Annotated in this window: 46 protein-coding genes and 1 other RNA gene (1 of these 47 running past the window's edge); 22 read left to right on the plus strand and 25 right to left on the minus strand. The window is 49.9% G+C overall.

Features of this window, described 5'->3' with window-relative positions; translation table 11 throughout:
* Positions 1-251 precede the first annotated feature (251 nt).
* The gene (locus KOO62_00655) at positions 252-1,001 is read right to left on the minus strand and encodes a class I SAM-dependent methyltransferase (GenBank protein ID MBU8932493.1); all 750 of its coding nucleotides are present in this window, start codon (positions 999-1,001) and stop codon (positions 252-254) included.
* 167 nt (positions 1,002-1,168) lie between these two features.
* On the opposite strand from KOO62_00655, the gene KOO62_00660 reads away from it, so the two are divergent.
* The gene (locus KOO62_00660) at positions 1,169-1,492 is read left to right on the plus strand and encodes a hypothetical protein (protein MBU8932494.1); all 324 of its coding nucleotides are present in this window, start codon (positions 1,169-1,171) and stop codon (positions 1,490-1,492) included.
* 121 nt (positions 1,493-1,613) lie between these two features.
* A complete protein-coding gene (locus KOO62_00665) occupies positions 1,614-1,979 on the plus strand; it encodes a DUF2938 domain-containing protein (GenBank protein ID MBU8932495.1) in 366 nt (121 codons plus the stop codon).
* A gap of 66 nt (positions 1,980-2,045) precedes the next feature.
* Here the strand turns inward: KOO62_00665 and KOO62_00670 are convergent, their stop codons facing one another.
* From KOO62_00670 to KOO62_00700, 7 genes are all read right to left on the minus strand, one after another.
* Positions 2,046-3,014 (minus strand): NAD(P)-dependent alcohol dehydrogenase, encoded by a 969-nt coding sequence (locus KOO62_00670; protein ID MBU8932496.1) that lies wholly within the window; start codon positions 3,012-3,014, stop codon positions 2,046-2,048.
* A 49-nt stretch (positions 3,015-3,063) separates the two neighbouring features.
* The gene (locus tag KOO62_00675) at positions 3,064-3,420 is read right to left on the minus strand and encodes a YdhR family protein (GenBank protein ID MBU8932497.1); all 357 of its coding nucleotides are present in this window, start codon (positions 3,418-3,420) and stop codon (positions 3,064-3,066) included.
* A gap of 455 nt (positions 3,421-3,875) precedes the next feature.
* Positions 3,876-4,231, minus strand: a transfer-messenger RNA (tmRNA) gene (ssrA, locus tag KOO62_00680).
* Between the two features lie 311 nt (positions 4,232-4,542).
* Complete coding sequence (locus tag KOO62_00685) at positions 4,543-5,157, minus strand: hypothetical protein (protein ID MBU8932498.1); 615 nt, start codon at positions 5,155-5,157, stop codon at positions 4,543-4,545.
* Positions 5,158-5,345: 188 nt separating this feature from the next.
* The gene (locus tag KOO62_00690; GenBank protein ID MBU8932499.1) at positions 5,346-5,783 is read right to left on the minus strand and encodes a hypothetical protein; all 438 of its coding nucleotides are present in this window, start codon (positions 5,781-5,783) and stop codon (positions 5,346-5,348) included.
* Positions 5,784-5,852: 69 nt separating this feature from the next.
* Positions 5,853-7,076 carry an alpha/beta fold hydrolase gene (locus tag KOO62_00695; GenBank protein MBU8932500.1) on the minus strand — a complete coding sequence of 408 codons (1,224 nt, stop codon included), beginning with the start codon at positions 7,074-7,076 and terminating at the stop codon, positions 5,853-5,855.
* Between the two features lie 106 nt (positions 7,077-7,182).
* Positions 7,183-8,223 (minus strand): NAD-dependent epimerase/dehydratase family protein, encoded by a 1,041-nt coding sequence (locus tag KOO62_00700; GenBank protein MBU8932501.1) that lies wholly within the window; start codon positions 8,221-8,223, stop codon positions 7,183-7,185.
* Between the two features lie 105 nt (positions 8,224-8,328).
* Here KOO62_00700 and KOO62_00705 point away from each other — a divergent pair, with 105 nt between their 5' ends.
* The 5 genes from KOO62_00705 (at position 8,329) to KOO62_00725 (ending at position 12,751) form a co-directional block, all read left to right on the plus strand.
* On the plus strand, positions 8,329-8,574 hold the full coding sequence (locus tag KOO62_00705) for a hypothetical protein (protein MBU8932502.1): 246 nt from the start codon (positions 8,329-8,331) through the stop codon (positions 8,572-8,574).
* A gap of 2 nt (positions 8,575-8,576) precedes the next feature.
* Entirely contained in the window at positions 8,577-10,313 is a 1,737-nt protein-coding gene (locus tag KOO62_00710; GenBank protein MBU8932503.1) for a carbamoyltransferase, read from the plus strand.
* Positions 10,314-10,377: 64 nt separating this feature from the next.
* Positions 10,378-10,539: a hypothetical protein gene (locus KOO62_00715; protein MBU8932504.1), complete on the plus strand. Its 162-nt coding sequence runs from the start codon at positions 10,378-10,380 to the stop codon at positions 10,537-10,539.
* A gap of 16 nt (positions 10,540-10,555) precedes the next feature.
* Positions 10,556-11,629, plus strand: coding sequence for an SGNH/GDSL hydrolase family protein (locus KOO62_00720; protein ID MBU8932505.1), 1,074 nt, complete (start codon positions 10,556-10,558; stop codon positions 11,627-11,629).
* A 54-nt stretch (positions 11,630-11,683) separates the two neighbouring features.
* Positions 11,684-12,751, plus strand: a complete 1,068-nt coding sequence (locus tag KOO62_00725) for an SGNH/GDSL hydrolase family protein (protein MBU8932506.1) — start codon at positions 11,684-11,686, stop codon at positions 12,749-12,751.
* A gap of 5 nt (positions 12,752-12,756) precedes the next feature.
* On the opposite strand, the gene KOO62_00730 is transcribed toward KOO62_00725, so the two are convergent.
* Genes KOO62_00730 through KOO62_00740 form a run of 3 tightly spaced genes read right to left on the minus strand, consistent with a single transcriptional unit; the run spans position 12,757 to position 15,344 of the window.
* A complete protein-coding gene (locus KOO62_00730; GenBank protein ID MBU8932507.1) occupies positions 12,757-13,923 on the minus strand; it encodes an aminotransferase class V-fold PLP-dependent enzyme in 1,167 nt (388 codons plus the stop codon).
* A 9-nt stretch (positions 13,924-13,932) separates the two neighbouring features.
* Entirely contained in the window at positions 13,933-14,352 is a 420-nt protein-coding gene (locus tag KOO62_00735; GenBank protein ID MBU8932508.1) for a hypothetical protein, read from the minus strand.
* On the minus strand, positions 14,349-15,344 hold the full coding sequence (locus KOO62_00740) for an SDR family NAD(P)-dependent oxidoreductase (protein MBU8932509.1): 996 nt from the start codon (positions 15,342-15,344) through the stop codon (positions 14,349-14,351). Before KOO62_00740 ends, KOO62_00735 begins: the two co-directional genes overlap by 4 nt.
* A 132-nt stretch (positions 15,345-15,476) precedes the next feature.
* Between KOO62_00740 and KOO62_00745 the strand changes: the two genes are divergently transcribed.
* Both KOO62_00745 and KOO62_00750 read left to right on the plus strand, forming a co-directional pair.
* A complete protein-coding gene (locus KOO62_00745) occupies positions 15,477-18,116 on the plus strand; it encodes a hypothetical protein (protein ID MBU8932510.1) in 2,640 nt (879 codons plus the stop codon).
* 150 nt (positions 18,117-18,266) lie between these two features.
* Positions 18,267-19,748, plus strand: coding sequence for a DEAD/DEAH box helicase (locus KOO62_00750; GenBank protein MBU8932511.1), 1,482 nt, complete (start codon positions 18,267-18,269; stop codon positions 19,746-19,748).
* Between the two features lie 33 nt (positions 19,749-19,781).
* On the opposite strand, the gene KOO62_00755 is transcribed toward KOO62_00750, so the two are convergent.
* Both KOO62_00755 and KOO62_00760 read right to left on the minus strand, forming a co-directional pair.
* Positions 19,782-21,308 carry a cache domain-containing protein gene (locus KOO62_00755; GenBank protein ID MBU8932512.1) on the minus strand — a complete coding sequence of 509 codons (1,527 nt, stop codon included), beginning with the start codon at positions 21,306-21,308 and terminating at the stop codon, positions 19,782-19,784.
* A gap of 53 nt (positions 21,309-21,361) precedes the next feature.
* Positions 21,362-21,826: a hypothetical protein gene (locus KOO62_00760; GenBank protein ID MBU8932513.1), complete on the minus strand. Its 465-nt coding sequence runs from the start codon at positions 21,824-21,826 to the stop codon at positions 21,362-21,364.
* 598 nt (positions 21,827-22,424) lie between these two features.
* Between KOO62_00760 and KOO62_00765 the strand changes: the two genes are divergently transcribed.
* Both KOO62_00765 and KOO62_00770 read left to right on the plus strand, forming a co-directional pair.
* Entirely contained in the window at positions 22,425-23,219 is a 795-nt protein-coding gene (locus KOO62_00765; GenBank protein MBU8932514.1) for a hypothetical protein, read from the plus strand.
* Positions 23,220-23,283: 64 nt separating this feature from the next.
* Entirely contained in the window at positions 23,284-25,593 is a 2,310-nt protein-coding gene (locus KOO62_00770) for an HlyD family efflux transporter periplasmic adaptor subunit (protein MBU8932515.1), read from the plus strand.
* Positions 25,594-25,988: 395 nt separating this feature from the next.
* Here KOO62_00770 and KOO62_00775 read toward each other — a convergent pair whose 3' ends face one another.
* The 11 genes from KOO62_00775 to KOO62_00825 all read right to left on the minus strand — a co-directional run bounded on the left by KOO62_00775 (position 25,989) and on the right by KOO62_00825 (position 41,975).
* Positions 25,989-28,985, minus strand: coding sequence for a tetratricopeptide repeat protein (locus KOO62_00775; GenBank protein MBU8932516.1), 2,997 nt, complete (start codon positions 28,983-28,985; stop codon positions 25,989-25,991).
* A complete protein-coding gene (locus KOO62_00780; GenBank protein ID MBU8932517.1) occupies positions 28,982-30,739 on the minus strand; it encodes a GAF domain-containing protein in 1,758 nt (585 codons plus the stop codon). Before KOO62_00780 ends, KOO62_00775 begins: the two co-directional genes overlap by 4 nt.
* A 162-nt stretch (positions 30,740-30,901) precedes the next feature.
* Positions 30,902-31,552 (minus strand): DUF4390 domain-containing protein, encoded by a 651-nt coding sequence (locus tag KOO62_00785; protein MBU8932518.1) that lies wholly within the window; start codon positions 31,550-31,552, stop codon positions 30,902-30,904.
* The gene (locus KOO62_00790) at positions 31,553-33,304 is read right to left on the minus strand and encodes an outer membrane protein assembly factor (GenBank protein ID MBU8932519.1); all 1,752 of its coding nucleotides are present in this window, start codon (positions 33,302-33,304) and stop codon (positions 31,553-31,555) included.
* A gap of 130 nt (positions 33,305-33,434) precedes the next feature.
* On the minus strand, positions 33,435-34,763 hold the full coding sequence (locus KOO62_00795) for a sigma-54 dependent transcriptional regulator (protein ID MBU8932520.1): 1,329 nt from the start codon (positions 34,761-34,763) through the stop codon (positions 33,435-33,437).
* Positions 34,756-36,210, minus strand: coding sequence for a HAMP domain-containing protein (locus tag KOO62_00800; protein MBU8932521.1), 1,455 nt, complete (start codon positions 36,208-36,210; stop codon positions 34,756-34,758). Before KOO62_00800 ends, KOO62_00795 begins: the two co-directional genes overlap by 8 nt.
* Positions 36,210-36,782 carry an NUDIX hydrolase gene (locus KOO62_00805; GenBank protein MBU8932522.1) on the minus strand — a complete coding sequence of 191 codons (573 nt, stop codon included), beginning with the start codon at positions 36,780-36,782 and terminating at the stop codon, positions 36,210-36,212. The genes KOO62_00800 and KOO62_00805 overlap by 1 nt, the downstream gene beginning before the upstream one ends.
* Positions 36,775-39,033: a PP2C family protein-serine/threonine phosphatase gene (locus KOO62_00810; GenBank protein ID MBU8932523.1), complete on the minus strand. Its 2,259-nt coding sequence runs from the start codon at positions 39,031-39,033 to the stop codon at positions 36,775-36,777. The genes KOO62_00805 and KOO62_00810 overlap by 8 nt, the downstream gene beginning before the upstream one ends.
* Positions 39,034-39,061: 28 nt before the next feature.
* Positions 39,062-39,484, minus strand: a complete 423-nt coding sequence (locus KOO62_00815; protein MBU8932524.1) for an ATP-binding protein — start codon at positions 39,482-39,484, stop codon at positions 39,062-39,064.
* An 88-nt stretch (positions 39,485-39,572) separates the two neighbouring features.
* Positions 39,573-39,911, minus strand: a complete 339-nt coding sequence (locus KOO62_00820) for an STAS domain-containing protein (protein ID MBU8932525.1) — start codon at positions 39,909-39,911, stop codon at positions 39,573-39,575.
* A 312-nt stretch (positions 39,912-40,223) separates the two neighbouring features.
* Positions 40,224-41,975, minus strand: a complete 1,752-nt coding sequence (locus KOO62_00825; GenBank protein MBU8932526.1) for a chloride channel protein — start codon at positions 41,973-41,975, stop codon at positions 40,224-40,226.
* Between the two features lie 173 nt (positions 41,976-42,148).
* On the opposite strand from KOO62_00825, the gene KOO62_00830 reads away from it, so the two are divergent.
* Together KOO62_00830 and KOO62_00835 are read left to right on the plus strand one after the other, a co-directional pair.
* A complete protein-coding gene (locus KOO62_00830) occupies positions 42,149-43,297 on the plus strand; it encodes an FAD-binding oxidoreductase (GenBank protein MBU8932527.1) in 1,149 nt (382 codons plus the stop codon).
* 741 nt (positions 43,298-44,038) lie between these two features.
* Complete coding sequence (locus KOO62_00835; GenBank protein MBU8932528.1) at positions 44,039-46,450, plus strand: hypothetical protein; 2,412 nt, start codon at positions 44,039-44,041, stop codon at positions 46,448-46,450.
* A gap of 243 nt (positions 46,451-46,693) precedes the next feature.
* Here KOO62_00835 and KOO62_00840 read toward each other — a convergent pair whose 3' ends face one another.
* Complete coding sequence (locus KOO62_00840) at positions 46,694-47,437, minus strand: 16S rRNA (uracil(1498)-N(3))-methyltransferase (GenBank protein MBU8932529.1); 744 nt, start codon at positions 47,435-47,437, stop codon at positions 46,694-46,696.
* 257 nt (positions 47,438-47,694) lie between these two features.
* On the opposite strand from KOO62_00840, the gene KOO62_00845 reads away from it, so the two are divergent.
* The 9 genes from KOO62_00845 to KOO62_00885 form a co-directional block, all read left to right on the plus strand.
* Positions 47,695-48,081 carry a hypothetical protein gene (locus tag KOO62_00845; GenBank protein MBU8932530.1) on the plus strand — a complete coding sequence of 129 codons (387 nt, stop codon included), beginning with the start codon at positions 47,695-47,697 and terminating at the stop codon, positions 48,079-48,081.
* Positions 48,078-48,695, plus strand: a complete 618-nt coding sequence (locus KOO62_00850; protein ID MBU8932531.1) for a hypothetical protein — start codon at positions 48,078-48,080, stop codon at positions 48,693-48,695. The genes KOO62_00845 and KOO62_00850 overlap by 4 nt, the downstream gene beginning before the upstream one ends.
* A gap of 131 nt (positions 48,696-48,826) precedes the next feature.
* Positions 48,827-49,924, plus strand: a complete 1,098-nt coding sequence (gene gcvT, locus KOO62_00855) for a glycine cleavage system aminomethyltransferase GcvT (GenBank protein ID MBU8932532.1) — start codon at positions 48,827-48,829, stop codon at positions 49,922-49,924.
* A gap of 11 nt (positions 49,925-49,935) precedes the next feature.
* A complete protein-coding gene (locus KOO62_00860) occupies positions 49,936-50,667 on the plus strand; it encodes a 2-phosphosulfolactate phosphatase (protein MBU8932533.1) in 732 nt (243 codons plus the stop codon).
* Between the two features lie 35 nt (positions 50,668-50,702).
* Positions 50,703-52,601: a hypothetical protein gene (locus KOO62_00865; GenBank protein MBU8932534.1), complete on the plus strand. Its 1,899-nt coding sequence runs from the start codon at positions 50,703-50,705 to the stop codon at positions 52,599-52,601.
* A gap of 9 nt (positions 52,602-52,610) precedes the next feature.
* On the plus strand, positions 52,611-54,686 hold the full coding sequence (locus KOO62_00870; GenBank protein ID MBU8932535.1) for a BatA domain-containing protein: 2,076 nt from the start codon (positions 52,611-52,613) through the stop codon (positions 54,684-54,686).
* Positions 54,683-56,566, plus strand: a complete 1,884-nt coding sequence (locus KOO62_00875; GenBank protein ID MBU8932536.1) for an ATP-binding cassette domain-containing protein — start codon at positions 54,683-54,685, stop codon at positions 56,564-56,566. Before KOO62_00870 ends, KOO62_00875 begins: the two co-directional genes overlap by 4 nt.
* Positions 56,559-57,179: a flavodoxin family protein gene (locus KOO62_00880; GenBank protein ID MBU8932537.1), complete on the plus strand. Its 621-nt coding sequence runs from the start codon at positions 56,559-56,561 to the stop codon at positions 57,177-57,179. Before KOO62_00875 ends, KOO62_00880 begins: the two co-directional genes overlap by 8 nt.
* Positions 57,172-57,671 carry the 5' portion of a methyltransferase domain-containing protein gene (locus tag KOO62_00885; protein ID MBU8932538.1) on the plus strand. Its footprint extends 163 nt past the window's final position, so the window shows 500 of its 663 coding nt (coding positions 1-500); it begins with the start codon at positions 57,172-57,174; its stop codon lies off the right edge, out of view. The genes KOO62_00880 and KOO62_00885 overlap by 8 nt, the downstream gene beginning before the upstream one ends.

A 57,671-nucleotide genomic window follows, 5' to 3' on the forward strand; every position in this document is an offset into this window, starting at 1 on the left:
TGTCCGGCATTCCTCCGGTGTATGGACTCAACAGCATCGATGCCATACTGGACTAGTTTCTGTTTTCAAGCCCCAGCGAACTTGACAAACGCTGTGATAAAACTAACTTAAAAATGGTACAATAGCCGGGGGGAATCGAACCCCATACTCGCGTTGTGGCACAAGGAGTTACACCCTATTGTGACCACTTTTTCACTGCCGTATGAGCGGCATAGACATCTTAAAACTATAGATCCCCTCAGTCGTCATGCTCAGAGCTTTTTCGCCACATAAACACCATAGCTGTAGTAGTCACTGTATCTTTCATAAAGGGCTATTTCATCTTTTTCCACTTCAACAATCGCCTTTGCCTGAGTACTTTGACCATGCCGCTCAAGGAACTCGTCAAAACGGATCTGCATGGGTCGATAGTAATTCTCAAGCCAGCAATGGATCGGCAAGAAGAAGTAAGCCTCTGGGCTGTAGCCATGACGCTCGAGGACTCCTATTTTTGACGAGGCGACATCAATCTGCGAGTATTCCTTCTCCCAATAAGACTGGAGCTCATGCGGTCGTGTGACACTGAGCCAGGTTATTTCGGAAACGATGAGCTTTCCCCCCGGTTTCAGGAACCGGTTCCAGGCCGAAACACCGGCCTCAAAACCCATGTTGTATATAGCTCCCTCGGACCAGATCACATCAAACTCCTCGTCAGAAAAAGGCAGAGTATTCATGGAGCAGTTCAGTGTGGTGATTTTGTCTGCTACCCCATGGTTGTGCGCTCTGGATTGGAGCTCGTCAAGAAACTCCGATAGAAAATCCACGGCGGTGATTTCCGCATCCAGCTCCTTTGCGAGCAGGACGGTCGACGCGCCCGTGCCACAGCCAATATCCGCAATCTTCAGAGGGCGTGACCGGTCAAGTCCGGCCAACTCCAGCGCTCGTTTTGTTTCAGCTTCTCCACCCGGTCCTTGCCGCACCGCATGCTTGTGGAAATCTATGAGTAGTTGGTAATCGTTCAAGTTTTTCTCCCTAATCAATAATCAATAATCAATTCAAAATAAGGTAAACTTCTCCGTATTGCAAGATGAACAGGAGCAGAGTGAACTGTGACCAAATTGTGTCCACCGTCGTCGCAAGTTATTGCTTGATATTCAGCGATATAGAGGGGGGATGGGGGTATGAGTAAATGATCCGGCCTTTTGCGCCGCTGTCCGCAGGAAAAAAACCAATGATATTGGTGGAGGTGGGGGGAATCGAACCCCATACTCGCGTTGTGGCACAAGGACTTACACCCTATTGTGACCAAATTGTGACCGTTTTTTTTGACTCAAGCCGCTACTTATGTTGGAAAAGTAGTGGCCACCAATCTTTGACATCAATGATCAATGCCCTTGACCTTAATGCTCGCTATGCGTTTGATGGAAAACTGATTGACTTATTACAACCTGTACCTAAAATTCAAGACAAGAGTCCATATTCATTCACCTTTCTAACAGGAAAAGAAAAATGATAAATTTTGCAGAAATGATCTTAATGGGTATCGTGGCGACCCTTATCATGGATATGTTAGCTGTTATTCTCACCGAATCTAAGATCGTTCACCAAATGATAAAACCTGAAGTTGTCGGACGATGGACCATTTATATGCTAAGGGAAAATTCATACATAAGGATATCAATCAAACACCGGTATTGAATTATGAAAAATCGGCAACATTATTGTCTCATTATTTGATAGGAATCGTTCTAGCAGGAATCTATCTTCTCACGGAATTAAAAGTGCCGACAATTCGCCAACAACTGTGGATGCCTCTGATATTTGGATTAACAACGGTTCTCCTGCCATGGTTATGGCTGTATCCCAGCATAGGGCTTGGTTTTTTGGCTTCGAAAACACCAAGAAGATCACTTTACATTGTTACCAGTCTCGTTAATCATACAAATTTCGGATTGGGGTTGATTGTATGGATAGTTGTTTTTCGCCGTTTCTTAATGTGAGGAGAGACCCAACATTTTAATTCAAAGTCTTGTATAGACTTTCTCTATTTGCAGGGCATTATTTTTCTATGTTACCGTAATGACGACGTTACCTTTCTTGTGCCCTTTGTCGACATACCTGTGAGCCTCGACAATCTGTTCCAAAGGATAGCATCTATCTATGACCGATTTTATCTTGCCAGCTTCAATAAGTTCCTTGAGGAAAATTAGATTTTCAGTTATATTTGGTGCAATCCCAATTATTACTTTTTTGCCACCCACAATTGACGTCCATAGTGCTTGAAGAAAGGGCCAATCAACTGTCAGATAGACACCTCTTTGCTTTAGAGATCCTTTACAATGTGGAAAGGTCGTTTTGCCAACTGTGTCAAAAATGGCGTCATAGGTCTGGCCGTTTTTAGTAAAATCCTCTTTCGTGTAATCAATGACCTTATCGGCTCCCAGAGATTTTGCCAATTCTAAATTTATGGTACTGCAAACTCCGGTGACTTCTGCGCCAAAGTATTTGGCAAGTTGTACCGCGAAAGTGCCTACGCTGCCAGAGGCTCCATGGATAAGAACTTTTTGTCCGTTCTGGATATCTCCTTTTCTAAGAAAATGCAATGCTGAAAGTCCCCCGATAGGAACAGCGGCGGCTTCCTCATAGGTCATATTGGCCGGTTTTATTGCAACTAACTCTTCTTCAGGAAGGCATTTGTACTCAGCATTACAACCATTAAAAAATACTCCCTTGGTATATCCAAAAACCTGATCGCCTTCCTTAAATAGTTTTACAGCTTTGCCTACTAATTCAATTTCCCCGGCTAGATCACACCCTGGTATTTTTTTTCTTGGCTTTCTTAGACCATACATTATTCGCCCGGGGAGCCAGAACCAGCGAGCCCATGTGAAACTTCGAATTCTACAGTCCCCTGCTGTTACTGTCGACGCATAAACCCTTACTAGTATTTCATTGTCCTTCGGAGTAGGTTTCTCTACCTCCTTGAGTTGAAGAACATCCGGTGGTCCGTATTTTGTACATACAATTGCTTTCATGCGTTGGTTTTTCCGAATTGTAAGTGCTCCTCAACTTCCATAATCTCTCCTACTGCGCAATAGAACGATCCTTCTTCTGCAAATAGCCTGAGACCGATGCACCTCGTATAATTCGCAGAGAGACCGAGCCCTCTTCGGCTCTTCGTGTCATTAGTCTAAGCACGAAGGATTTCTCGTAGTCCTTGGCGACTCGCTCAGTTTCCCATTCGTACAGACCGAGCCATTCGCCGTTCTCTTCATTGATCATCCATATTTTTTCGTGAAAGCCGGGAAATCCCGCTATCAACAGAATTGGAATGAGTGACAGTCTGCGATTAGCTGTTTGTGAGAATCTCGCAAAATGGAAGCGTACAACAAGGACGACCGGTCCGACATGGCTGTGTTCGCGTTCGGTTCTTCGCTTCATATAGCGGAATACAGTGAATACTTGATCCTCATCGATTTCAAATGATCGAGCGACGAATCGTCTTGGGAACCGTAAGCGACCGATCAGGAAGTAGATTAATGCAATGAAGAAACATACGATAGGAAGCCTGCGAAAGATGCCCGGGGATTCAACGCCGGTGGGCTCTGATACAAGCGGAACTTCTTGGTGTTCCCCCGATGATCTGGGTCTTTCTAACTCATCTGCCGACATGTACTATCCATCCACTTCATGATTCAGACATCGAATTCAATAAAGAGGACATCCTCACCACATTGCAACATAAACTCAGACGGGTTTCACTGTGACCAAATCGTGACTACGATCGTTGTAAGTTATTGTTCGATATTCGTAGTTATAGCAGAGGGACGGGGGTATACACAAATCATCCGACCTATTATGCCGGCGTATTTAGATGAACTGTAACAAGTTATAACAATTGGAGGTGGGGGGAATCGAACCCCCGTCCGAATCTACCGTCTGGCTGCTTTCTACGTGCGTAGTTGGTCTATAATTTCTCGCTCTGCAAGCTGCCAACCAACAGGCCACCGGCAAAGCCAGCCTTTGTTTTTAAGCTCTCCTTAAAGGCGTCGGAAAGCCGAGTCTCCTTTTGCGGCGCTGTAGTCTGACCCGAGAGACAACGGTTCAGGTACAACGGGCTGCACTATTTCTAGGCTGCCATGGCGTAATTAGATTCGCCAATTAGTGTTTTGCCCGGTTTTTTAACGGGGCCCCAGACAACCCCGGCACGCCAACAACCCTCCACTAAACCCGTCGAATCCAGTTCACCCCCATAATCGAAATCGTATCGTCGAAGGAGTGAGCTGTCGCGGCCATGAAAGGACGTGACAACTTCATATGTCAAAGAACTCTACATATAGTATACACCAACTGCCGGAAATATTCAATAGCTGGCATAAGTTATGTCGGCATAAGTTAAACGCATCGGCAGCCGAAGAGTTGCAAATTGATTGGGGCAGGCGACAGGTATCACCTGTTTAGGGCATCTGCTGCCCACTACACACTTGTAACCCTTGGCAATTTGTTCTATCGGACAGTGTTGGTCAATGGCCGATTATCTGTGGGCATTTACTTCCTACGGAACTATTGTGTTGAGCTATCCGAAACTTTATTACCCCACTGTTGTTTCAAGATTTCCATTGTTTCCATAATCACATCGTTGCCATCTTTTTGTAATGGTGTAGCACGACCTCTTCTGATGTAAATATGATCTATCAATGTGCCACCTTTACTTACGATGAGATCACCAAATTCATCTATATTTTCCTGCTCGAACCTACTATTAAATGTGTTGAATAAAATTACTTTGTTGTTGGTGAAATCATTGTTTCTTACAAACGTCCAAATTGGAGGTGCCGGACGGAATAGCCATATAGGAGAACCAAGAAAAATCAAATCATAACTGCTCATGTCAATCGTTTCGGGATTAATAATTGTTTCTGTTTCGTTACTAGCATCGATAAAAGCATTGTACCAGCCTGTGAAATCTCTACTGTAGCTTTCAGCTTCAATGAATTTTAAATCAGCATCATGATACTTGGCAATTTCCTTGGCCATGGCTTCAGTATTCCCGTTACGTGAGTAGCAAAGAACCAATACTTGGGCAGTCTCACCTTGATCTCTCAAGTAAGGCTTACTCTCAAAATGAGAAAAGTTCTTAATAACAATTGACAAAACGCTAGCGATAATCACTATCACAGCGATTATTGCTAGAGTCCAGACCATTTTTTTTCTTTTGACTCTCGTAATCACTTTCCTATTTTATTAAAGAACTGTTCAAATATAGCCTAAACCGCTCCAGATCATTATTGATGTCTTGATTCCGTATTGATGTCTTGATTCCGTGGACAACAGCTGCGGTGTCTTCCACTCATGAGATTCTTCTTCTAAAACACCAACCTTACCCCAAACTGGTTAATCGGTTTGGACTCAAAGGTCGCAATAACGCGTTGGACATTCAGACTTAAAAAACTCGTTACCGGTTTGACCAGCGAAAGTTCTACGTAATAATCATAGTTATTTTTGCCCAGCGAAAGGTCAAAGGGATCGGCGTATGAGTATTTCCAATTGAAATCACCTGTGAACTCAAAAGTAAATGACGTGAGTAGTTTGAATGAGTTGATCGAGACAACTTGAAATGTCCTCCCTCGATTTTCACCGGCGTCATCATAGTTCTGATAGAAGGAAAGTTCGTTGGAAATAGGGTAGAAACCCAGCTTTCCGGATGGGGCTTCCCATTGGGGAATCATCCCCGCTGAGATCGAAGTGGCAAAGAGGAGTGACGTTGTCACCACCATGCAGACGAGCAGAACGAGCTTGCGCATGATATTTCTCCATTGGTTTGAAAATTATGGTTTGCGAATAGACTCCGTAATGTGCATGACCAAACAATCCTACCGGGTCAGATTCTGAAGCAACTCCGTCGCCGGGTTGTTGTTCGGTTGAAGCGTGAGCGAACGGCGCAGGTAACCTTCGGCTGTTTCAGAATCTCCCGATCTTATCAGGACCTGAGCCAGTTGATTGTACGCATGAAACGAACCAGGGAAAGCATCGATATTCAGGAGGAACATCTGTTCCGCCTCTTGGAGACGATTTTCCTGTAGCAGACTCTGCCCGATGCGGTCGAGTTGATATTCGTCTAGATCGTAGTCGGTAGAGTCGCTGTTTCTGATTTCCTGATACATCCGCACCGCATAACCTATCCCCTCATCGTCAATCCACACAAGAAGCGAATCGGATAGAAGTAATTGAGGTGTTTTCAGATTCAGACCAATTGGGGAGTTGGCGACCAGGAGACGAGAGATTTCCGTAAAGAAGCTGTGGTCATAGACACCTGCCGGTGAATCGCCCCAGTCGAACAGCGTTCTGTATTTCGAGGCAGCATCATACAACTGCCGTGCATGATTCGCCGTGCCACACTCTCCGGTTCCAGATGGAATAAACAGTTTAGGAGTATTGATCTGTGGAATTCTGGCCAGTGAATTAAACTCAGAGCTAATAAAATAGCTAACCGGGAACATCGGATAGCATTCGCCTACGACCGCACAAGCTGAAGTGTATGGAGCCACAACTACTACAGCGGCTGCATTTACATCTACCGCCACATCTATGGCTACCGCAGCACCAAGACCCACACCGTAGAGGATGATGTCAGTCGATTTAATGTCCCTGACATGTTTGATTTGGTGATAGCAAGCCCGAGCATCAAGTCCAAGCCCGATTTCGGTCGGCTCACCGCCGCTTTCACCAAATCCTCGATAATCTACAGCAAGGACGTTGAGTCCCATGCTGCGTAACAGCATGTATTCGTCGAGGTTTGATGCTACCGTCTGACCCCGATCGTGAAAGTAGATGAGCCAGTAGTTTGAAGAATCCTCTGGAGCTGCTGTGATCTCCCAACCCACCAGTTTCACAGTATCGTCGGTGGTCAATTCCACGCGGTTAATATCAAGGTCGGCGTACGGAGGGTGTTCAATCGTCTCTGTCAACTGTTCATAAATAATCTTAGACTCGCCTGCGGCAAACCACAGAGTAGCTCCTGTGTACAGGACAATAACAACCAGCAAACCAACAATCCATGTTTTGTTCATCAGAGATCGATCCTTCTTGTTTTCCATATCACATAGAGCACACAAAAGCCTCAACGAATGGGAATGATAAGGATATGTACAGGCACCTGTCAAGCAAGAGTCGGATTGGTAATTTTGCGACCATTGAGCCTATCTACGGCGCAGGTCTCATGTAGGTGCCATTAAAGGAATTGGTGAGCAATGCGTTTAGCGTATCCACAAGCGAGCGGCTCGTAAAGCCAAGTTCCCGACGGGCTTTCATGGATGAATAGCTCCAATCATAGTCCAGAAGCTTCACCAGGTCGGGATAAACCGAGACCTTGCCGCCTCGTATCTTACTGATTGAGGACGAAGAGGTAGCCACAAGGTTGAGAAACCAGCGTGGAATCCGCACCAGATGGGGTATCTTGCCAAGAATTGAGGAAACAGCCAGAATCAATTCCCGCACCGTGACATTGTCCCCTCCAAGGATATAGCGTTGCCCGGGACGACCATCGGTGATGGCATTGATTACGGCAGGAGCGACATCACGAATATCGACCAGATTAACGCGGTTAGGTAAATCAGGCATCAGCCACCGACTAAAAGTCTGGAGTGCTTTACCGCGATCATCGCCCGTTCTGGATGGGGCCACGATGATCGATGGATTCACCGTCACCAACTCGGTGTCACCGCTCGTCGATAGCTTTTCCAGTTCGATTTCGGCTTCATGTTTGGTTATAATATAGGGAATACGAAAATGCCCCAGATTGAACTTGTTGTCTTCTGAAATCTTCAGCCGAGCCCCAACGCGACCGTTGATTGTATCCGACTTACGAGGCAGGGCAGCCGTCGCAGCCACAGTCGAGGCATGCACGAACCGCTTCACACCAGCTTTCTGAGCCGCCTGAAACAGGCGACACGGTGCAACCGTATTAATCTCGGTAAACTGCTCCGCGCAGTCCTGTCGAAAATTCACCCACGCGGCCGTATGGATGATAACATCAATCCCTTTAACAAGCGCAGGAAGCCCATCGTAATCCTGAAGGTCAACTATCCGTTTCTCCAATCCAAGAGAATCGACATACCTGGTGTCGGATGATTCGCGTGCGTGCGCAACGGATTTCAGACCGCGACGGTCAAGCTCATACAGGAGTTGTTTACCCAGCGACCCGGAAGCGCCAGTTACCAGAATCTTATCATCAGACAGAGACATTGCAGTTACCTATTACCGAAGAGGTCAGTCATACCGATATTATACTTTGAGATACGAAAAACTGACGTTATCATCAATTGATTTTAATATAACGGTGTATGTTTGATGAAAAAACTTTTAAAAACAATCTGGCATGGATGGATGAAATTCGCTCTCGTAGTGGGTCGCTTCAACACCTTGCTATTGCTAACACTGTTTTACTTTGTTGCCGTTGCCCCGATGGGACTATGTATGCGTCTGTTTGGCTGGGATCCGCTTGATGGACGCAGAAAGAAATCGTTAACTAAAACCAATTGGAAACCGGTTCGTGATAATGAGCCGGACCAGAGCTCTTTGCGACGACTGAGTTGACCATGCGCATCCTCGGTATTTCCTGCTTTTATCATGATGCCGCCGCCGCGATTGTGTGCGATGGGGTTCTGCAAGCCGCTTCAAGCGAAGAACGCATCAGTCGGAAGAAACATGACCCGGAATTGCCTGTCGGCGCAGTAAGATATTGTCTCAAGCGGACCGGTCTGGAGATCAACGATTTGGATCATGTTGTTTTCTATGACAAGCCGCTGCTCAAGTTCGAACGCATCCTGACCGGCTATATGGCAAACCCCTTCCGTTCCTACAAGGCCTTTCTTGCCGCCCTGCCTATCTGGTTACGTCGCAAACTTTGGGTTGATTACGTTATTCACAAGGAACTGGGTTACGATGGCGAGGCTCTTTTCCTACCGCATCACTTATCACACGCCGCCGGAGCGTTCTATTGTTCACCTTTCGAACAGGCAGCAATTCTTACGATCGACGGCGTTGGAGAGTGGGCCAATGCTTCTTATGGAGTCGGTGACAACAATCGAGTGCGACTGATTGATGAGATGCATTATCCCCATTCGGTGGGACTGATATACTCGGCCATGACCTACTACCTGGGTTTTCGTGTTAACTCTGCCGAATATAAGATCATGGGGCTGGCTCCATACGGAACTCCGCGTTATGCCGACCTGATTGAGGAGAAACTGGTCACTATCCATGATGACGGTTCGATCCACCTGAACCTCGACTACTTCACATACTGCCATGGTCTGACCATGACCGGCCCGGCAATGGAGAAATTGTTTGGCCAACCCCGACGCAATCCGGAGTCGGATCTGCAACCATTCCATAACGACGTGGCCGCGTCAATTCAGAAAGTTACCGAAAAAATCGTCCTGCGCATGGCACGTCATGTACGCGAAAAAACCGGTATGAACAATCTATGCATGGCTGGCGGCGTCGCGCTCAATTGCCGAGCCAACGGTCTCCTTCTTCGAGAACAGATTTTCGACAATATCTACATCCAGCCCGCTGCCGGTGACTCCGGCGGTGCCGTAGGCGCAGCACTCTACACCCACTACCAGTGCACAAAGGACAATAAGCGCCCCCAGCCATTTTGGAATCTGGGCCCGGTGTACGATGATGACGAGATCGGGAATTTCCTCGACCGCGAGAATATTCCACACGAAGCCGGAGATGTCGGTCAGCTTGCGACGCGGGCGGCTAAGGCCGTGGCCGACGGAAAGATCGTTGCCATTTTCCAGGGCGCAGCCGAGTTTGGACCACGAGCGCTTGGGTTCCGCTCAATCGTAGCCGACCCACGCGACAATACCATGAAAGAGAAGATCAACGCCGCAGTAAAATACCGCGAACCGTTCCGACCATTTGCTCCAGCCGTAATGGCTGAACACGCTGCAGACTACTTCGATTGTCAGGGCGAGTCGCCCTTTATGTTGTTCAATTTCAACGTACATTCCGACAAACGTGCAACCATCCCAGCCGTAACACACGTTGACAATTCCTCTCGCATTCAGACCGTATCCGCCGAGGACAATCCGATTTTTCATCGCCTTATTGATGAATTCCGTAAACTGACCGGAGTGGCCGTTGTGCTCAACACCTCTTTCAACTTGCGTGGACACCCCATCGTTAACACTCCCGAAGATGCCTTCGCCACATTCTGCTCGGGTGGTATTGACTTTGTCCTCCTCGGCGGTTATATTGTGGATAAGAGGATGGTTTCTGGGGCTCTGTTGCGGAAGTTCAAATTCGAGAAGAGTGATGACTAGCGCAGGTGCGTTGGTGAACTTGTTCTTGCCCCAGTTTGTTACAACTTTTATCTGACTGATCGCCATGTTTCGACGATTACGCATACTATCTGAGATGTTTCATTTCTTGAAGACCTCCAAGAAATGGTGGCTGGGACCTATTCTGCTCTTTCTGGTCTTGCTATCTTTGTTGGTAGTGTTCACCGAATCGTCGGCGCTGGCCCCGTTCATCTATTCGCTATTCTAAGTTGCGGAGCGAATCTATGGCTACCTTGCAACCTGAGCACCGCATCAGGCCGGTGCCTGTTTATGTGAAACTTCTGGTAGGCCTTGTCTTTCTGCTGGGGTTTCTGCTAGTATCTGAATTCGTATTCAATGCTATTGAGGTCGAGCCCGCCTTCAAGAATCAGTTCTTCCCTCTGAATCGCGACATTGACTTCGCCGACATTTACCAGAAGGATGCTCGACTGTTCTGGCGTTTCAGAGAGAATCAGACAATAGACTCCCGGGCATTTTGCTACATTGACTACCACATTAATTCGTCGGGTAGACGTGGCCCCGAAACACAGAGGCAGAAATCAGGACTACGCATCGTAGCTCTTGGCAATTCGTGTACGTTCGGCTGGGGTGTCCCCTGGGCGCAAACCTGGACAGCACAACTTGAACCACTTGTCAAAGAACAATACGGAAACACCGTCGAGATAATCAACGCCGGCGTTCCGGGCTATTCGTCACATCAGGGTCGGATTTATTTCGAAGAAGAACTGGTACACCTCGATCCTGACGTTGTGCTAATATGTTTTGGATGGAATGACCATTGGGCCGCCGGATTGGGCATACCCGATTGTGACCAACAGATGCCGGCTCCGTGGTTGCTTAAGGGACACAATCTCCTGGCACCCTTGAAGACCTATCAGTTCATGAGAATGTTAGTGCTGTCCCTAACCGACAAGAAACAGAATCTGACACTGGGATCGGTTGCTACGCGACGAGTTTCGCAGGACCAGTTCTATATGAATCTTCGATCTATGGTTCGTCTTGCTCATTCAAGGGCTATCACACCAATTCTGGTCGTTCCTCCTATCGCCGCTATGGATATCTATTTCGATGAAACGGTGTCTCCTTTTCACCGGATTCACGCCAGCTATCAGCAGGCGATACACGATCTGGCACACAGGGAGAACTTGGCCGTCGCAGATTTGCAACAAGTCTTTGACCAGCGTAACGACCTATTCGACGATGCCTACGGCGATGCCGTACACTACAATTCCCAGGGACACGCAGTTGCGGCTCAGACCATAGTCGAAGTTCTCAGGCCGGTCTACTCGAGCAAGTAGAACTACGGCTATTTCGAACCTGACACATCCTCTGGACGAAACTATATTCCCAACATGACGAAACGGAGTTCTAACATCGTATTGCGGCTGGTTGTGGCTGTGGTATCTCTAGTTACTTTAGTAGCGTTAATAGATGGCGTTATTCGTCTCGCCAAGATAGAAACATTTTTCCAAAATCGCTTTTTCATACTCAACCGTGCTCTTGACTATCCAGATATATTCAAAAAGGACCATAATCTATTCTGGCGTTTCCGCCCTGACAGAACGGTGTCTTCCAAATTCTTTATTGGCCGCACATATCGGATCAATTCGCTGGGTCTGCATGGGCCGGAAATTGAAAAACATGCCAATCGTCCTCGCATCCTGGGTTTGGGCAATTCGTGTACTTTTGGGTGGGGGGTCGCATACGAAACGGGCTATTTAAGGCAGCTCGAAACCATGTTGACAGGTGAATACGAGGTCATCAACGGTGCCATTCCGGGGTACACATCACTACAAGGGAAACGCTTCTACGAGTCTGACTTGCGCTCGCTTGGACCGGACATCGTGTTAATTTTGTTCGCATTCAATGACCACTGGGCGGCGGCCTCACAGATAGCCGACAAAGATCAACAACCTCCTCCCCAGTTCCTGCTGGATATACAGAACAATCTATCCCGACTGCATACTTATCGATTAATGAAGAAACTACTACTGGTAATGATAGAGCAGGACCGGGATTCTCTCTTTGACCGAAGTGCCCCGGTTTATCGGGTCGGGCCGGATGATTTCCGCGATAATATCGAATCATTGTGTCAGCGGATCAGAGATGATGGTGCTCGGCCCATTTTGCTCACCTCGCCGATTCCATTGCTCGCGACATATTATCCACCCGGGCATCGCTCCCCTCTGCATTCCTTTCACGAAAAGTACAACCGGATTATTCGTGAAATAGCGTCTATATCAAATATCAAAATGGTTGACCTGGCTGTGGAGTTCGACCGACACACCGGCCTTTTCGATGACCCTCTGGTGGATGCGATTCACTTCAACGCTCGGGGACATCATGTAGCCGCTCGAATAATTCATGAGCATTTGACGAGTGTCGGTCGGAATGTCGAGATCAAAGAAAAACTTGATTGACAGAACTACGATCTTTTAGCCGACCATCTCCTCAACACGCCAATTAACCGATCGACATCGGAACGATTATTATGAAGATGGATCGCCACTCTGATTGATCCCTCGCGTTGGACAAGGATGATCTTCTCCTTGATCAGGTGACGGTGCAACAGTTCGTAGTCGGTACAGGTGAAAGTAAAAATCGCGGAGCGATGTCTTGACTCCATCGACGACGTAATTGCGTAGTATGGATCTCTTTTGATATAGCGTGCCAGATGATCCACGAGGGCGTAATTGTGTCGACGAATGTTGCGAATGCCCAGCTGCCGAAACAGTCGGGCCGACTCCAACATGCCTATCTGATTAAGAACGACGTAGTACCCCATTTCGAAACGTCGGGCAGAATCGAACCAGGGCAGGTCATAGCGGAACAGATCGGTGAACTGTTGTTGCCAATCGACACCGAGCCATGACATGAAGGTTGGCTTAATCTGGTCGCGAACACGATCAGAGAGATAGAAAAAGCTGCATCCCTGGGGCGAGAGCATCCATTTTTGACAACCTGAAGTGAAAACATCTACTCCGATTCGGTGAAGATTGATCGGCTCGGCACCCATGCCCTGGATACCATCTACGACAAAATACATATCATGCTTGCGGCACAACTCCGAAAGCGCCTTGAGATCGTTGCGGTAACCGTTGAAAAACTGCACCCACGAAATAGCCAACAAACGCGAGCGGGGCGTAATACTGTCAGCCAGACTTTCCATATCGAAGCAACGATTACGCGACGGGACGAATTTCAGTTTCAGGCCGCGAGTCTCGGCGGCGGAGCGAAATGTATACGCAACAGCCGGGAACTCAATATCGGAAACCAGAATCTCATCCCCCTTCTTCAGGGGCAGACCGAAAGCCGCCAGATTGAGCCCAAACGATGTGTTTAATCCCAATCCTATTTCCCGTACATTCGCCCCAGTCAGAGCAGCATAGTGTCGACGAAGTTCAGCGGCGGTGTCGAAAGCTCCGTGGGTATCATCCTTGATCGCCAGCCGCGACTGGAGGTAACCATCAATGGACTGGCATAGGCTGGTCGAGAAAGGTCCGTTGGAAGCAGTGTTGAAATAGACGACTTCTTTTGTATGCGGAAAGAGCTTTCGAACTTCTCTGAACGGACGGTCATTGTCAGTAGCCATAAACAAACCTCACAACAGGTAGATATACCCGATGATAATCAATGAACCGGCCAACTTGAGAAAATAACCAAACAAGAAAAAGAGTAAATACGGCATCGAGAGTTTCAATCGTACGGTCAACCCCATAAGAGTAGGCACTGCTCCCAGAGTGAAAACCAGCAAAGCGACAGCCACCGCCGCACGGATACCATCAAAGGGTAATACTACATACAAGAAACTGTACGCCATAGTTGGAACGGCAACAAAGAAGGCAAACTCGGTCAAGAAGTTGACGACATAAAGCCCCGGTCCGGTCGGTTCGAGAAGGTCATCCGGTACGCCGCGGGTGATGTTCAGAATATTCTCAAGCCAATGCCACAGCACGGAGAGAACCAGAAGATACGCACCGGCAACACCAAAACACCAGGCCATCAATGGATAGGATATCATTTCAGCCAACCTTCCCGACGGTACCATTTGTAGGTTTCGCGGGCACCTTGTTCAAATGGAATCTCCGATTCGAAGCCGAAGGCACCCCGTGCCTTTGATGTCGAGACTTCCCACGAGGTGTGCAGTTCGCGTGCCTTCTCGCGTGTAAGCATTGGCGTTGCCCCTACCGCCTTGAAGGTAAACTCCGAGATAACGGCAATCAGCTTGAACAATGCTCCCGGTAATCTGAGGGCGATCCCTTTCCTGCCGGCGGCCCGAGCCAGAATATCGACAAGATCTTTCATAGTGTAGGATTGGTTCTCGGCAATGAAGTAGCTTTCACCTGACACGGTCTCTCCGGTGGTGGCCAGACAGATACCCCGGCACAGATCATCGACATGAACTAACTGCAACTTACGATTGATGTTTCCAATCAGCGGACGGATACCCTTGTTAACAATGTTGAAAAACGAGAATATCTCGCGGTCGCCAGGACCATAGACTCCGGGAGGGCGAATTGAGATAACATTAAGCTGTTCGGCGTAAGATAGTGCCGCTTTCTCTCCGGCCAGTTTTGATTCGCCGTAGATACTGATCGGACGTGGTTGATCATCCTCTGTCACCGGTCGTCCCTCAATTGCCGGACCGGCTGCAGCCAACGATGAAATGTAGATCACCTTTTTGACATCCGGATTGTTCTTCGCCACCTCCTCCATGAGAGACCTTGTTCCCCTCTCGTTGACCTCAAAGAAGGTGTCCTTATGTCGAGCTTTGACTACGCCGGCATTATGAACAACATAATCCACTCCAGCGACCATTTCCCGCAGTGTCTCAGGCTGGGTAACATCACCCTTGCGATATTCGACCTCAAGTTTCTCAAGAGTCGTCAGACTCGCACTTTCACGTACACCGGCGACAACACGAAAACCACGCTCTATAAAAGCACGGCATAACCTTGCTCCAACAAACCCGTTGGCCCCGGTGATAAGGACCGATGATGGTAAACTGGACATGGCGTGAACTTAGACAATTTGATTAGTCCGGACAAGTGATGATTATCGCGCGTGACTGGATAGTTCCAGACCAATGTGATCACCCACCCAAATGTGACTTGATTTGCCTAAGAAAATCAGTGATTGTAGGGAATGCAAACCTTCAATATAGATAACGCACAGACTCTATATCGTAGTTTCGTCCCCGTACCCGAGAAAGGGATTTTGAGGTCAGTGCTCATTACAATAGCCATACTACTGATTCTTATTGGATCAGCCGGAGCACGAACGCTGCTTGACCCCACCAGAGACGGAGTCAGCTTTACAAATAGTGTACCAGCTCATTGCCTGGCGGCCCACCGTGTTGGAAAAATCGAGCTGGCCGTTAGCAACAATGGCACAATAGGAGTTTCCTATCATCCGGGATCGCAATCTGACTGGTTCACGGGACAACCGATTAGCCACTCCTGCCAGTATCCGAAAGGTTCCAATATCGTCTACCTGTTTGGCGGAGCATTTTGGATTGGGGCGGTAGTGGGACGCGACACGCTTGTCTCAGTTGGAGCCGATGGTTGGCAACAGGCCTACGAAATGTATCCCGGCGAAGGTGTGCCTGGCGAAATGATCTATCGGTCGATCCGGGATCCCAACTCGCCATATTATGATGATGCCGTATCAGAGGAGGATTACATCTCGGTCTACACCGATACGCGAACCGACGGTATTCCCATCGACTACTTTGGTCAACCCCACCAACCTCTCAATATCAAGGTCACACAGGCATCCTATGCCTGGTCCTATTCGTACGCCGAGGATTTTGTTCTGTTCGATTACAAGATCAAGAATATCGGCGCCAGAACGCTTCAGGATGTCTACATGGGGATATACATGGACTGTATGGTCTGTTATGACTGCTTCGGGACGGGTTCCTTCGTTGATGACCATACCGGCTTTCTGCACACCTACCCCGGAGAATACGGCGACTGCATTTTTGAGGATACAGTGTTTGCCGCCTGGATTGCCGATGACGATGGTGACCCTGACCTGGTTCATAGTGACGGTAAAATTCACCCATGTCCGCATGTTACGGCCACGCGCATTGTACGTACGCCCTCAACGAAACTTAATGTCAGTTATAACTGGTGGATTGGCAATGGCAGCCCGTCACTCGATTTCGGACCCCGTGAGCGAGATTCTGTTGGCCTAAACAAAGAGTCTTTTCGGGATTTTCGAACCGGTGGGTTAGGCACACCGGAGGGTGATGTCAATAAGTACTATGTGCTCAGCAATCAGGAATTTGACTATAACCAGGTTTACACTTCTTCGATTCAGGTCAATGACCCTCTCTGGATTTATCCTAATCAGGACCTTGCCGAAGATTTCGCTGACGGCTTTGATACACGCTACCTGTTGTCATTCGGCCCGTTCGATATTGCACCGGGGCAGACGCTGCCTATTTCTTTTGCCTATGTTGCCGGGGAAAACCTTCATATCATTCCCGGTAACAACGAGAACCTACTCACAAACCCGAATGCCTATATGGCCAATCTCGACTTCTCTGATCTGGCCCGAAACGCCGTCTGGGCTGACTGGATATACGATAATCCCGGCATAGATACCGATGGTGACGGGTATTATGGCGAGGCACATACCTGCTGCATAGAATCCACAATCGTAGCCATCGATACCGCAAATAACGACACTTCCTGGGCGTATGATCAATGTGATTCCTTTTTCTACGTTGGCGATGGCGTCCCGGATTTCCGGGGAGCCGCACCACCGCCCGCGCCAGCTTTTTGGGTAACGCCTGCCGAAGGTTCTATTCGTATCCGCTTCAACGGAACCCGATCGGAGACTGAGGAGGATGTGTTTCTGCATCTAACCGATTTTGAAGGCTATCGCTTATACATCGGAAGAGATGAACGTGAGGAGAGCTTCAGTCTGGTAGCATCCTGGGACCGAGATGACTACAACCGTTATGTGTACAACCAGACGAAGCGGACCTGGATGCTAACGGGAATTCCTCTTACCCTCGCAGAGCTACGTGAATTGTATGGCGACCCTGAACTCATTCCCATGAACCACTCGCGCACATCGCCATATTCACCACCCTCCGAACCGACTACTCTAGTATATTTCGAGCCGCAGGATTATAACGCTTCCGAGTTTGGGCTGCCGGGTTCCATTCGCAAACTCTACCCCGACCAACCCTTCCCCACCTCGACCAATCCCGACTCTGCCCAAGCGGAGGAACTGACTGAGGATGGGTATCTCAAGTACTACGAATACGAATATGTGATCGACAATCTTCTGCCCACTGTGGCTTACTGGGTGAATGTCACCGCTTTTGATTTCGGTTCGCCGGAATCCGGCCTGATATCACTCGAATCGTCGGTTTCCCTCGGCGCTCAAAGCGTGTATCCCCGCCCCCACGGCTATCTGGCGGGGACATCTGATGGCAGCGTCCTGGTCTACCCCAACCCGTATCGTCTCGATGTCGATTATCGGGAAATGGGATTTGAGGGGCGGATAGACGATCGAGGGGATGATCGCGTACGAGTTATCCACTTTGCCAATCTGCCGGCCCGGTGTGTTATTCGTATCTTCACTCTGGACGGTGATCTCATCAAAGAGATAGATCATAATATGGATTCATCCGATCCCAACGCTCCTCATGATTCCTGGGACATGATTACCCGTAATGGGCAGATAGTAGTCTCCGGCCTCTATTACTGGACGGTGGAAAGACACAACGGCGAAGTGCAGATAGGTAAACTTGTTATTATAAGGTAGAGGCGGCAAACTGTTTCGATTCTCCCCCAGGCTCACTGCTATCCTGAACTTAATGCTTGTACAAAACCATAGTGAAGGTGTATGTTCAGGAATCTGCAGCGCGGCTGCGAATTAGAATTACAGTTCGGATTAATCAAACCGAGGACAGCAATGACGGAAAACGGTCAGCAAGACGATAAAGACATCCTGGAACCAGACAACGCTCTACCGGAGATCACATTCCTCCAACTACCACCGACCTCGCAAGCAGCCTGCACACGTGCCGGATGGGCCGAACTGATGCCGGTGCAAGCCAGAACAATCCCCTACATCATGGCCCGCCGGGACCTGATGGTTCAGGCGCGAACCGGGAGCGGCAAGACGGGCGCGTTCGTACTCCCAATTCTGGAGAGAATTGATGCTTCCCTGGCCAGTTGCCAGGCGCTGATCCTGGTCCCAACCCGCGAGCTTGCACGCCAGGTGGCGAACGAAGTGGACATGCTTGGAAAAGATTCTGGAATCCGCTCAGTTGCGGTCTATGGTGGCGTAGGCTATGGCCCCCAACTTGATGCTTTTGAAAAAGGTGTTCATCTGGTAGTGGGTACTCCGGGACGAATCCTGGACCATCTGATACGTCGTAATCTGACCCTCGAAGCCCTGAGTATTCTCGTTTTCGACGAAGCTGACCGCATGCTCTCAATGGGTTTCTACCCGGATATGAAACAAGTCCAGACGTTCCTTCCGCGATTGAGAATCAATGGTTATATGTTCTCGGCCACATTTCCGCCTCATGTATTGAGACTGGCCGGACAGTTCCTGAACAAGCCTGAGTTCCTGAGTCTGAGTCGCGATCATGTTCATGTCACCGACACGGAACACTCCTTCTACATTGTTCCGGCTATGGAGAAAGATCGTTGCCTGGTGCGGATCATTGAAATGGAAAACCCTTCCTCTGCCCTGATTTTCTGCAATACCAAAGCTATGGTTCACTATGTGGCAGTGGTGCTCAAGCGATTTGGTTACGATGCGGATGAACTGAGTGCCGATCTTACCCAACGGGCACGGGAGAGCGTTCTCGACCGCGTGAAAAAAGGCAAACTACGCTTCCTGGTAGCTACTGATGTAGCGGCAAGGGGCATTGATATTCAGGAGTTATCGCATGTTTTTCAGTATGAACCGCCAGAAGATCCAGAGGCCTATGTCCATCGCGCTGGCCGCACAGGTCGAGCCGGGGCGGCAGGAGCAGCAATATCGCTGGTGGCCGGCATGGAACAGACTGACATCCTGCGCATTGCCAAACGGTTCGGTATCAGCATGATTGAGCGCCCCATTCCAACCGATGCCGATGTACAAGCGATCGTATCTCAACGCATTATTGCCCTGCTTGAGGCTCGTCTGAGAGATCGCGACGGACTCAAGCGTGAAAGAATGCAACGCTTTGTTCCCCTGGCTCAATTGCTGGGACAGGGCGAGGATTCCTCACAACTGCTAGCCATGTTGCTTGATGATTATTACCAGGACATCCTCCACGCTGAACAGCCTCAGCCAGTAGTACCGGTAACAAAAACGAGTAGTACCCGAGGAAGGCCACCCCGGAGTAGTTCCAAACGACGTCCCCCTCGCAAAGATTCGCGCCATCGTAGTAAGAGATAGGTGATTTCTGGAGAAGCATTTATCGGTTGTCACTTAAGATGCCTGTCGTACTCTGTTGTGAATAAGGTTGCTGACAATCCGGCCTAAATCGACAGCAGACTCTGAAGTCTCGATAGATGAAGCTGTGCTCTCATCGAAATGCCACTCTACTGTAGTAAGGCCCTGTACCGACTCAACATAGACATTTGCGTACAACGCTGCCGGATTGTACATAATCTTCACCTGGGACAATTGTATGTCGTATTCGATCAAACGAGTGAGAATACTGATCAGGCTCTTATCAGAGGTCGCAACGATAGAAACCTCCAGACAAATCAGTTCATATGGGTAGATTTCATAAGCAAGAACTCTTTCAAGGAGAGATTGCAACACATCGGTTCGACTATCCCCCAGAAATGACCGAGCCAGTGGTTTTGTGTAGGTGTCGTCGGTTGGTGAAATATGAGCCATGTACGAAAACTGACCCGGAAGCGAAATCGTAATTGCTGTACACGTCGATACGCCAACTGTAGAGATAGTTCCTTCGGCGCGGATGGAACCATACTCGTTCATATCGACCTTAACATCACTCCTGGGAACATATCTCCTCACGCTGCTGACATGTGGCTCATGTTTCAAGTAGGCTTTGATCTTCGGGCTAAGATCCTCTAGCTGTCTGCGGAAATGGGCGGTAATAACCTCCCCCTCATCAACCTCGGCTACAATGATCCAGGGGACACCAAGAAAACTAAACTGTTCGTGAACGCTGTATACGGGTCGACTCCTGTAGTCCATTATGAGCTTGTTGCCCCTACCACGGTTACGTGCGTTCTGGGTAGCTTCCGTGTCAAGATGAAGTTCCATCATCGTTCTCTCCTTGATGAAGCGAGAATCGGTCAGCATGATATCATGGCTGTTGACCAGGTAGACTTCTCCAGTCCGACCCATTCCAGCCCGATCCATCAGGATCGAGTTGATTCGATTGATAGCATGCTGAAAGACAATCCAGCCGGACACAACTCCATTCTCCTCAACTGCAACTATGTGAAATGCTGCCGGTTCTTTGGAAGGCCTATATTTCTCGAAGTCCACAAAAGTCGTGCGCAGGCCAGACCGCAAACTCTCAGACAGAAGGGTAGCCTGCCCATCCTCTCCAAGCCGGGTGTGAAAATCAGATTCTTGTCGAATGCTATGAAAAACGTACCCAGTGGAATCTACGAAGAGCATATCATAAAAATCGCCATAGACCGTAACGAATCGCATATCAAGATGGAGTACAAGCTCTGCAGAATAGGACGGATCGGCAAACTGATGAGACGGATTCAGCATAATGCGGAACGTATTTTGTATAACAGTATCTACAAGGGCCGACTCTGCAATCTGGTGCAGTTCAGACATATGATCCATGATCATAGCACGCCTTTCATCCAGAACCTGTCGCAGAAATCCAAATGTGGCCTGCTGGATGTCCTCAGCCTCGCTCCTGTCACACCCCTGACCAAACAGCAACACTACTGCGGCCACACATAACAGCAGCTTCAGCCACACGGGAATCAGTCTTGTGTGTGGTCTCTTTCGCATACCACTATTATCGTCGCATTTGTTTATGCCTTGAGAAGAATCACATAGCGGTCTTAGTAGACGCTATCATATCCCTTCAGGTGTGAACCTGATTCATAGACATCGTTGACAACGGCAGCAGGAGTAGCAACTCGACGATACTCAGTTGTAATTGATGCCGCCAACAACGGTGCTCCGGGAAACAAACTGGCAACTCGCTGCAATCCCTCATGGTGGAGAGAATAATGGCGATCTCTGGCATCATACTCCAGCCACTCCATAATTTCATCACACAATTCAGGGAAGTACTCTTCCAAACCCCTAACGAGAGTAGTAATGATGAACCTGAAAAACGAATTGGTGCGAAGAAACTCCTCCCCTATGTGCAACAATCCATTGAGAATCTCGAATGCACGCTCAGATGTAGTCCTGTCAATAATGGGAGATGGAAAAGGCAGAGTGGATATTTCATCTCTCCCATCAGCAGTATCATTGTGCAACTCCGGGGCCGGTGACTGCAGGTCAGAATTCCCGGTCACAATATCGGTGTTGCCGGGTGAAAGAGACTCAACAACAATTCTCTGTGGAGTTGGCTGAGAATGCGCAACATCCAACATTCCTGGCTCAACAGGACGTTCTCCCTGATAATTCCGTTCTTCAAGCTGGGAGCATGTGAAGCGGTACCTACCGGAGAAATTAGTCCCACAACCCTGAACGCAAATGAGGACCATAAGCACGGAAACCAACACAGACAATGCTTCTGCCGTCCCAAAGCCAACTGATCGAGTGGGGCGAGTTGAATTATGTATAAATCTATGTCTACTCATAACGTACGATACCGAATGTGTTTGTGCCTGTCTCAGTTATACCTACGGAGTAACCGATAGCCTGTAAACAATATCACAATTCCCAGGCATTCCACCGAGGACAATGCCGCAACATGATGATAGTCTCGATTGATGTGCGTTCGTCTATGACATACAGCGTCCATTTCCCAAGTTAAGACGATTGAGGTTTAGCGCAAGGAAAATTATTCAGGTTACAGGATTCACCTGTTGACGAAACCAAACCCGTCTTCAATCGTATCTTTGGTTACACAAGAGACTCTGAATAAGCCTTGTGGATGTGACTATAAGTATGAAAAAGACTATTCTTCACAAAATCGGCCGTTGGTCCCTATGGTTAGTGCTGGCACTATTCTTCTTGTTTTGTCTGCAGGTAACCGTGCTGGCCTTTCCGCAATTGATTGCTACCAACAGTGTCCAGTCGGGAACGATTACATTGTATTACGATGGGATTCACGACACAACAATTGAACTTTTAGCGGAGGAGGTTGAGCAACGCTTGCGGGCGAGTGGGTATTACGATCCGAATCGTTCTGACCGCGTGTACTACATTCGCAACCAAACCGCCTACAACGTTCTGGCTCGATTGGCATTGGTAACTCCTCTGGCCCAGGGATTCAACCTGTCGGTATTGGGCAATTCATTCGTTTGCGAAACCCGAGTCAGCGCTTTGGCAAGCCGATCAGGAGGACTTCCAAAGTTCAGCATCTTTGAAGGGGATCCAGCCCACACCATGGCCCACGAGGTCGGTCACCAATACATGATAGACCGGATTGGCAGAAGTATGTGGAGGCGATTGCCTCATTGGAAACAGGAGGGCTTCCCCGAATACGTCGCCAATATCGGCAATATCCGCAAAGACAGCCTGGCCACTCTACCTCACCGAATCGCAGTCCTGAACGACAATCACCCCTGGGGCGGCGAGTATGGTTGGGATCGCGTTCATTACGAAGCGGGGCTTCTGGTAGAGTTCCTTCTCGACATCAGACATTACTCGATTGAGGATATCGTTGCCGACAGTGTGACACTGTGGGAGACGCACGATGCGATGCTGGAGTGGAGTCACACTTTACACCAGGGAACTTGAACCGCCTAACGGAGCCCCCTCACTGCAACCTTGCCACGCCCTTGTGTCCACCATAAATTGAGGTGTGACACGTCCAGCAAAAATTCGATCTGATCTGATTGCGGTACCTGCTGAAATCGATGGTGCTGTTGTATACAACATCAAGGATCCGATTACCGGCAGCTACTTTCGTCTTCGTCAGCCTGAGTACTGGTTGATCAACCAGTTGGATGGAGCGACCGCCTACACAGATATTGCCCGTAAATTCAATGACAAATTCGGAGCCAACCTCACGGCCGACGCTGTCGGTCAATTCGTTCAGGTACTGGGGAAATTGTTTTTCCTTGATGACGGCCGTGCCGAACAGGCCGTTTCGCGAGTCAGTTATGACGCCGCTCGAGGGGAAGGAAAATTGTCCCGGTTTCTCTTCATTAAGATTAAGGCTTTCAATCCCGGCCGTTTTCTCGATGGACTTACCAGGTTATACAGCCCCTTTCATAATCGATTCGGAGCTGCCCTGGCGGCTGTTATTCTCACCCTCGGACTGGGTTTGCTGCTGGCCAACTCAGTCTATTTCTATATCGATCTGGGCGAAATATTCAATGTCAGTTCACTGGCGATGGTGATCCTGGGACTATTTGTAATTGTCTCAATTCATGAGTTTGCTCACGCTGTGATCTGTAGATATTTCGGAGGAGAGGTACGTGAAATAGGATTCCTGTTACTGTACTTCCAGCCTTGTTTCTACTCGGACCTGTCTGACGCCTGGCTCTTCCCCAATAGATCTCATCGCCTCGCGGTCACCTGGGCCGGGCCAGCTATGCAATTACTGTTGCTGGCCCTGGCAGTTATCTTCTGGCGCATTACCGTGCCTGGCAGCTTTCCTAACGAAGTGGCCCGCCTTGTTGCCGTTGTATGCTGGGTTACGATGCTGTTCAATTTCAACCCGCTTATCAAACTCGACGGCTATTACCTCCTGTCGGATTGGGTCGATATCCCCAATCTCCGCCGAAAATCGTTCGCCTATCTGGGCAATGTTGGAAAACGTGTAATCCTCGGCTGGCCAATCCCGACTCTTGAGACTACCGCTCGCCAGAGACGAATCTATCTGAACTATGCAATACTGGCGGTGGCTTACTCGACTTTCCTGCTCTTGTACCTGCTGGTCATTGTCGCCCAGTTCTTACTTGCCAAATTGGGAGGTTGGGGATTACTTGTCTTGGCCGTAGTCCTCGTGAGCGTGATGAGATCGGGACTGGTTGCACTGTTCTATGGAACCATTAAACACCTTGGCTACATGAAGCAAACGTTCAAAAACCGTCTTCGTCTCCTGGTCTGGTTACTGGCCCTGGCCAGTCTGGGCTATGGTCTGTTTGGTATCTCATTTCCTCATCGGGTATCTGGTGAAATCTCAATTCAACCGATCAAGGAATTCACGCTTCTGCTAAACGAGTTCGGACTATTGGAAAGTCGCAGTCAGCATCGTGGAATCAATCCCGAAACTAAGACCGGCTACCTGCAGATGACTTCCAACGAGATGGCCACCCTTGACCTGATACCTCTCGTGAAGGACGGTGAGATCGTCGAATCAAGTGATGCTCTGGCCATTCTTGTTTCCAATCAAGTGACAAAAGAGATCATTGGAAACATTGCCGAGTTAGACAAATTCAAAAGCCAACTTGCCCTGCTCCAATCCCCACCCAAACAGGAAGAGATTGACGAAGCCCAGACTCAGGTGGAAGCAGCCCGAGTTGGTATGGAACGTCTCACCCGGAATCTCGCACGAACCACCGATCTGGTGGAAAAGAACCTGGCCACCAGAGAGGATTATGAGACGGCGGTATCGGAAGTGGATATCGCCCTGGCAGAGTTGGCCAACCGTAAGGCACGACTGCAATTGTTGACTTCGCCGCCCAAGCGTGAAGAAGAAGCCGTCATCCAGGCCGAAATTGACAAGCAAGAAGCGAAAGTGAAATTCCTCAGGGAGCAGGAAGAAGCTCAATCTATCATGGCGCCGTTCGCCGGTGAAGTTGTCGTCGGTACTGGAGGAGATTGTATCCTGACAGTGCTCAATTCGAAACAGGTGATTGTACAGTTGCCGGTATCGGATTTCGACCTCAACCTCATTGAAACCGGTCAGAGCGTCGAGTTAAAAATGCGTACCTATCCCGATCGAACTTATGACGGCACCGTTGTACACATTCCCCGCACAGCAAACCTTCACAACCAACAAGCCTGGTTCCCTGTCTCCATAGAAGTCGCCAACGAAGACGGTTCACTTCAGAAAGGAATGACCGGGTTCGCCAAAATCGGAATCGCACAGCGTTCGGTGGCTGAGTTGACTTCTCGCAAGATCAAATCGTTCGTTCGCGTCGAGTTTTGGTCTTGGTGGTAACATCTTCCGTATTCTGGAAATGTTTTCCGTTTTTTCTACGTTCGCACTGTGCATTTTCTGCGTAACGAATCGAATATGACCATGTCTTCACATTCCGCTTGACAGAATTTCATCCCCCGTTATACTGAGTCAGTGAGACCAAAGGAAAATGGTTCTCGATGGATCGGGGACCTGTTTTGTACTTGTGTCTTAAGGAGGTGAATGTATGAACAACTACGAGCTCTCAGTGGAGATCCTGGAGGCACGTATCGCACCGATCGGACTGAGCCAGGGTGGCCAGTTCCGCATTGGTCCGTGAGTTAGTCTCCACGACTAGCTGATTCGTGGGCAGACCGCAAGGTCTGCCCCTTTTTTTTGTGAGGTGATTTGAACCCCTGGATGTCCCCTCCACCATATCAGAGAGTTCGTTCTCGCTGGCCCATTCGTTGATTGAGTCTATTGACTTCAGCTACCAGGGTTTGGATCGATTGCTGTCTCTGGTAGACGCAGCGGTCCTGCTCGTTGGTCAAGCTGTCCGCAATCTGACGACACAACCCCAGGGCATTCTTGAGATTGGCATAACATTGTTCGTATTCGTTCTGCGAGTAGCGTAATCTTCCGAGTAGTGTCAAAGTACGAGTTTTCTCAGAGACCAAGTTGGAAGCATTAGCTAACTTCATAGCACGCTCGAGCATCTTTTCGGCATCGATTGTCTTATGTTTGTTCAGGTAATACTCGGCAATCGAGTTGTACATTCCGGCCAGTTCAATATCATCCGAGATTGACTCAAGCCGGGGTATAAGTTCCGCTACAAGATCATCAACCCGCGCTGCTCCACTATTACACAGTAGCCACTCCAGACGACCAAACATGATCAACGTTTTCTCCCGTTCCAGAGAAAGCTCATCAGCCAAACTGAGGGCATCTCTTACCAGCTGGTCATCACCCGATACTCTGATCAGCACAAGCAACGCGTTCAGCTGCTCCGGTTTGATCTTTATCTTTGCCGCCTGATCCAAAGCCTCACGGGCGCACTTGATGGCGCTATCCGAATCCCCTGTAGCGGCACGCAGAGCAGCCCTGCCTATACCAAGTTGAATGATCAGGGCATCACTATCAATTCCCTCAATAGACTTTTCAACAGCCGACAAACTCGCAGCCGCCTCGCCAAGCTGTCCCATGCGCCTGAGAACGGTAGCCATGCTCAGCTGAAATGCTGCCAGATGAGGATTGTCGCCGACACTGGCTGCCAGGGACAGCCCATCTCTCAGGTAAACGAGTGACTCCCGGAGCTGACCGGCCATAATCATGACTGCCGTTAGGTTTTCCAGATTGAAAAGAATCTCTTTCCTGGAGCCGATACGTCGATTCAGTTCCAGCGATTCGGTGAGACAATCGACGGCGCGACCCGACTGTCCGCTCACATGGTAGCAGTAGCCCAGGTTGTTGAGTGATCGGGCAATCTCTCCGGTATTACCGATTGCCTTCTTGAGTTGCAGCGATAAATGCAAAATGCGGATGCCTCGCTCAAGACGACCCTGAATTGCATAAATAGAACCGATATTGCTCAGGGTCGAGGCGATTTCGACCTCGGCTCCAAGCCGTCGCTGAATTTTAAGGGCAGCTCGATAATGGTCAAGAGCCGAAACGAGTTCATTGCCGACCCAGTAGATGTTACCAATATTGTTAAGTGTTCGAGAGACTTCCAATTCATCATTCAGAGCCTGATAAATATCCAGTGCACTGCGCAGAGAAGTCAAACCTTGTTCAAACTTCTGCATCGTCTTGTAGAGATCACCAATATCTTTGTGCGTCTCGCCTAGCAACTTGTCAGGTGGACGATTATCGTACAGACTCAGAATCGTATTGTAGACCGATAACGCTTCTTCCGTTTCGCCCGTTTCCTTTAGAATGTCCCCCTGAAGCATTAGCAATCGTCTGGCAGCATAGGATTCATTGATAAGATCGGCGTAGGCCAGTACATGTTTCAGAAGAGCAAGCGCCTCACTGCTCAAATGTTGATCGTGAAACTTCGTGGCAGCCTGAAATGCTGTGAGTTCGGCCTTTTCGAGATTGCCTGCCTGCGTGTACAGACGCGCTGCCAACGCATACTCCTCTTCTGATTCCGCTCTCAGGCCATACTTATGTGAGTAAAAACGCCATGAGGCCGGAGACAAAAATTGCCGCAGAAGTTGTAAGGTTGGTTCATCGCCGGGAAGAAGTTCATCAGGACCGATCAGCTCAAGTGTGCGGCCATTGTGAACGCTGCCAGCGATGGCAACTTTGACTAACTGCCGCTGCTTAGAAAGTGGACTGCTTGAGAAGACCTGCAATGATCGCCGTCGCATCCAGGCAGGCCAGCGGATACCACCAGGAAAGATGAACCTCTGGTTGTCATAAATCAGATTCCCACTTCGCTGGTTATCTGCCAGAATCAAACGCAGATCAACTAATGACCGGGATGTTAGAAAATCGAGACGCTCTCGCTGGTGGTCGTTGAGATTCAATATCCGGGCGACAGCAGCCGCGTAAGTTTTCTCGCCATGGATCAAGTGAACGGCTTTCAGTTTTTGTCTGAATGGATAGTCAGCTCCTGCCTCCTGTAGCTTGCAACAAACTTCCCAAGCGGACGACAGACGGACATTCTCATCCTTGGCCAGAAGACAATTGATAAGACTACTTATCTCGGCGGTCAGGTCAGGTCGCAACTTTTCAACCGGAACCGGGTTCTCCTCGCAACATCTACTGTTAACCTCGACCGGATCGCTGCTCTGTGTCATGAAAGGATGCTCACCAGTGAGGACCTGATAGGCAGTCACACCGAGCGCGAACAGATCGGAACGGTGAGAAGTGCGCTGTGCTGTTATCGTCTCGGGCGCAAGGTAGCCAATTGTCCCGAGGCCGGCACGAACGGAGTTGGATTCATCGGTTAGCTGACCAAGCGAGAAATCGGATAACTTGACATACCCTCTGCCGTCCTTCAAGCTACACTGCCAGTCAGAGGGAAGAAACACATTATGTGGTTTGAAATCGCCGTGAATGATCCCCTTCAGTCTCAGGAACTCCAGATTGATGGCCATCGCGCTAATGACATTCATAGCAATGGTCAATGGCTCAACCCGACCGATCAAATCGAGCGTTGGACCCCGACACGGTTCAAGCGCAACATAGGGCATCTCATCCAATGAGACATTATGGACTCTTACTAATCCGGGGTAGCGTAAGCCGCCGATCAGGTGCGCCTCGCGTCGCGCGAGAATCTTGAAAGACTCTTCCTGTGTTATAAGCGGAAGTTTGAGCGCAATATCACGATTGCTCTCGTGACAGCGAGCCAAAACAACTGTAGCCGTGCCTCCCCTGCCCAACTCTTTCTGAAAAGTGAAGCCAGGCGGAAACGCTGCCGGGGGACTCATTGGGTTTTCTTTGCGGTCGTAGAATGTATCCGGGGGATGGTGACAGTGAATGTGGTACCCTCTCCAAGTGTGGATTCACACAGTAGCTCACCATGATGTTGCTCGATGATCTTCTTACAGTTGGCTAGTCCGAGACCATGCCCCCCCTTCTTGGTTGTGAAGTGAAGACTGAAAACCTTGGAAAGAGTATCCTCCGTCATTCCGAGGCCGTTATCGGACACCTTGATTGTGAGTTTCTCACTCTCCTTGTCATATGAAGTGACAATAGACAACTTACGCTCGAACTTGGCGGTATCGTCCCCGGAGTTGACAATGCGTTCCTCGATGGCATCGGCGGCGTTGTTCAGCAGGTTCATCAGAACCTGTTGAATCTGGCCAACATCCATTTCGATATTGGGCGATTCCGAATCGAAGTCGATGGAGAAATTGGTTCTTTTAAAACGCGGCTGCACTCGCAGGGAGAACAGCAGATCCTCAATCAGATGGCGAATATCGTAGTTGATGAACTCTGACTGTGGTCGTGAGAAATCCATCAAGTTATCGACGAAGCGTTTGACCTTGTGTACATTCTCAGTGACTGCTTTGGCATTGAACTTGGCCTTGTCCAGATTGTCACGATCAACATTGATAATTAGTAGTTCCGCGTTGTTGGAGGCGATGGCCAGATAGTTGTTCAACTCATGTGCTATGGAAGCCGCCATCTCCCCTTTGGCAACGAGTTTCTCGGAGAGAATTACGTACTTCTCCATGAGCACTTTCTCGGTGATATCCTCAATCGCGATAATCACCCCGTCGCCGTCATTGGGTAGATTTGAAATCGGTACTATCTTGATAGATAGTGCTTTCTCAAGGTAGCCCGTATTATGGAAATACCGGTCATCGGAGAATTCTTCACGGGTGGTACTGGCGGTATTTACCATGTGTTGCCAACGACCACGTTCATCGTCATCAAGAAGATCAACAAATCGAACGCGACGACCGGAATCATCAACCTCTGCCACAGCGTCCTTGTTGAAGTCAAGAATCTCAAGGGCCACCGAATTGATAGTGATTATTCTACCTCTCGAATCAACTACTACAGTACCGAACGGTGCTGTCTCAATAACCTTCTCACTATACTGCTGGGTATCCAGCAAAGATTGGTAAAGACCCGCATTGTGCAAAGCGTTGGAAACCATCTGCGCATACAATTCGAACAAGAAGAGATCCGATTTGAGGAACATGCGCGTCTCGCTGGAGTTGTCCAGGTATATGACGCCAATAACCTTCTCTTTGACCTTCAGGGGTACGCACATGATTGATCTCAGGTGCAGTTCGACAACAGAGCGCTGTTTGGCAAATCGTTCGTCGGATAAAGCGTCGGAGGTATAGACCGAGTTTCCTGATGAGGCAACTTCGGAAGTGATGGATGTCGAAATTCTGAAATCTTCATCCATCATTTCGTCCTGGCAAAGATTGTATGCCGACCGAATCTGTAGTTCGTCGTCTTCATCAAGCAACATGATCAAGCCGCGCTCAGCCCGCATCAGTTCGATCGCCTTGGTCATGACAATTTGCAGAACGTCATCCAGCACCAAAGACGAGTTGATAGCCAGGGAAACTTCGAGCATCGCCCGGAGATCAGCTGTATCGCGCGGCGACTCAACATCCACAGTATCTATTCGTGGATTAGTCTCAGTGACCTCATCAAGCCTGGCCTCCAACTCGGCCAGAATATCTATCGGGCCAGTCTGCTCTGCCTGGCGATCGGTCATGTTAGGGTCCTGTTTTTCATTGTCTCATCCGGGTTGCCGTTGGACCTGATCCAATAGCGTAACTCCCTGACAGATTCACTCTTCTCATGTTGTATCGGAAGAATCCGCCAGCGATTTACACTCTAAAGTGACCGAGAGACACCGGCTCTCGATATTATCTTCTTATCGGCCGGAGGGAATATCGGTCAGGCGGAAGGGTTCGGATGACACCACGGATTGCTCGCGACCATAACCAGTGAGTGACAGAAAATGTCGAAAAAGAAACTTCACCGGCGTCTCGGACGATCCGCTTGCGGAGCCTAAGTTTAGAGATGTCAAGGAGATATAACTAAGTGCAAGCTCCACGTGGTAGCGGCGATCATTTTCCAAACTGTCGATCGACGCCAGAGTCACCACAATCGAATCAGCAAGAAATTGGTGTAGTCCGGCCAGAGCAATAAAACGGCGTTCCTGATCGTCCCCGGTGGATCCAGAATATCTCAAAGAATATTCTTCAGCCAATAAGTGATAACCTATGACTATGGCCGTACTGGCTCGACCAGTCCTGACCGTGCCCCAGAGACGGCGCGAGCGCAAGAGATCGACCCGGCACTCCAAGGCCAGATCGACACCTTCTTTCAACAACTTGACACGCTCCGATGATATCTGGCCGGAAAGATCGATCCAGACCATTAGAAAACCGTTGTTGCGATAGATGTCGGCATCAATGGCATCACCGGCAAAGGCCGGCCTCGCTATACACAGGACCACCAGCAGGCTGATAGCAGCCCATCTTCTCCGGTATCTTGCAAGCTGCAATATGAGTACTCTCATTTAGAACCGATAGTCAAACCGCCCGTGGATGCGAGGCTCGTTGTCAAACGAGCGATCAAGCCGCTTGGATAAACTGATGCGGGTTTGATCACCAAGCATGAGCGCAATACCAACCGAATTGCGCACTTCGTTCTCATCCTCAAACCCGGAATTGTCGGTAATCCGGCCAATATCCCAAAGAATCGAAGCGCCCAGGTCCGAGCGTGGGAAGTCGATCCGGTATTCGGCATTAACCATCCAGAAACGGTTACCCGATAACTCCTTGTAGTCGTATCCTCGCAATGTCCCAAGCCCGCCAAGATAGAACTGCTTATAAACCGGTAGAGTACCACAAGCATTGCCGAACATACCGCGTACAAGAATCATCGCCCGACGGTGAACTTCCTGATACCTCCTAGCCGACACAACGAAGCGACGATAGTCGAAATCGGAACCGATGTCCGGGTGAGCCCACTCGATATTTCCGTTGAGGCGCCATCCCGAATGAGCGTACGGTCGGTCGGCATCAAGCGTATTCCATTCCAAACCAATCCCCAATGAAGCATTGGTCGTGGTGTCAATCTCGCTGATAGCCTGAGTACGGAGATCACCACCAATTGAACTAAAATTTGATCTGAACAGTTTGTCGCCGCCAAATAGCGACCACAGATGTGGCTGAGCATCCAGCCAGTTCGTTTCCTCAGAGCGATACCTGGCATCGAACGTAACTGTCTCAAACGGTTTGAAGTGTAGGTAGGCCGTTCCCCCTTCGGCCTCGTAGTAGTCGCGAAAATCCTCGGTGACTAATAGTGCGAAAATCGTATTTTCGCCTTTCTCAATAATCCAATCATCTTCAGACGCCAGCCGTCGGTAGAACTCTCCGCCAACTATCAGGGGACGATCCCGCCATAGAGTTTGTTCGAGACCAAGGCCGTATCGCCAGTGTTTCGATTCAAACGCGTAGCCACCTTCCACCCAAACCGAGGGGAGCAGCGAATCAAGGTCCTCAAATCCAGCACGACAAGAAGGCAGGGCACCATCGACACGGTTATAGGTTAAGGTAGCAGAAAGCGAGGCTGACTTGCTTTTCTGGCGGAAGCGATGAACTCGTGAGCTACGCCGATCAGAGCCGGAGAACAGTTCCCCATAGACCGAAGCATCGCCCGCAACATCAATACGACCCGTCACTGTAGCAATATCTCCACGTGCCACTGCCCCTGGGCCTACATACGTATTACCAAAGAGGGTGATGATATCCTTGTTAACCTCACCATAGACCTCAATATCACCCTTAACCGAAAATAGTAACCCGCGCACAAACTGTTCTTCATCAACCACCAGCGTCTGATCAAAAGAGATCAGGTTTCCGCCTCGCACACGGGCAGATCGATTCGATCCATCAGCTCGCTTCATGAAAGAAATAGTGGTGACTTCGTCTCCCGCCAAAATCCTTGCATCGGAAATTAGATCATAGGGATAGGTCCGACCATTGACCAGCAGACCGTCACGCTCAAAGACCACTGATTCGTCGAGAACAATGGACTCCGGCTCAATTGTCACATCGCTGCGACTGAAAACATGCCGCGTCTCAGTATCACCCTCAACCACTTTGATCGTTATGGTCTCTCGATCATAGCCAACCGTGAAATATTCTTCGTATTCGGTTTGCGAGTTGTACTTCCTGTACTGTTTTTCCGATGCGAATAATGAAGAAACCAGAAGCAACCCCACTATCGCGATACCAACAAATCTCTTTGAGCTAACCAAAATCATATCTTCCTCCGTTTTCCCAATCTACATATCAAATCGCGTGCCAAACGGCGAAACCGCTCTCTGTCACCTGTTAGCTGACCTCCGAGAGATTTATTCGTGTGGTATTGACACACTCATGCACAAGATCAGTTCACGGTTTCTTCAATCCAAATTCCTTAATTTTCCGCGATAGATTGGCACGGTCCATACCCAGCCTACGAGCGGCTTCCGATATATTCCCTTTCGTCTCGACCAGCATCGCAGAGAGCAGCTGTTTTTCGTAACCGGTCAGACGATCCGCCAGAGACATCGACACATCCTCCTCGGCACTCGACACCATGTCAAGAAGATCGTCAACTGTAACGGTTCGGTCACGATGGAATATCGTCAGCCGTTCAATCATGTTCTTTAGCTGTCTGATATTGCCTGGATAGTCAAGCGTCGTCAGGTATGCCATCGCCTCAGGTGACAAACGGCAGCTACCCCCTGGATCAAACCGACGCAGAAACTCACCGGTAAGCAGAGGAATGTCCTCACGGCGACTTCGCAACGGCGGTACTTCGATAGTAACAACTGAGATGCGATAGAACAAGTCCTCGCGGAATCGGCCTTCGGAGATCAAGCTTTTCAAATCACGGTTAGTGGCACAAACTAGACGCACATCCACCAGGCGCGCCTCGGTCTCCCCTAACCGTTCTACCTCCCCCGTCTCAATTACGCGCAGTAGTTTCGCCTGGCATTCTATTGGCAGGTCACCAATCTCATCCAGAAACAATGTCCCGCCATCGGCCAGAATGAACTTACCCGGATGGTCCTTGACCGCCCCTGTGAAGGCACCTTTCGTATGGCCAAACAGCTCGGATTCAAACAGGGTTGTTGGTATGCCAGGACAGTTGACTTTAATAAAGGGCTGGTCACATCGATGACTCTGGAGAAAAAGACGCATAGCAACCAATTCTTTGCCGGTTCCGTTTTCGCCAGTGACAAGAATACCTGCGTCAGTTGGAGCGGCCTTAGTTACAGCTGTTAGAAGTTTCTCCACTGTCGGTGAATGGCCAATAATCTGCGATTCCGATTCCATCTCCCCCACCAGAATCATCCGTTGTCGATTGGCCGTGGCCAACAACAAGGCTGATCGTACACTGGCGAGAAGTTTCTCAGGTGGTGCCGGCTTCTCCAAATAGTCAACAGCTCCGAGCTTGATCGCCTCCAGAGCAGTCGGGATGTCCGATTGACCTGAGACGACCAGAACCGCAGGAGATACTGGAATGTCAGATAGAGCCCGCAGAAAATCCAGCCCGGACATTCCCGACATATTGAGGTCCAGAAGCACAAGATCAAACCGTTGCTTGCGTAGTGCTGCTATTCCTTTGTCACCGCTTCCAGCACAAACTGTAAGATATCCCTCGTCGCCAAGTAGCGATGAAAACGACCGGGTGATACCAGGCTCGTCATCAATAATGAGGACACGCTCAGACATCAAGTCCCCCTTGAGTCTTCGGAATTGTCATCGTCACGACAGTGCCTTCCTCAGGCATTGATGTAATATCAAGGCACCCGGATAATTCACTTACGGTTCGTTCTACTATAGCCAACCCCAAACCGCTACCGGTTGATTTGGTAGTAAAATATGGGATACGCGCCGTCCCCTTAACATTCTCTGTCATACCGCAACCATAATCGCGGACAACAACCCGAACCAGGTCGTCCTCCTCACGAAGGCACAATTCTATTCTGCCCCCAACCGGAGTAGCCTCCCTCGCATTCTTGAGCAGGTTGTGCAAAGCTTCCCGAAAGTAAGTGGGGTCAAGCTCTACGTGCACTGGGGGAGCGGGTAATTCGAGTTCAAGATCATACTCCGTTAGTTGCTCGCGGTACAGTTCTGTCACGGATCGCAACAACTCTACCAGGTCGGTCTCCTCGATTTTCGGTGGAGGTAGTTTGGCAAGTGCGGAGAACCGTTCCGCCAGACGGGTCAGATGCTTGATGTCGTCCGCAACCGCCCCCAGAGGTTCTTTCACAGCATCATATGCTGACTTGTCACTCAACGCCTTCTCAATTTGATACAGGGAAATCATGATCGGCTGCAACGGATTTTTCAACTCATGGGCAAATCGACGAGCCACATGGCGCCACGCGGCCACGCGCTCGCTCTGGGCCAGTTGAGCCGTTGTCGTTTCCAGTTGAGCGGCCATGTGATTGAAACTCTCCACTAACGTCCTTAACTCACCTGTCGCATGAGTGGTAACCTTCTGATTAAAATCTCCACCAGCAATCGCTTCGGAAGCGAGAGCCAACTGAGCCACCGGTCGCGAAAGACTCTCCGAAACACGACGTGACAAATAGTAGGCCAAACCTGCCGCCACCAGTACCAGGCCAGCAAACAACAACGCCAGGAACCCAAGATAACGACCAAACAATCGCTCTCTTGATAGTTGACGAATACGATCAGAACGATACGAGTCCATCATGGCTGAATACTCTTGCCCATATACAACACCAGCAAGGATCACCTCCGAGTCACTAATCTCTCGGCTTGAATACTGTAATACCAGACTGTCCACCTCAACAAAGCCATCAGGTCTGCGATTGACAGCCTCTGATACCTGGGCGATAACATCAGGTGCAAGCAGGCTATCTCCCGCAATCTGGATACATGTTCCCGATCTTGTCAACAAAACGAAGTTTACAAATGAAGTCGAAGCAGAGCTGTCATCAATCAGCACATCAATATCAGTACCAATGAGAGTAGTCGTCTGGCGCTCAAAGTAGTCGACTAAGTTCAGGAAATGATCGCTGGTCGCCGCCGATGTCATCTCAGCCGTCTCAGTGGCTATGTAATAACCTGTTACGGTCAGGAGAACCGAAGGGACAAGAGCGAAAACCAACAGCAGCCGGAATATTCTTTTTCCAAATACTGAAGACATTATGGCTGTTGGCGAAAACGCGTGTTATAGTCAGCCAGGGCCTGGATGTGAGATTCGAAAGCTATTTTGTCCGGAAGCTCGTCGAAGCTAAAGAAACGTACTTCAAGAGCATCATCGGCTGCCTGCAGTTCGCCCCCGACCACATCGGCCAGGTACAGCAACAGGATAGCATTGGTTCGGGGATCGTCATCGCCACAGTATACTTCAAAAAACGGCCCCAGATCAATATCAAGCCCGGTTTCTTCTTTCACTTCCCGAACCACCGTATCGCGCGGGTGCTCGCCCCATTCCATGAATCCGGCCGGGAAGCACCACCACCCTATCCGTGGGGGATGAGCTCGCTTGACGAGTAGAATCTGATCGTTTTCAACAATAAAAGCCCCGGCGGCTGGTACCGGGTTCTGATAGAAAATGAAACCACATTCGGGTCCAGTACAGGCCATCCGCATCCGGCCGTCAATGTCCTTCTCCTCCAGTACCGCGGAGCACAAAGGACAGAACGCATAACCACAGTGATTATTCTTTCGGGCAAGTAGTTTGTCTGCATCAAATGCCTGGTGCTGGTCATCCATCGAAACGAACCTTGTTATTAAGTTTCATAGAAATAACAGTGGTGTCATCGCGTGGTGGAAATATTGGGTCAAAGTTTCGCACATCTTCGAGAATGTAATCCATAATACCCTGAGCGCAATCATCACGCCGCGAGGATACCCATTCGCGAATTCGATTTTCCCCGTACTCCTGTTCATCTTCATCCATCGCCTCAGATAGACCATCAGTGAACATGAATAGCACATCGTCAGACTCCATGCGAATCGAACTTGATGTATACTCCATCTGTGGCAAAGCTCCCACCAGAGGACCACCAACTTTCAACAGTTCGATCTGTCCGTCAGCCCGAGCCAATATTGGGTAGTTGTGCCCACCGTTACAGTAAGCCAGTTCACCACGAACGATGTCCAGTTCACCATAAAAAATGGTAACGTATTTTTCGGGCGATGTTGCCGCCGCTAGCTGCTCGTTCATATTGCCAAACATAGTTGCAATGCGACTGCCGTTGTTGACTTCGCTGTGGATGATAGCCTGAATCTGAGCAATCATCAGTGCTGCGGGCATACCCTTGCCCGAAGCATCAGCGATGACAATACCCAAACGGCGATCATCAATGGGAATGAAATCATAGAAATCTCCCCCCACTGTACGTGAGGGTGTCGAGTGTACCGAAATAGCAACGGTGTCCAGTGCTGGAGGATGGGATGGCAAAAGATCAAGTTGAATCTGTCGCGCCATGGAGACTTCTTCCTGCAATCGAGCCCGCTCCAGCGATTCGACATAAAGCCGCGCGTTGGTCAGCGCGGTCACCATCTGATTAGACAATACTCCAAGCAGGTTAAAATCGTCCCCCGAGTACTTGTACCCTGCGACCTTACCGCTAAGGGCGAGAAAGCCCAGCATGTGCTCGGCATCCTTCATTGGTAGAATTAGTCGAACATCGTGCTCCTTGAGCATCCCCGCTAACTTGGAATCCTCCATATAATCAGCCAGAGAATGTAGATAGGTCGGCGACTCCAGCATATTGATTCCGCGCAGAAGAAGGTCATCGCGGTCGATCGCCACACGCCGGGAGAAGTCGTCACTGCGGAGAATGGCGTATTCCTCAATCTCGTCATCATACAATACGAAGTAGACTCTCTCCACCAGAAGAGATGTCTTAAGTGTTTCTTCGATGATCTGACGTAGTTTGAGAGGATCAAAAAGCGAAATCACCTGTCGAGAAAAACGCTCTATAGCGCTTTGATGATCTGTACGGGTCCGCATAAATACGGAGCGAATAAAGGTATCCATCCCGCTGTTGATGGGCTGAAAACAAAGTAAAATCAGAATAATGAGAGCATAGCTGACGATCTCCGTCTGAGCTCCGAAAATCGGCTGAAGGAGGCTTTTCGATTGCATCACCAGAACAATGTAAATCCCGACCAGCAGGGCGGACGTAATGGTATACACAAACGATTGTCGAAAACGCAGGCGAACATCAAGAAATTGGTATCGGACCGTGGCATAGACAATCATGCCAACTCCGATTGCGCTAGCAAACACCAGCATAGCAGAGGTGACACCCTCGGTGAATAAATCGGGGAGTATCAGATTGCCTGCGAAGGACAGGACGAATATACCCAGGCCAGACCACATACCTCGAAACACGATACGAGTCTGGGTTAGCAAACGTGGGTTGGTCACAAGACGCCGGCCCGACTCCATACAGTAGATCGCTATCAGTACGTACGCTACGCTGAGCCACCCAAAGATAGTCGTATGGTAGGTTCTGATAAAACTGATTACCAACAGAATCAACGAGAACAGATGTTGCATCGGGACCAAAATAATCCGCGAGAATCCGCCGGCATCGGGGTCAATCTTCAAGGAGCCAAGTAATCCAGCCAATTGGCCATAGAAAAGCATGAGCAGCAGGTGCAACACCGCCGGCATAAAGAGTAGATAGGGCAGGCGAGTACGTTGAAAATCCTTGAATCTATCCTCAGGGAAGATCATCGAAAACAGCACGAGGAACGGGAAGAAAAACTCCCAAACATACTGAAGATTGAAAAGGGTGGAATCGCGAAAACCAAGGGAAGCTTCAGCAGACTGACTGACTACAATACCAAGGGCCAGAGACAACGGACCAAGTCCGGCGAAAAACAACATCGCACCGGTAACACGGTTGAGCCGGTTGGCTAAATTGTCACGCACCACGGTGAGGGCCAGAAAGACCAGGAATCCACCGGTCAGCGTGAACGAAACAGATCTAATCAGATCAGCATTCATCTCAAGGAAATGTTCTCTACCTCAAAGGTCACTTAATTGTCTTTGTAATTGCAACCGTAGTTCCATTGCCCGATACATTGATATCCACTTTGTCCATCAATGACTTCACGATAAATAGCCCCCGACCGACTTCCTTCATGAGGTTTTCATCAGCCAGAGGATCAGCTAGTTGGTCGGGATCGAATCCCCCACCACAATCGGATACCGTGATTTTTACTTCACCGTTATTACACTCAACCTCAACAACAACCGCCTCATCAGGTGCTGCCTTCTGCCCGTGTATCACGGCGTTATTGACCAGTTCCGAGACCGATATGGCCACGTCGGCAACGATCGACTCCTCGGCCTCGAAACCACGTAGAAGACCTTCAACGAAGGAATCAACGTCGGCGAGATACTCCAGATTGGGTGGAATTGTGATCTTGTTCCCGGTAATTACAGGATTGTCCATGTTGTATCAGTCTCCAGGGAAAAGGCAAGCCTGACAGGATCAGACCGCCATAACGATTTCTTTGCCAGTGGTCGCAACCTCTCGTTGATTACTCAAACGACGAGATGGCGTCCTCTACACTATCATGAGCATCGAAAACCGTAACCAGCTTGGTGATAACCAACAACGACTGAATCTTGTCAGTAACATTGGCGAGTTTCAGTTCTCCCTCACTGTTACGCAGGGTAGTATAGCTGGAGATCAGAATACCCAAACCGGTAGAGTTCATCCAATCGACCCGGGATAAATCGATTACAACTTTCTTCTTCCCGGCTTCGATGATCTCATGAAGCTTGTCGTGCAATAAGGTTGCATCCGGACCGCCCATAATCTTGCCCTTAGGTTCCAGAACGATCACTCCACTCTGTTCGCGATCGGACAATTTCATATTGTCCATACCTCCTATGTTTGTACTTTATTTGTTGTACGTATTGGTAACATCCATAGTTTCCGGCTCTCACTTCAGCCTCGGATTCACAAACCGCTTGCTGGAACCAACCACGACAGTCACTCGAAGGCTGGTCGAAATAGACCGTAATTCACAGCCCAAAAAGCACTTACGCTTCGAAACACAAAGAGTAAGAAACAACCGGACAAGTCAAGGGCTTTCTCAAAACCGACGCTCTTTGGGATACCCGATTGTACGCAGTTTACAGTGATAAACGGTTATGGACGCAATGCTCTACTCTGGAGTTGAGAGTTAACGTCGCAACGTTTCGAGGAGCATCTTGTTGTAGTACTCAATCAGGTCGTCCCGACGCAGAACACCGATAACCTTGCAGCCTTCTTTCTGGTTAATAACCGGAATCATCTTGAAATCCTGCACACCAAACATGTCAAAGGCTTTCTCCAGGTCATCATCATGATTCAACACCACCGTATCCTCCTTCACGAGGTCGTTGGCAATAACCAGATTGTCGAGCGTATGCTGGCTCAACAGTGATCGCAAATCCTGAAATGAGATAACTCCGCGAATAAGGTCCTGTCGATCAACGACAATGAAATACGAATCGCCACTCGTCTCAACGCGAGCGAATATCTGCTGGAGGGTAGCCGAGGCTGAGATGGTTTCAAAAGACTTATCCATGATCTCAATCACCTTGTGTGATCGCAAAACATTGATATCACGACCTCCTCGAATATCAATACCGCGACGAATGAGTTTGACCGTGTAGATTGAGTACGGATACAGCCGCCTGGCCACCAAAGCGGAGAAAACAACGGTCACCATCAGCGGTAGAATTATTCGATAGTCGGATGTCATCTCAAAGATAATCAACAAGGCGGTGATAGGCGCATGTGTTGTGGCCGCCACCATACCGGCCATGCCAACCAAAGCATAGGCACCCGGACTGGCGGTGATGTCGGGGAACTGTGAATGAACCAACACACCAAACGCTCCCCCGACTACAGCTCCCATGAACAGGGACGGCGCGAATATCCCCCCTGAGTTGCCCGACCCCAGCGTCAAACAAGTCGCCATCAGCTTCATGAAGATGAGCACTACCAACAGCCCGATACCAATCTGACCGTGCAGGGTCAACTTGATTGTCTCATATCCGTCCGCCAAAACCTGCGGGTAGAACATCGCGATCCCGCCCAACAACAATCCCCCCAGGGCCGGTTTGAGCATCGGTGACATCTTGAGTCTGTCAAATACATCTTCGAAGAAACTAAGAACCCGTGTGAAGCCCATACCGGTAGCTCCCAAAAGAAGACCCATTACCACATATAGGGGCACTTCCCAGGCCGAAACCAGAGAATACGCCGGGACTTCAAAAGCTGGATGATCGCCCATAAATGATCGCGTGACAACCGACGCCACTACCGATGAGAGAATTACTGGAGAAAAAGTGCTGATCGCGAAGTCGCCCAGAATTATCTCAAGTGAGAATATGACTCCAGCGATAGGAGCATTAAAGACTGAGGAAATTCCAGCCGCCGCACCACAACCGACGAGAATTCGAACTCGATCACCAGACATCCGAAACATCTGCCCGACCGTCGAGCCAATCGCAGAACCAATCTGAACAATCGGTCCCTCACGACCCGCCGATCCACCCGAACCTATACAGATCGCTGAGGCTACCGTCTTGGCCGCCGCGACCCGGGGCCGAATAATACCGCCCATACGTGCCACGGCGTTCATAACTTCGGGAACACCATGCCCCTTAGCCTCACTGGCAAACTTGTAGACAATTGGCCCAACTAATAATCCGCCCAGCATTGGGATCAAAGGCAACCACCACTTGATGTCCCACTCGCCCAAACCTTCCGTGAGAATCTGATCGGTAAGCCCAAAAAATAGATCATTAAAATACCTGATGAGCATTACAAAACCGATCGCTCCAAAAGCTGTAGCCAAACCTACAAAAACCGCCAGTATGATCAGAACAGTCGTACCGGACGGTTGTAGTTGACGGAGCACTTTGTCGAGATTGGGCACGCGCATAGTATGACGAATGTATTCCATTTCCATTATTTGGCAAGAGGTATTTGGACGCGGCTGCATCTAATTCCTTCCTGGATCAAACCGCCGTCAGGGACTTGACATTATTCTCCCAGAATGTACCTTCCTTGTGATAAGTTCATCTTAGTTGGGTTTTAGGCAGCGAGGTTGTTTTCATGCGCAAAAAGGCTGATGCCGTCATTATCGGCGGTGGGATTATTGGTTTGTCGGTGGCGTTCTACCTGGCTAAAGCAAAATATGGTCAGATAGTCGTCCTGGAGAAAGAATCATTCCTTGGATCGGGAGCAACATCAAAAGCTGCCGGAGGGATACGTGCTCAATTCTCGACAAAAGTGAATGTCGAAATGTCCATGCTTTCGGAGAAACTCTTTTGCCGCTTCAAAGAAGACACCGGACATGATGCACTGTTTGACCAGGTGGGCTATATGTTTCTCCTTGAAGAGGACGATGCTGTCAGCCAGTTCACCAATCAATATGAGTTACAGAAGTCGCTCGGATTCAACGTCGAGCTTCTCAAACCGGACGATATTGCTGCCCGCGCACCGCACATCAGTCTCGAAGGCATCCAACTGGCCACTTTCTCCCCCGATGACGGCCTCGGCGATCCTCACGAGTTTCTTTCCGGCTACGAACACGCCGCGCGTGACATGGGCGTTGATATCGAACTTGAAGCTGAAGTTACCGCTATTGCCATCGAAGGCGGCAAAATCACCGGTCTTTCGACCCCAAAGGGCAACATCAGTACGCCAATGATTATCAACTGTGCCGGACCACAAGGGGGATTGATCGGCGACATGTTGGGATCCAAGGTCGCCGTTCAACCTGTCAAAAGACAGATCGTGACCACTGGAGCACTTGATTTTATAAAACCCGATTTCCCAATGGTCGTCGATGTCAAATCGGGTCTTTACTGCCATAAGGAATCACAGGGAATGCTTCTGGGATGGGCCGACTCCTCGGTTCAGCCGTCATTTGATATTTCCATCGACCCCGACTATACCGACACGATCCTTGAAAAGGCTCTGGACAGAATCCCGCAGTTAGAGACAGCTGAAGTTGCCAACCAGTGGGCGGGACTGTACGAAATCACCCCTGACCATCATGCCATCATTGGTTACGACGGGGGAATAAAAGGCGTCTTCCATTGTACTGGTTTCTCCGGTCATGGATTCATGCAAGCCCCCGCAGCAGGATTGGTAACGGCGGAGATTCTTTCGGGTAAGCAACCATCGGTGGACATCACAGCCCTGGCCCCAGACCGTTTCGCGGTTGGCACCCTCGTCAACGAGACAAATGTGATCTAGCAGGCATAGCCTGTTCTTAGTAAATACCGTCTTTCAAGTTCTTAGTAGGGCGGAACCCCCTTAGCGGTTCCGCCATCCCCCGGTAGGTTTCGGTTGCTTGCCAACCTGACACTATTGTCAGGACCGCAAGGGTCCTGATTCTACGAGGCTATTTGGATCAACGGTACGAACGTGAACCTCCAGCTGAGTCCCCCTGTCCCTTAACAATACGCCATTTTTCACTTGACATGTACCAAGTGGTCCATTATACTTCAGGGCGATCCTACAACCACACGGCATGACACCACGAAAACATACTGATATTCCTACGAGACGATGTTAGGATTTGTCTATAACATGATTCGAGCTAACGATCTATGGAGAGGGATCGGGGAACAGGGGAATAGATCAGCGGATCTCTTTGTGAACTACAATGCCAGAGCTGGAAGTGATGATGAATGCATTTTGCAGGAGTGCGATTGTGGGGTTATCCTCTCTGGTAACATGCACCGTAGTCTTCAACTCTCTGCCCTTCTCCACGATTGGGTATCCAGCAGGTGTTAGACCTTATTCGGTTGTGTCCGCTATATATGAGAAATTCGATTTGTGAGTTCAGAAGTGGTGAAAGATAATCAACTCGGAAAATCACGACATACAATAAAAGGAACGTGAGTATGGAAAAAATCTCATGGATACATTGCACTTTCAGGGAAGGCTCAAAGGAACATCACAAAAAGAGCAAAACCACAAAGGAAACAGGTGATGAAAAATCTATTGGCAGTTACAATGTTAGCTGTGACAGCGATGTTGCTGGCGGCTTCCGGAGGCGAGGCTAGATTCTATATCGATATCCCGGGTGCGGAAACGAACTACATCCCGGCCAACACGCCTTTGACTATTGAGGGCAAGATGGATAACAACACCGGTGAGAATGTGATTGGAATCTCCAACGGTATCCGTATCTACTCGCCCGACGGTGCCGTCTGGCAAACACCGACAACCACGATCGGCAGTAGTGTAGCAACTTATTTCGATTTCCAAGCTTCTGTCAATGAATTCAGTGTCAATGGGACAAGCGACGACACTATTGGCATCATCGCCGTGGCGACAGGTGCAGGCGTTCCTAACGGCCTTACTGGCCTGGAGCTGTTCTCGATCGAAACTCAGATCAACTCCTCCGAGGTCGGTAGAACGATTTGCATCGATTCGACATGGTTTCCGCCATCCAATACCTGGCTGTGGGTAACACCAACCGGTACGGTTATCCCCGACTGGGAAGGCCCGTACTGCTGGAATATCGTTATGCCCGATACCTGCTACGCCGACGGCGATGCCAACGGAAATGGTACTCCCTTCGAGCTTGCGGATGCTGTGGAGTTGTCAAATGTTCTCATTAACTGCGCCAGTCTAACGGCTCCGCTATATCATGTGGATCTTAACGGCGACTGCCTTGTAGACTCACTGGATCTGATACTTATAGTAGAGTTTATCACAACACAGGATACGTCGATTTTCGATCCGTACGGCGGTTATCCGGTACCTACTTGTTGCGACCCTGCTTTGGCACGGCCCCCGCAAACGGTTGAGATTTTTGGCCTGGAACACACTTCCTATGGCTCAAGTTGCCTGGATACTGTAAATGGTGAGTTGATTATTTTCGACAATGGAGATCCGGGTGAAGCTGGTGTAGAAATTGATCTTGGTGAGGTAACCGGAGTGGTGTTTGAGAGTTATTTTGACACTCCACCTCAAGATGGCGACATTATTCACTATGACATCATTGGTCAGATTGATGGAATACCAAACCAACCTCTTACAACCGTGGATGAAGTTGCAGTTGTTGACGAGACTGCAGTCATTCCGGATTTCGTATTCTGCGGATCACCCTCATTCACCGTGGCAGTAGTAAATGAAGGACTCTATGTGGATGGAGCGTCTGGTCTGACCGGAGAAGCGTTCCGGTACAAGTGGATTGATGCTGGGACAATGACTCCACGAGCTGACGCCGCGGCAGTAAGGACAAGCGGTGAGGCTGCTGCTCGGGCACGAAAGGCTGCTCATGATGCTGCTACACGAGATGCTCTAATCAAAGCAGCAAAAGCAGGCGGCATAACCTGGGCGGGCAGAGAAAGTGGAGGTGGCCCTGGAACGACAGGAGCGAAGATGGAGGCTACTATCGCCGCACATAGTCCTGTAGTGGCTGATTTAGTCATCATCTATCCAGACGACTCAACTTATCAGTATGACTTCATCTCAGATATTCAGATATCACTGACTGAGACACCAATGGCAGCCATTCCCTATGAAGGTATAGCCATGTTTAATAGTGTCTATTGTGCTCTTGGTTCGGCTACTTTTGAAGCAAGCGATGGCATGCTTACTATTGATAATATCGGCTCCAGTGGTGATGATGGTGTATCCATCGAGGCTGGCGAGACCGATTACTTATCAATAAGAACAGGAGACATAAACTCTCACGAAATGCCTGTCGGATCGTATCTCCAGCACTCATTTTCCGGAACAGTGAATGACACTCCCGGTCAATCACTGGGTGTCCTGAGTGTCGAATTCCACCCAGACAGTATTGGTTTTAGCGCTAACTTCGCACCAATAGGTGCCGACAGCATATTCGCAACGTACTACTGTAGTGCTGGCCCTACAACGGCCGAATGGATTATGGGCGCAGACATAACGCTCTGTTTTGAAGGCCAGCTATACTATGGAGCCGGGGCCGCAATGCTTCTTGATATGCTGGGGGGTAGCATTGACTGGTTTGATCTCATCTGGAAAACAGGAGAAAGATCTAATCCTGATACTGTATTCTACGAGGTTCATTTCTATCCTGCAATCTCCGGCCACACTATACAATCAATTGATGGTGCAACCGTCCAAGCTGCCCTTCTCGATTCATTTAGTATTATTAATGTAACTACAGCCCCACCTTCCTGCTGCAACGGCGACGGCATACGCGGCAATGTCGACTACATATTGCCCGATGAAATCAACATTGCTGACCTGACATATCTCGTAGCGTACTTATTCACAGGTGGGGCAGAGCCGTCGTGTATAGATGAAAGTGATATAGACGGCAATGACGAGATCAATATAGCCGACCTAACTTATCTGGTAGCGTATTTGTTCACTGGCGGTCCACCACCGGTGGCGTGTCCGTAGAGAACGATCAGATACTACGATGAGCCAGCGGCCACTTCTCACATCGAGGAGTGGTCGCTCTCTTTTGTGCCCAATCTGTGCCCACGGGTGGCAAAAACAGATAAAACCAGACACAAACAAACAAAACCAAATAAAAATGACTAAATTAGTCCGGCATAACACGTTATGACGTAATATATACGTACACAACACCTTACGAATTAGGGGGTCGGAGAACACAAGGGTCCTGACCTACTAATGCTGTTACCCCATCATCCTCACCATTTCCAACTGACTCAGCACGCCTGCGACGGCCGTCTCGACACGAAGTACCCAGCGGCCAAGCGAGAAGGGCTGAAAGCCATGGTCTTTCATCAGGTCAATTTCAAACGGAACCCAACCTCCCTCCGGCCCAATCGCCACGCCCACCGAGGTGGTTTTTCTGTCGTACACGTCTGAGAAACAGCTTTCGGCTGAGGGATCGGATAAACACAAAGTGTTCTTCTCTTCTCTCTGAAGTTCGGGAAGCTTGTCCAGAAAGAACGGCTTGAAGCGATCATGAATAGTAACCTCCGGCAGTCGGGTGTGTTTGCCCTGACTAAGTCCCTCAATAAGAAACGGCGTGTAGTTTTCCGGCTGAAGCAAAGGGGAATGGAAATAGCTTTTTTCGACCCTATTGGCCCGAATCAGATGTATCCGCCGCACAGCCATCGTCGCCGAAGTTAGTAGCACTTTTTTGAGAGTCTGCGGTCGCGGCAGAGCACAGATCAGGTCAACTATCGGCGATGGATCAGGTACTTGCGCCAATTGTCCACACCGCAGCACCACTTCATTATCAGTGACCTTTTCGATAATTGCTGTCCCTTGCGGGCCGTCGAGGAGGCCCACCTCGACACTGTCTCCGGGCTGACTGCGTAAGATAACTCGAATGTGTTCTGCTCGTCCGTCGGTCAGATGGTAGGAAAACTCTCCCCTGCTGTCAGCTTCTGTGAGAATAATCAGGTTCATAGCAACGCCAGACTCAATAGGCTCTCCACAGGCTCCCTTCGGTTCCTACAATCCACATACATTACAAACGCTAACCTTGCAGTCCGCTGGGTCCAACAAAAAAGAGGACCACCGGCCGCCATTGACGAAATAGGACGGACGGGGGCGTCTGCCGCCCACAGTACATCTGGCAGAAGACACCCCCACGCTCTTGACAGTGCATCAAAGTAAACTTACTATGCGACAAACATGAGCAAAACATGGAAGGTTCTGACTCTATGAAAATACTAGTCTTACTATTGACATTGCTGGCCCTTCTGGTGGTCGGTTGCTCTGAGCACGACACCGGTCCTACAGGAAGTGACCCTCTGGCTGAGTATGATGAGGGGCTTAACCTTAAGGTTACTTCGCAGACAGAGACCAACAACATCTTGATCGGGTTTAGTATGCCCGCCCCGGGATCATACACTCTTAGCGTACTCAATGTTACCGGCTACACGATTCGCTCCTGGCAGGGCACTACCTCTGCTGGCCAGATTCAGATTGCGTGGGATGGTACAAACAAGGATGGTAAACCGGTCGATGTTGGACTCTACATCTATGAACTTGAGGCGGCCGATCTGACAGCACGCCAGGTCGATCTTCTGGGAGGGCTGGGATCATGAAGGATTCACGCAGACTAACCAACCACGGAGTTTCCCGAGTGCTGGTTCTTGCAATATGCCTGTTGATTGTCTCTATAGGACTGATTCCGGCAACGGTGTCTTCCGAGGCAATAGCTGATCAGCGTGAGAGTAACTACAAGGTCTGGGTGCAGGGTGGCTTTTTCACTCCCGCCCGGGGTAAGATGCGCAGCATTTACGGCGACGCGCTCAGCGTTGCGGGAGGTGCAGAAATACGGATAAGTGGGCGTCTCTCTGTGGGAGCATACGGTGGATATCTGGAACTGGATAAAGGCGACATTCCGTTGAAATACCGCAACATTTACGTCGTTCCTACGGTGACTTTTTCGCTCTTAGAAAACGAGCGTCTTAATCTATACAGTCAATTGGGAGTGGGACTCAATTTCCGTGAGATTCAGTTCAAGTGGCTCTACGAGCAGAGAGACTTCGGCCTGTCCGGCAACATGGCGGTCGGAGTAGATTACCTCCTCAGCGGACCATTCATTCTTGGAGCCAGAACAACCTTCGACTTCATTTACGACCCGGATCCCACCCTTGGAGACTTCGGCAATACCGGTGGCTTTAATTTCCAGATCAGAGGTGGACTCGTATTCTGATATGCTCGTTGCGGCAGGCGCAAGTGCCTGCCGCAACAGCTGCCCAACATAGACATTGACAATTCCGTACTACACTGGTTATTTCCCTGCAATAAATTAAGTAACCCGATCCCTCAGGTGAACAACCCGTTATGTCGGAAGAAATTGTCAAGACAGCGTTTCACGATCAGCATATCGCCGCGGGCGCGAAGATGGTTGACTTTGCCGGATACCGATTGCCGATTCAGTACCAGGGCATTACGGCCGAGCACCTGGCCGTGCGGAATAACGTCGGCCTGTTTGATCTCTCTCACATGGGTGAATTTGAGGTCTCCGGCCCCCGGTCGCTTGATTTTCTCCAGAAGGTGACGACCAATGATGTGGCTGTCCTTGAGGTAGGTCAGATTCAGTATAACTGTATGACGTTGCCTTCGGGAGGGATCGTCGACGATCTGCTTATCTATCGCCTGCCGGCCAGCTATATGCTCGTAGTGAATGGCGCCAACATCGAGAAAGATTTCGATTGGTTGCGCTCCAACCTGACAGCTGATACCGAGTTGATAGATCGATCGCCTTATACGAGCCTGCTGGCTATCCAGGGTCCGAAAGCAGAACTCGTGATGAGCCTGATCACCGATCATGACCTTGCCAACATGCCTTACTATACCTGGGTCGAGGCACCTGTGGCGGGTGAAACGATGATGTTCTCACGCACCGGCTACACTGGTGAGGATGGCTTTGAAATCTACATCGCCCCCCAATATGCCGATTCCGTCTGGAAGGCTGTTGTAGAGGCCGGTAGTAAATATGACATGGCACACATTGGGCTGGGAGCACGCGACACCCTGCGCCTGGAAATGAAGATGGCACTCTATGGCAACGACATTGATGAGACAACGACACCAATCGAGGCTGGTCTGTCATGGATAGTCAGGCTTGATAAAGACTTCATCGGCCACGATGTTCTGGTCCGTCAGAAAGAAGAAAAGCCGAAACGCCGTCTGGTTTGCCTGGAGCTGGAGGGAAAGGCTATTCCGCGTCCGGGATATGATATTCTTGATGGTGACGAAGTTATCGGCAATGTAACATCAGGGACGTTCTCCCCCAGCCTGCAGAAACCGATTGCTCTAGGGTATGTCCTTCGCCGAAAAGCCAAGTCGGGTTCAACTGTGTCAATTGCGATCCGCAACAAGACCGCCCCTGCGGTTGTCGTAAAACCACCGTTCTACAAGAACACTTCGCACAAGTGAGCCGATAGACTATGAAAGTAGACCTCTATCTAACCCCGTTCCCGTTTGAACAAGCGGCAGTTGACAACAAAAGCGTGGTTGTAATCGATGTCCTTCGGTCGTCCACTTCTACCTGTGCCGCCCTGATGGCTGGCGCTCGCGGTGTGATCCCCACGGCCGGACCCGGAGAGGCTGCAGAGATGTGGACCAGGATCGGTGCCGACATGGCAGTTCTGGCCGGTGAACGCAACAATCAACGAATTGAGAACTTCCAGCTTGGCAATTCCCCCAGCGAGTTTACGACCGAAGCAGTGGGCGGCAAATATGTCGTCATGACCACTACTAATGGAACCGCGATTTTCGGTAAAGCCCAGAAAGCAGCTTTGGTATTGTGTGGCGGAATCGTCAATGTCTCTTCGGTAGCCGCACATATCGCCCACGAAAAACGCGACCTGTTGATTGTGTGCGCCGGTAACGACGGCGGGTTTTCAATCGAGGACACTCTGTGCGCTGGGATGCTGATCCACATTCTGAGTGCGAACCACAAAACAAAGGTGCAACTAAACGATGCCGGTTCGCTTGCCCTGCTACTATGCCGAACCAACCAGTCAGCCCTGGACAAGACCGTCAGTCATGGTGAACACGGTCGACGTCTGACTTCGGATGGATTCGGAAAAGACGTTGCTATCGCTACCGCGACCGACTCGATGCCGGTCCTGCCCATATTGGTAGATGGCCGACTGGTTGCACAGGAAATCAAATAGTGAGCCTTCCCTCAATTCCGTAGGTATAATAGACTATGACAAGATTGCTGATTGTTTCTTTTATTCTCGCGCTTTCGCTGATCGGTTCAGCCGGAGCGACGGACGGTGTAAAGTTTGCCATCGCCGTATACCAGTCCGACAGCCTGGGGGAGCAACATCTCCTGCTGACCGACACCATAAATCTCGCCAGGGATATCACAGCGTCTGGATTCCTGCTGACTTCTTCGACCGACATCCAATTGAGTGCAATCGACAGCAGTCGTTGTACTTTTGCCGTTCACCTGGTCACATTGGGTTCGTCGGCACGTACATATTCACGAAACTTCACTGTTGAATACGGACTACCTGCTAAGATCAATGACATCATCGGCAAGAACGACGGGCGCTACTCACTGGTCCTGACTCCTCTAGAGAGAGTGGATATCGACCCCAATCGGTGTGAGTTCGATCACGGGATAAAAGGAACATTCAAATTCAATCCAACGGCCCATTTGGACATCTACTTCATCCCCAATTCGTTAGGAGATTTCTACTGGGAAACGGTCAAGGGAATGATGGAGTTTGAATACCGACAATTTAAAAATATCTTCGGCCTCAACCTGCCGGGCAAACACAAACTGTTTTTGTGTCCTTGCCCCCTTAATTCGGTAATCTGGGACATGAGATTCGGACAGGTGATCGATCCGACCCGCAATACCAGCTTCGCTCTATATGCACCGGGAGTCAATTCGGCCGATCCGTTCCTGATTCTACAGACAGCAATACTCCGGCAATTCGGTTATGCCCCTCCTTTCCTGTCGGAAGGTGTGGCGGGCTATTTGTCGCTAGCAGCCTTTGATATGAAGCAATTGATAGCCGATGGTCGGGCGATTCCTTTGGACGAACTGCTAGACACCTATACGTTCTTACAGGCCCCGCCAGCCGTGGCCGACCGCAGTTGCGCAACCTTTGTGAAGTTCCTGATCGATACCTATGGTCTGGACCGATTCCGCCAACTATTCATTAACGCCGACGACCTTAATCTAGCCACGGAGTTGACCAAAGCATATGGACAATCAGTGGACAGTCTGGAGCAACAGTGGTTAACATATGTTGACACGACTACTTTTTCGCTCGTCCAGCTCGGAGCATTCGTCGACCGGGCTGAGGCGATGTTTGATTATTCCCTCATGAACGATTACGCCCAGGGCATGGTTACCATGGCCGCTACACCCGGGGACTCGTTGATGGCTCTTACGGTCCTGAAGAAGGCATGCTTTCTTGTCGGGGACTACTATGGAGCAACCGAAGCCCAGCAGGCATTGCTTGTCTTGCGTCCGAATGAATCACTCTCAACGCTGTCTTTAGCTGGATATAAGATGATGAATGGCCTTTACGAGGAGGCCCGCCGTGATCTTGAACATGGCCTGGAGTTCGACTCGACCAACAACTTCTTGCGTTGCAATCTGGGATTGAATCATTTGCTCACAGGTGATACACTGGAAGCGCGTATGAATCTCATGGCGGTCATTGCCAATCATGCCCAACCACAGGCGCAGTCTGAAGCGAGGATAATGCTGGCCGATTTACTGGCCATCTCCGGACAGGAGTCCGACCGAACCAAGGCGGAGGAATACTATCAGTACGGCCTTAATGCTTTCGGACAACAATTGCAGCTTTCTGCGGCCAATCCGACCGCTCACTTGTGGATGGGGATATCAACGCTGGGCCTGCAAGATGCCGGTAATGCACTGAACTATCTGGAAGCAGCCTTGTTCACCGAAACGCGACCATTCTATATTGGCATGATTAATCTCTGGCTTGGAAAAGCCAATGATATTTTGGGCCAGCGTCAAGCTGCCCGTGATTTCTATGGAGCTGTCCTGGCTGGAGCGGCCGCCCATTACCATCAGGAGGAAGCGCGGAGATTCCTCGATCAACCTTATACGCAATAGAGCAACACCGTGTTTAGCTTTCTCAGCCCCTCGATTCTTATAGCCGGTCTGGCGGCCCTGATTCCGCTGATCATACACCTGTTCTCACGCCGTCGCGTGAAGGTTGTCGAGTTTTCATCCCTCAAACATCTACAAGCAATGAAAAGGCAACAGGTTCGGCGGCTCAAAATCCGCCAGATTCTTCTCTTGCTTCTTCGCATGTTGATCCTGCTGGCCATAGTGCTTGCCTTCGCCCGTCCCGCCACCCAGTCCGGCAGCATAGGAACTCACGCCTCGGTCTCTGCCGTCATCCTGTTTGACAATTCAGCATCGATGAATCGTGAAGTCCGCGACGGCAACCTTTTCGAACTATCCCGCAAACGGGCAAACCAATTGCTGGATTCATTCGCAGACAAAGACGAAGTGGCTCTCATTGCCATGGGCGGGAGTAGTAGTTATGAAGCACTCTCTGGATTTGGCTCAATGGCCACCGCCAGAGAATGGTTGGAACGAGTGACGCCTGGTCACGGTCGGGCCAACCTTCAAGCCGCCCTTGTAGAAGCAGCTGACCTGCTCAACACAGCCGACAATCTCAACCGGGAATTGTATCTCCTGAGCGACCGTCAACGTTGCTCACTGCCGGACAGCACAATTCTGGACGATTGTCAAGCGCGGGTCTACCTCGTGGATATCCCACTGGAGGAGGACGACAATTGTGGCATCGTCGACGTAGACCTCGGCAGCCACCTGCTACTTCCCGGACATGATTTCGACATCACCGTTACTATCAAGAACTATAGTCCGCGTGATCGCTCAGATATTATCGCATCGCTCTTCATGGACGGCCACCGTGTCACTCAGGTCGATGTAAAAACTGTGGCCAATCAGGAGACAGTTGTCCGCTTCACTCGAACAGTATCACGGGGCGGCTTCCACAGTGGGTATGTAGAACTTTCGGATGACAAATATGCCGCCGATAACCGGCGTTTTTTCAGCTTCCACATTCCCCGGCAGTTCAATATCCTGCTTATTGGTCAGGGGGAAGTCGCCCAATTGACATCCCTTGCCCTGGCACCATCGCCAGCGCTCAATCAGCACTGGTCGGTAAAAACGGTCGCACCTGATAACCTCGGTGGAACAGATCTCGCCGACTATGATGTCATCTTTGTCACCAGCCCGACCGGTCTCTCCCCTACTTTTGTGGAACGGACTCGGTCCTTCGTCAGGCGTGGCAAATCGATGCTGGTGGCATGTGGCTCGGTTGCCGACACCGGACTCTTCAACAAATCATGGTCAGAACCTACCGGACTGGTGTTCGACAAAGCCGCGGCCAGCCAGGTCACACGAGCCGGGTACTATTCTCTTGCCTCGGTCGATATAAACCACCCGGTGTTTTCGATCTTCGGTTTTGAGTCCAACAAAATACCGGAACTGAAATTCTATACGGTGCCTCAAGTCCACTCTACCGACGATGCCACCACTCTGGCCAGATTCTCCGGCAACCATCCCGCCCTGGTGGAAAACAGCTATGGCTCCGGACGGGTACTTACCTTCACCGGACCTCTCAGCCCCAGGTATTCCGACCTGACCGGCCATGCCATGTTTGTGCCGTTCTTGTCTCGCATCGCAGAATACCTCGCCTCCGATCTGTCGAGTTACGACCGTGATCTCTTCGTGGGAGACAACATCGTGCGCTCCATTGCGCTGGGCATGTCGGCCTCCTCGTCACTTGAAATGATCACCCCCGACAACCTCCTATATTATCTGACACCGGAGGAGGACCAGGCCAGCCTGATTCTTCGAGTGCAACCTACTGACCAACCGGGGATCAACCAGGTACGCTATCTGGGCCGTGAGGTCGACCGCTTCGCAGTGAACATCGATCCCCTCGAAGGCGATCTATCGGCCACTGATCCGGAGTCATTCGCCACTGCTATTGGTGCGCAAAAATACTGCCTGCTTGAACAAGACCAGACTCTATCAGCCGCTATAGGTGAGTTTCGCTTCGGCAAGGAGCTGTGGCCCCTGTTCCTCTGGCTCGCGATAATGCTCTTGATCAGCGAAATGCTGTTGGCCCGGGGAACTCCCCCCGAGGATGAATCATGACACTCCTGGCCGCTGAGAACATCTCAAAGAAGTTCTCCGACCAGGTCATCCTGACCAAAGTCTCATTTACGATCAAGACCGGCGACCGCATCGGACTGGTAGGGAAAAACGGCATCGGCAAAACGACCCTGTTCGAAATACTGGTCGGCAACATGGATATAGATGATGGCAGTATCACCCGCTCTCGCAGCTGCGTCATCGACTATATCGCTCAGGACAAAACAGACATCCTGAATCTGTCGCTGTTTGACTACGTTGCTTCAGCCCGACAGGACCTCCTCGACATGAGAAGTGAAATGCGTACGCTGGAGGAACTTCTGGCCCGGCAACCGGAGGACAAAGCCAGCCTTGACCGCCTTGGCTATCTACAACCCCGGTTTGAGACATTGGGTGGATTCACCTTCGAACATGAGGTTGGTACTATCCTTCACGGTCTCGGGTTTGAAAAAGACCGCCACCATGAACGTATCGCTAATTTCTCGGGAGGCGAAAAGAACCGCGCCGGTCTGGCTCGTGCCCTTGCCGGACGTGGTAATCTCCTGCTCCTGGATGAACCGACCAACCATCTGGATATTGAGTCGACTGTCTGGCTGGAAGGATACCTCACCCAGGCCGACAAGGTCTACATTGTCATTTCTCATGATCGCACTTTCCTTTCCAATACCGTACAGCAGGTGTGGGAAGTTCAATTCGGACGACTTCATGTGTACAAAGGCGACTTTGACCGCTACATAAACGAGCGCAAAGAACGCCGACGTCTTCACGAACACCATTACAAACACCAGCAGGAAGAGATCAAGCGCGTCGAGGAATATATCCGCCGTAACATGGCCGGGCAGAAAACGAAACAAGCCCAATCCAAGCTGAAGTATCTGTCGCGTATCAAGCGGTTGCCTCCCCCCCGAAGCGACGGGCAGGGACCAGCTATCCGGATGCAATCATCAGGGCGATCATACGCACATGTTCTTGAAGTGCAGAATGTAGCGCTCGGTTATGGTTCCAACGACGTTGTTAGTGACGTGTCATTTGATCTTTATCGTGGAGACAAGGTCGGGCTGATCGGCCGTAACGGCTCTGGCAAAACCACTGTATTGCACGCTTTGACCGGCGTTCTGGCTCCGACTTCGGGCGAGATTCGATTGGGGAATAACCTTGACGTTGCCTATTTCGACCAGGAGCTGACTGACCTGGAGCCGAATACTACGTCCCTGGACACAATTTGGAATCTTGATCCCACCGCTGACGGCAACAGGATTCGTTCTTTCCTTGCTCGATTCGGATTCACCGGTGAAGATTGTTTCAAGATGGTCAAGACACTTTCGGGCGGCGAGAAGACCAAGTTGGCGCTGGCCCGTTTGCTATATCACCCAGCCAATTTCATCATCTTTGATGAGCCTACCAATCATCTTGACCTGGATTCCCGCGAAGCGCTCGAGGAAGCACTCCGCGACTATGACGGCAGTTGCCTCATTGTCAGCCACGATCGTCATTTCCTTGATCGGGTAGTGGACCGGATTTTTCATCTAAGTGCCGGACGACTTACGATTTACGACGGCGACTATTCATATTTCAGGGAAAAGACAGCCGAGGCTGAGCCTTCCCCCGAACCCAAGGCACCAAAATCCAAAGATGCCTATCTCGCTTTCAAAGACAAGTCCAAACGCCGAGCGCGACATAAAAAGGCGATTCTGTCCACCAGGTCCAAGATCAAGGATATGGAAAAGGAACTGTCCGTGCTTGATGCGGACATCCGCCAGAATATCCCACGCTCCGATTGGGAGAAACTAAACGCAGCGACTGAACGCAAAACCGTAATCGAAGACCGGCTCCTGGATCTGTTCGCAACTCTTGAGCAATTGGAGGCCACTGAGCTTGATTAAACTGCTGGCCATCTCCGGCTCGCCGGTTACAGGTTCGTCTACTGACTTTCTCCTGAAACACGTCATGGACACGGTCGCTGCCAAGCTAAGTCTATCATTGGAAGTGTCTACGGAATTTATCAAACTGAACGACCTTAATTTCGTGCCCTGTCAGGCATGCGGCAAAGCACCCGAAAATGATTTCTGCACCTACGATGACGACCTGGTCGATGTTTACAGATCGGTGATTGAGTGTGACTGCCTGTTGTTCGGCTCACCAGTATATTTTGATTCCGTATCGGCTCAGGCCAAAGCGTTCATTGATCGCTGTAATTGTTTTCGTCCTCCTGATTTTGAGGGACGCAACACCGATCATGCTTTCGTCCGACGTATTGACCGGACGCGGCCAGGAGCGATCATATTGGCAGCAGGCGAACGCGGCTGGACCGAAGGCGCTCGTCGAGTTGTAGCCGGATTTTTCAAATGGACCGAAGTAATCAACAAAGGCCTGGTTACTTATCGCTCGACTGATTTTGTTACGGTGGGCGGTGTCCGCAACGACGGCGAAACACTAGACAAAGCGACAGAACTCGGTCACGAATTGGCCACCGAAATAGAGCAGAACCATGAGTGACAGAGATACAGAAATGTACTACCGCCTGCGCGCCCCGGAGTACGAGCAGATCTACTACCGCGAAGCCCCTGAACGTCGGCAGGAGATTGATGACGAAGCGACGTTTCTTCGTGATATCTCGACCGGAAAAGAAGTGCTTGAGATTGCCTGCGGCACTGGCTACTGGACCAGTATCGTGTCCGAAACAGCAGCTTCGATTGTCGCCAGTGACATCTCGCCGGAGATGATTGCCATTGCGCGCGGCAAAAAGTACCATTGCCCGGTTATGTTTTGTCGCTCCGATCTGGAACAACTACCGTTTGCCGGCAGCGCGTTCGATCTGATTGTAGTTGGTTTCTGGTTCTCTCACCATCCCCGGCAAGAGCATCACTCCTTCCTGGAACAAATCCAGCACCCCCTAAAAAACAACGGCCTTATCTGGCTGATCGACAACAATCCTCCCGCCGAAGGCCCGACCAACGAATCGCATCATGTTGACGAATACGGCAACAA

This window comes from Candidatus Zixiibacteriota bacterium (assembly GCA_019038695.1).
Classification (GTDB): Bacteria; Zixibacteria; MSB-5A5; order GN15; family FEB-12; genus B120-G9.

What these genes read in the sequence shown, in the direction of transcription:
- KOO62_00755 (MBU8932512.1), bottom strand. Translation starts at nt 21,308, where the DNA reads ATGCGAAAGAGACCACACACAAGACTGATTCCCGTGTGGCTGAAGCTG.
- KOO62_00715 (MBU8932504.1), top strand. Translation starts at nt 10,378, where the DNA reads ATGTTTCGACGATTACGCATACTATCTGAGATGTTTCATTTCTTGAAG.
- KOO62_00700 (MBU8932501.1), bottom strand. Translation starts at nt 8,223, where the DNA reads ATGTCTCTGTCTGATGATAAGATTCTGGTAACTGGCGCTTCCGGGTCG.
- KOO62_00780 (MBU8932517.1), bottom strand. Translation starts at nt 30,739, where the DNA reads ATGACCGATCGCCAGGCAGAGCAGACTGGCCCGATAGATATTCTGGCC.
- KOO62_00690 (MBU8932499.1), bottom strand. Translation starts at nt 5,783, where the DNA reads ATGCGCAAGCTCGTTCTGCTCGTCTGCATGGTGGTGACAACGTCACTC.
- KOO62_00750 (MBU8932511.1), top strand. Translation starts at nt 18,267, where the DNA reads ATGACGGAAAACGGTCAGCAAGACGATAAAGACATCCTGGAACCAGAC.
- KOO62_00765 (MBU8932514.1), top strand. Translation starts at nt 22,425, where the DNA reads ATGAAAAAGACTATTCTTCACAAAATCGGCCGTTGGTCCCTATGGTTA.
- KOO62_00865 (MBU8932534.1), top strand. Translation starts at nt 50,703, where the DNA reads ATGACAAGATTGCTGATTGTTTCTTTTATTCTCGCGCTTTCGCTGATC.
- KOO62_00705 (MBU8932502.1), top strand. Translation starts at nt 8,329, where the DNA reads ATGAAAAAACTTTTAAAAACAATCTGGCATGGATGGATGAAATTCGCT.
- KOO62_00695 (MBU8932500.1), bottom strand. Translation starts at nt 7,076, where the DNA reads ATGGAAAACAAGAAGGATCGATCTCTGATGAACAAAACATGGATTGTT.
- KOO62_00785 (MBU8932518.1), bottom strand. Translation starts at nt 31,552, where the DNA reads ATGAGAGTACTCATATTGCAGCTTGCAAGATACCGGAGAAGATGGGCT.
- KOO62_00720 (MBU8932505.1), top strand. Translation starts at nt 10,556, where the DNA reads ATGGCTACCTTGCAACCTGAGCACCGCATCAGGCCGGTGCCTGTTTAT.
- KOO62_00745 (MBU8932510.1), top strand. Translation starts at nt 15,477, where the DNA reads ATGCAAACCTTCAATATAGATAACGCACAGACTCTATATCGTAGTTTC.
- KOO62_00800 (MBU8932521.1), bottom strand. Translation starts at nt 36,210, where the DNA reads ATGTCTTCAGTATTTGGAAAAAGAATATTCCGGCTGCTGTTGGTTTTC.
- KOO62_00850 (MBU8932531.1), top strand. Translation starts at nt 48,078, where the DNA reads ATGAAGGATTCACGCAGACTAACCAACCACGGAGTTTCCCGAGTGCTG.
- KOO62_00840 (MBU8932529.1), bottom strand. Translation starts at nt 47,437, where the DNA reads ATGAACCTGATTATTCTCACAGAAGCTGACAGCAGGGGAGAGTTTTCC.
- KOO62_00815 (MBU8932524.1), bottom strand. Translation starts at nt 39,484, where the DNA reads ATGGACAATCCTGTAATTACCGGGAACAAGATCACAATTCCACCCAAT.
- KOO62_00845 (MBU8932530.1), top strand. Translation starts at nt 47,695, where the DNA reads ATGAAAATACTAGTCTTACTATTGACATTGCTGGCCCTTCTGGTGGTC.
- KOO62_00835 (MBU8932528.1), top strand. Translation starts at nt 44,039, where the DNA reads ATGAAAAATCTATTGGCAGTTACAATGTTAGCTGTGACAGCGATGTTG.
- KOO62_00810 (MBU8932523.1), bottom strand. Translation starts at nt 39,033, where the DNA reads ATGAATGCTGATCTGATTAGATCTGTTTCGTTCACGCTGACCGGTGGA.
- KOO62_00775 (MBU8932516.1), bottom strand. Translation starts at nt 28,985, where the DNA reads ATGAGTCCCCCGGCAGCGTTTCCGCCTGGCTTCACTTTTCAGAAAGAG.
- KOO62_00795 (MBU8932520.1), bottom strand. Translation starts at nt 34,763, where the DNA reads ATGTCTGAGCGTGTCCTCATTATTGATGACGAGCCTGGTATCACCCGG.
- KOO62_00660 (MBU8932494.1), top strand. Translation starts at nt 1,169, where the DNA reads ATGATCCGGCCTTTTGCGCCGCTGTCCGCAGGAAAAAAACCAATGATA.
- KOO62_00825 (MBU8932526.1), bottom strand. Translation starts at nt 41,975, where the DNA reads ATGCGCGTGCCCAATCTCGACAAAGTGCTCCGTCAACTACAACCGTCC.
- KOO62_00710 (MBU8932503.1), top strand. Translation starts at nt 8,577, where the DNA reads ATGCGCATCCTCGGTATTTCCTGCTTTTATCATGATGCCGCCGCCGCG.
- KOO62_00665 (MBU8932495.1), top strand. Translation starts at nt 1,614, where the DNA reads ATGGACCATTTATATGCTAAGGGAAAATTCATACATAAGGATATCAAT.
- KOO62_00670 (MBU8932496.1), bottom strand. Translation starts at nt 3,014, where the DNA reads ATGAAAGCAATTGTATGTACAAAATACGGACCACCGGATGTTCTTCAA.
- gcvT (MBU8932532.1), top strand. Translation starts at nt 48,827, where the DNA reads ATGTCGGAAGAAATTGTCAAGACAGCGTTTCACGATCAGCATATCGCC.
- KOO62_00790 (MBU8932519.1), bottom strand. Translation starts at nt 33,304, where the DNA reads ATGATTTTGGTTAGCTCAAAGAGATTTGTTGGTATCGCGATAGTGGGG.
- KOO62_00860 (MBU8932533.1), top strand. Translation starts at nt 49,936, where the DNA reads ATGAAAGTAGACCTCTATCTAACCCCGTTCCCGTTTGAACAAGCGGCA.
- KOO62_00725 (MBU8932506.1), top strand. Translation starts at nt 11,684, where the DNA reads ATGACGAAACGGAGTTCTAACATCGTATTGCGGCTGGTTGTGGCTGTG.
- KOO62_00735 (MBU8932508.1), bottom strand. Translation starts at nt 14,352, where the DNA reads ATGATATCCTATCCATTGATGGCCTGGTGTTTTGGTGTTGCCGGTGCG.
- KOO62_00820 (MBU8932525.1), bottom strand. Translation starts at nt 39,911, where the DNA reads ATGAAATTGTCCGATCGCGAACAGAGTGGAGTGATCGTTCTGGAACCT.
- KOO62_00730 (MBU8932507.1), bottom strand. Translation starts at nt 13,923, where the DNA reads ATGGCTACTGACAATGACCGTCCGTTCAGAGAAGTTCGAAAGCTCTTT.
- KOO62_00830 (MBU8932527.1), top strand. Translation starts at nt 42,149, where the DNA reads ATGCGCAAAAAGGCTGATGCCGTCATTATCGGCGGTGGGATTATTGGT.
- KOO62_00675 (MBU8932497.1), bottom strand. Translation starts at nt 3,420, where the DNA reads ATGAAGCGAAGAACCGAACGCGAACACAGCCATGTCGGACCGGTCGTC.
- KOO62_00875 (MBU8932536.1), top strand. Translation starts at nt 54,683, where the DNA reads ATGACACTCCTGGCCGCTGAGAACATCTCAAAGAAGTTCTCCGACCAG.
- KOO62_00805 (MBU8932522.1), bottom strand. Translation starts at nt 36,782, where the DNA reads ATGGATGACCAGCACCAGGCATTTGATGCAGACAAACTACTTGCCCGA.
- KOO62_00740 (MBU8932509.1), bottom strand. Translation starts at nt 15,344, where the DNA reads ATGTCCAGTTTACCATCATCGGTCCTTATCACCGGGGCCAACGGGTTT.